Origin of the sequence: Achromobacter veterisilvae (assembly GCF_900496975.1) — a bacterium.
GTDB classification, from domain to species: Bacteria; Pseudomonadota; Gammaproteobacteria; order Burkholderiales; family Burkholderiaceae_B; genus Achromobacter; species Achromobacter veterisilvae.
On sequence record NZ_UFQC01000035.1, the window covers coordinates 1 to 55,766 of the forward strand.

Here is a 55,766-nt window from a genome sequence, read left to right on the forward strand (position 1 = left end):
GGCGCCGTCGCCGGGCCGCGGGTCCTGCGCCGCCCGCCGGGCGCGGGCGCGCCGCCACAGTACGAAGGACTCCAGCCCGATCAGCGCCAGCGTCACCCCGTAGGCGCCCAGCAGGTAGGGACCGTGGCCCTGCATCGAGAACAGCGCATCCCAGCTCATCGCGCCTCCCGCGGGGTTCGCGCGCGCGCGGCGCCCGGCTCGCGCTCGGCGATGATGTCGCGCACCCGCGCCAGCGCCGCCGCCGCGCTGTAGAGCCAGAACGCCGCCACCATCAGCAGCATCGCCGCCACCATGATGTTCGCCATGCTGGGCGCGGCGGTGAGGTTGATGGAGGCGCCCTGGTGCAGGGTGTTCCACCAGCGCACCGAGAAATAGATGATGGGCACGTTGATCACGCCGGCCAGCAGCAGGATGGCGCCGCCGCGGTCGGCCCGCTGCGTATCTTCCGTGGCGGCCTGCAAGGCCATGAAGCCCAGATACAGGAAGAGCAGGATCAGTTCCGAAGTCAGCCGCGCGTCCCAGACCCACCACGCGCCCCAGGTCGGCTTGCCCCACAGCGCGCCGGTCCACAGCGTCAGGAACGTGAACAGCGCGCCGGTGGGCGCCAGCGCCCGCATCATCATGAACGACAGGCGGGTGTGGAAGACCAGCCCCAGCGCGGCATACAGGGCCATGACCAGGTACAGGAACATCGACATCCAGGCCGCCGCCACGTGGATGAAGAGAATGCGGTAGACCTCGCCCTGCTGGCTGTCGGTGGGCGCCACGGCCAGCCCCACGTACAGCCCCGCGCAGGCCAGCAGCGCGGCGGCCAGCGCCAGCCACGGGATCAGCCGGCCGGCCAGGGGGTAGAACAGCGCGGGCGAGGCATAGCGCAGCCAGCCGCCGCCGGCCGCGGAAGCCGCGGGCGCGATGGAGTCCAGGGTGGGGTGCTTGTGCATGGCGTCCTCAGTCCAGCGCCACGCGCAGCGCCGCCGAGGCGCTCCAGGGGCACAGCAGGATGGCCAGGCACAGGCACGCGCCCAGTAGCGACAGTTGCGGCCCGGCGCCCATGCCCGCGTGCGCGGCCGATACCGCGCCCGCGCCGAAGATCAGGACCGGCACGTACAGGGGCAGCACCAGCAGCGGCAGCAGGGCGCCGCCGCGCAGCCCCAGCGTCAGCGCCGCGCCCAGCCCGCCCACCAGCGCCAGCGTGGGGGTGCCCAGCAGCAGCGACAGCGCGAGGATGCCGATGGCTTGCGGCGACAGGCCGAATTGCAGCGCCAGCACCGGGCTGGCCAGGATCAGCGGCAGGCAGCTACTGAACCAGTGCGCCGCCAGCTTGGCGCCCACCAGCAGCGGCAGCGGGTGCGGCGACACCAGCAGTTGCTCCAGCGCGCCGTTGTCGTAGTCCTGCGCGAACGGGCGGTTCAAGGTCAGCAGGACGCCCAGCAGGGCGCAGACCCACAGCACGCCCGGCCCGATCGCGGCGAGCAGCGCCGGGTCGGGCCCGACCGCCAGCGGGAACATCGTGCCCGCCACGACAAAGAACAGGGTGGCGCCCAGCGTGTCCGCCGGCCGTCTCCAGGCCAGCCGGATTTCACGCAACGCCAACTGCGACAGCGTAGCCAGCATCCGCGTAGTCATCCATGTCCAGGGTTTGGGTGTGGGCGGCGGCCGTGCCCGGCACGCGGTGCGACGCCAACACGGCGGCGCCGCCGGCGCCCAGGTGGGCGTCCAGCGCCGCGCGCAGTTGCTCCAGGCTCACGGCGTCCAGCCCGGCGTCGGGCTCGTCCAGCAGCCACAGGGGCTTGCCGCCCAGCACGACCGCCGCGAGCGCCAGCCGCCGGCTCTGTCCCTGGGACAGGCGCAGGGCCGGGACATCGGCGCAGCGGTCCAGGCGCCAGTCGCGCAGCGTTGCCGCGATGCGCGTTTGCGGCTGGGGCGTGCCGGCCACGTGCAGGGCGCAGCGCAGGTTCTCGGCGGCGCTCAGTTCGCCGCACAGGCCGTTGCCGTGCGCCAGGAACGCCATGCGGGCGAAGTATTCCGAGGGGTTGCGGCGTGCGTCCGCGCCGTGCCAGAGCACGCTGCCCGACAGCGGCCGCAGCAGGCCGGCCAGCATGCGCAGCAGGCTGGTCTTGCCGCTGCCGTTGGCGCCGCGCACGTGCAGCAGTTGCCCGGCGTGCAGTTCGAAATCCACCGGCGCCGGCTGGCCGCCGCGGCGGCTGACGAGGCCGCGCGCGGACAGGACGGGCGGCGGCGCGTCAGCGGGACGCATGCGCGGCCTCTTTGCCGGTCCCCGCCGGTTCCGGCGCCAGCGAGGTCTGGCCGGGCGGTATGTTGGGCAGCTTGTGGGCGATGCCCTTGTGGCAGTCGATGCAGGTCTTGCTCTTGTCGGCCAGGTAGGTGGAATGCATGTTCTGCGCGCGCACGCTCTGGCGCGTGAAGTCCATGTAGTCGTAGTTGTGGCAGTTGCGGCATTCCAGCGAATCGTTGGCCTTGAAACGGGCCCATTCGTGCCGGGCCAGTTCCAGGCGCTTGTCCACGAATTTTTCGCGCGTGTCGATGGTGCCGAAGATCTTGCCCCACACTTCCTTGGACGCCTGCATCTTGCGGGCGATCTTGTCGGTCCAGTTGTGCGGCACGTGGCAGTCCGAGCACAGCGCCCGCACGCCCGAGCGGTTGGTGAAGTGGATGGTGCCCTTCAGTTCGGCGTACACGTTGTCGCGCATCTCGTGGCAGCCCGTGCAGAACTTCTCGGTATTGGTGAGCTCCATGGCGGTGTTGAAGGCGCCCCAGAACAGGATGCCGCCGATGAACCCGCCCACCGTCAGGAAGCCCAGGCTGAAGTGCACGCTGGGCCGGCGGATGATGTTCCAGTAGCGCTTGATGAGTTCGACCATGGCTGCCTCCGGTGCCTTACTTCTTGTCGGACGCCGGAGCGGTCAGGCGCTTGAGGATCACGTCGATGTCCTGGTAGGTGTTGGTCACCAGCGGCTTGGCCTCGGCCTGGGGCACGTGGCACTGCACGCAGAAGTAGCGGCGCGGCGATACCTCCGCCAGCACGTTGCTGTCGCGGTCCATGTAGTGGGTCACGCTAAGCGGCGGCGCCTGGGTTTCCTCGGTGTTGACCCGCGCATGACAGGCCAGGCAGCGGTTGAAGTTCTTGTCGATCTGGTAGCCGTCGATCTTGTGCGGGATGGTGGGCGGCTGCATCGAATACGTGCGCATCCGCTTGATGTCCTTGTTTTCGACCGGGCTGATGAGCGGCGGATCGGTCTCCTCGGCCACGGGCGTGGGGCCGCGCATCGGGTCTTCCACTTCCAGCGGCGGCGCCGCCCACGCGGCGGAACCGAGGACGGCACACAAGGCGAAGGTGAGGGCGCGTAGGTTCATGGCTGTCTCCGGTTCGCCTTTCAGACCTTGACGATCTTGACCGCGCACTTCTTGAAGTCGGTCTGGAACGAGATGGGGTCGGTGGCGTCCAGCGTGACCTTGTTGATCAACTGGCCGGCGTCGAACCAGGGCACGAAGACCAGGCCGCGCGGCGGCTTGTCGCGTCCGCGCGTTTCCAGGCGCGTGCGCATCTTGCCGCGCCGCGACACGATTTCGACCTCGACGCCGCGCCGCAGGCCCATTTCCTGCGCGTCGTCCGGATGCATGAAACAGACCGCGTTGGGGAAGGCCTTGTACAGCTCCGGCACGCGCCGCGTCATGGAGCCGGAGTGCCAGTGCTCCAGCACGCGCCCGGTCGACAGCCAGAACGGATATTCCTTGTCCGGCGATTCGGCGGGCGGCTCGTAGGGCAGGGCGTAGATGATGGCGCGGCCGTCCGGGTTGCCGTAGAACTCGAAGCCGGTGCCCGGCTTCACATAGGGGTCGCTGCCCTCGCGGTAGCGCCACAGCGTTTCCTTGCCCTTGACCACCGGCCAGCGCAGGCCGCGGACCTCGTGGTACGTATCGAAGGGCGCCAGGTCGTGGCCGTGGCCGCGGCCGAATTCGGCGTATTCCTCGAACAACCCCTTCTGCGCATAAAAGCCGAAGGCGTCGGATTCCTGGTTGGCGTAGTCCTTGTCGCGCTCGGTGTTCGGATACCGGTTGACCTTGCCGTTGGCGAACAGCACGTCGAACAGCGTCTTGTCGCGATACTCGGGCTTCTTGGCCAGCAGGTCGGCGGGCCAGACTTCCTCGACCTTGAAGCGCTTGGAGAATTCCATCAATTGCCACAGGTCGGAGCGGGCCTGGCCGGGCGCGTCGACCAGTTGGTGCCAGAACTGGGTGCGGCGTTCCGCGTTGCCGTAGGCGCCTTCCTTTTCGACCCACATCGCCGCCGGCAGGATCAGGTCGGCGGAGATGGTCGTGACCGTGGGATAGGCGTCCGACACCACGATGAAGTTCTCGGGGTTGCGGTAGCCGGGCAGGCCTTCGTTCATCAGGTTGGCGGCGGCCTGCATATTGTTGTTGACCATCACCCAGTAGGCGTTGATCTGGCCGTCCTTGAGCATGCGGTTCTGCAGCACGGCGTGCGCGCCCACCTTGCCGGGGATGGTGCCGTCGGGCAACTGCCACAGTTCTTCGGCGTGGGCGCGGTGCTTGGGATTGGTCACCACCAGGTCGGCCGGCAGCCGGTGCGAGAACGTGCCCACTTCGCGGGCGGTGCCACAGGCCGAGGGCTGGCCCGTCAGCGAGAACGGGCTGTTGCCCGGCGTGGAGATCTTGCCCGTCAGCAGGTGGATGTTGTAGACCATGTTGTTGGCCCACACGCCGCGCGTGTGCTGGTTGAAGCCCATGGTCCAGAAGGACGTGACGCGCACCTTCGGATCGGCGTAAAGCTCGGCCAGGTCCTGCAACTGCTTCTTGGGCACGCCGCTCAGTTTGGACGTGTAGTCCAGGTCGTACTTGGAGACGAACTTGGCGAACTCGTCGTAGGTGATGGGACGCGAGCCGCCGGCCTTGTCGGCGTTCTTGGCGGCCTTCTGCAAGGGATGGTCGGGGCGCAGCCCGTAGCCGATGTCCGCGTTGCCTTCGTGGAACACCGTGTGCTTGTCCACGAAGTCGCGGTTCACGCGCTTGGTCTGGATGATGTGGTTGGCGATGTAGTTCAGGATCGCCAGGTCGGTCTGCGGGGTGAAGGTCAGGGTCAGGTCGGCCAGCTCGTACGAGCGGTGCTCGAACGTGGAGAGCACGGCCACCTTGGTCTTGGGCGCGGACAGGCGGCGGTCGGTGACGCGGGTCCAGAGGATGGGGTGCATCTCCGCCATGTTCGAGCCCCACAGCACGAAGGCGTCGGCGTTCTCGATGTCGTCATAACAGCCCATGGGTTCGTCGGCGCCGAAGGTGCGCATGAAGCCCACCGCGGCCGAGGCCATACAGTGCCGCGCGTTCGGGTCCAGGTTGTTGGACCGGAAGCCTGCCTTCATCAGCTTGAGCGCGGCGTAGCCTTCCCAGACCGTCCATTGCCCCGAGCCGAACATGCCCACGGCTTCCGGGCCCTTGTCCTTGAGCACCCGCTTGAACTGCTCGGCCATGACGTCGAAGGCCTGGTCCCAGGACACCGGCGCGAACTCGCCGTCCTTGGCGTACTTGCCGTCCTTCATGCGCAAAAGCGGCTGGGTCAGCCGGTCGTTGCCGTACATGATCTTGGACAGGAAATAGCCCTTGACGCAGTTCAGCCCCTTGTTCACCTCGGCGTTGAAATCGCCGTGCGTGGCCACGACCTGGTTGTCCTTCACCGCGACGTTCACGCCGCAGCCGGTCCCGCAGAACCTACAGGGCGCCTTGGACCACTTCAGCTTGGCGGCCTCGGATTCGGTGACGATGTTCTGCGTGTAGCCGACGATGGGAATGCCGGCCACGGTGGCGGCCGCCGCGGCGGCGGATTGCTTGATGAAGTCTCTACGAGCCATTGCCATCGTCAATCTCCTCGTTCATCGCTTCCAGCGTGTCGGCGTGCTGGTAGACCAGCGCCGAAGCCAGCACGCCATCCAGGCGCTGGATCTCCGAGATCCGGGCCATCATGTCGTCGGTGGAGGGGGCTTCCAGCGTGACCACCAGTTTCCCGGTATCGGAAGCGCCATGGATTTCCGCTCCGGCGATCGCGAGGATCGCCTGGCGGACGTCGGGCAGGCGGCGCGGCGTGGCGTGCACCACCATGCTGGCGATATGCAGCTCTGGCGGCGCCACGGAAGGCGCGGAATGGGGAAGGGCGGACATGGAAGGGGTTCCGTCGCTTCGTATCAGCTACCCGGGGGGCCGGCGAAAAGCTGATAGAACCAGACGATGAAGCCGTAGCCCGCCACGATGATGACCGACAGGACGGGGGCCATGACTGCCGTCAGGAACAGGAAACTCCGAAGTTCCTGCGGCTTGGTGTAGCCATCAGACTCGTTTTGCACACACCACCTCGCTACGACGTTGGGGCATTGCGTTAACGTGCGGATGTCGAAGTTTTTAGCAGATGGGTTTGATCGGCGTCAATGTTGCGGCACGGCGTAAATACGGGATATTTCGCTATATATTCAAGTACATAACGATGCCGGAATGACCGGCGGCCGGACGGAAAATCCGCCGGCCGCCGCAGGGTTTCCGCGGGCGGCGCGCTAGCCGATCGCGCCGTAGATTTGGCGGGCGTCGGCCGCCGTGGCCAGCGGCCGTCCCAAGGCCTGCGCGCCTTGCGCCGCCTGCCGCACCAGCGCCGCATTGCCGGGCGCGAGGCTGCCGTCGCGCAGCTTCAGGTTGTTCTCGAAACCGACGCGCATGTGGCCGCCGAACGCCGCGGCCGTCGCGACGCAGGCGTTTTCCTCGGGGCCGAAGGCGCAGACGGCCCAGGGCAGGGAGTGGTCATACGCGGCCAGGAAGGGCAGCAGGTCGTAGGCCGACGAGGTCTGGCCCGCGCTGTAGCGGCCCAGCACGAACAGCACCGACCACGCGCCGGGCGGCACCAGCCCGCGCTGCCGCAGCGCCTGCCAGCGGCGCACGTCGCCTTCGTCGTACAGGATGATCTGCGTCATGATGCGGCGCTCGGCCAGCCAGGCCAGGAAGGCAGCCAGTTCGGCTTCAGGAATGTCCGGCACGGCGATCTCGCGCAGCCCGATGGAGACGGCCTCGGGCCGCAGCTCGCGCACCAGGGCGATCTGCTCGGCCGCCTGGTAGACGCCGGCGGCCTCGCTGGTCACCTGCACCAGCAATTCATCGCCCACGGCGCCGCGCACGGCGGCCAGCGCGTCGCGGTAGGCCTGCGCGTCCAGCAGGTGGCTGCCGTCGGGCTTGCGCACGTGCATGTGCATCATGGCGGCGCCCGCGTCCAGGCAGGCGCGGGCCTCGCGCGCCAGGGCGGCCGCGGTCAGCGGCACGGCCGGATGGTCGGCGGCCTGTTTATAGGCGCCGTTGGGCGCCACGGTGATGACGACGGGGGAGTCGGCCAGCGCGGCGCGGGCGAGGGGGGCGGTACTCACGGGACTACCTTCGTGGTTGGGGTGGCCCGGCGGGTTCATGGCTGGATCTCCGGCAGTTCCGGCGCGATCAGGTCCAGCCCGGCGCGCAGCAGCCGGTCATAGCGCTCGCGCTCGGCCGCGATGGCCTCGGGCGTCCAGGCGTAGAAGCCTTCGCCGACCTTCATGCCGTGCCGGCCGTCCTGCGCGCGCTCGGTCAGGCAGCGCGCCGGCCGGTCGGAATTGCAGAAGGTGGGGTACATGGTCGCGCCGGCGGCGGCGTGCACGTCGATGCCCGCGTGGTCGCGCTGCATCACGGGGCCGGCCGCCAGGAATCGGAAGCCGAAACCGAAGCGCACGGCCGCGTCCACGTCCTCCGGCGACGCGATGCCGCGGTCGATGAGGTCGAAGGCTTCGCGCGACAGCGCGTGCTGCAATCGGTTGGCGAGAAAGCCGGGCAGGTCCTGGCCCACCTTCACCGGCACGCTGCCGCAGCGCCGCATGAAGGCGATGAGCGTGTCGGCGCAGGCGGAGTCGCTGGCTTCGCCCAGCACCACTTCGACCAGCGGCACCAGGTGCGCCGGCATGAAGAAATGCAGGCCCAGCATGCGGCCGCGCGTGGCCAGGCCCTGGCCGATGGCGCTGATCGGGAAGCTGGAGCTGTTGCTGGCGAGGATGGCGTCCGGCCGGGCGCGCCGTTCCAGGTCCGCGAACAGCGCCTGCTTGATGTCCAGGCGCTCGGGAACGCACTCGATGACCAGGTCCACGCCGGACCAGTCCACCGCGTCCAGGTCCGGCGCCGTGGCCAGCAGGGCCGCGTTGTCCTTGCGGCCGATGGTGTCCAGGTTCCCGGCGACCCGGGCGGGCAGGCCCGCCGCGCGCCCGGCGTCCGGCTCGATCACCGTCGTCCGGCAGGACGCGCGGGTCAAGACCACGGCGACGTCGGCGCCCATCGTGCCGCCGCCCACCACCACCGCGTGCGCCGCGCCCGGATTGGGCAGCGCTTTCGCGTCCGTCTGCATGGTTTGCTCCTTGTCTGAAAACTACGCTGGGGCCGAGTGTAGAGAAGCCGGTTTGATTGATGAATCAGATTTTTTGGATAGAATGATCTTTAAATCAGATCAATGAAAACGGCACGCCCCATGCAGATCAATCTTTCGATGCGCGATATCGACACCACGCTGGTGCTGGGGCGCACGCTGAACTTCCGCCAGGCGGCGGCGCAACTGCACCTGTCGCAATCGGCCCTGTCCACCCAGATACAGCGCATCGAGGACGGCCTGGGCGTGCGCCTCTTCGACCGCACCACGCGCACCGTCCGCCTGACCGCGGCGGGAGAGGTCTTCATGCAGCAGGCCGCGAGCCTGCAGGTGGCGTTCCGCGACGCCGTCGCCGCCGTCAGCGGCATCGTCAACGCGGAACAGGGGCAGGTCTCGGTCGCGGCCTTGCCGTCGGTGGCCGCGCGGCTGCTGCCGCGCGTGCTCATGGCCTATCGCCAGGCCCATCCCCTGGTGGCCCTGAAGGTGCGCGACACCTTGTCGGGGCCGGCCTTCGACCTAGTGCGCGCGGGCGAGGTGGACTTCGCGCTGACGGCCGCCGACCCCCAGCACGCGGACCTGCATTACGTGCCGCTGATGTCCGACAGCTTCCTGCTGCTGATCCCCGAGGCCCATCCCCTGGCCCGCGTCCGCGGGCCGCTGCGCTGGGCGGACACGGCCGACGCCGCGCACGTGTCCATGGTGCAGCCCAGCAGCGTGCGCCAGTACACCGAATGGGCTTTCCTGCAGAACCGCATCCGCTTCTCGCCCGCGTTCGAGGCCGAACACCTGACCACCATCGTCGCCATGGTCGAATGCGGGTTCGGCGTCGCCGCGCTGCCCGAAATCGCCGCCGGCGCCGTGGCGCAGAACGGCATCGTGCAGCGTCCGCTGACCGGTCCGGTGGCCGAACGCTCGATCGGCCTGGTCACCTCGCGCAACCGCAGCCTGTCGCCCGCGGCGGCGGCGCTGGTGCAGGCGCTGAAGGATTACCTGGCGGCGCAGCCCCGCTAGCACCGCGCGCCGGTACACGTTCCAAGGGTTTGTCTGGATGGCGTCTTGCCGCGCCCGCATGTTCTAGTGTGCCCCACAGTGATACAACTGTATTTTTTCTAGGTACATACGAAACATTTGTTTGGTAGTGGACCGTTGCAGGCCGGCACGATGGCGGGCGCCGCGCCAAGCCACCCGACGGCCCTCGGGCCGTCTCCAGACAGTCATTTTGAGCACGACAGGAGAGATTGGTGAAGCCTCTTAGTATTGGCCGTTTAGGCGCATTGGCAATGCTTGCCGGATCGCTGTACGTCACCGCGTCGGTGGCCGAGACAGTGTTGACCGTCGTTCCCCCCGCTCCCCTGCGCGTGCTCGATCCGATCCTCAGCACGGCGCAGATCGTGCGCACGCACGGTTTCATGGTGTTCGACACCTTGCTTGGCATGGACGCCAAGTTTCATCCCCAGCCCCAAATGGCGGACTACACCGTTTCCGACGATCGGATGGTCTATACGCTGAAGCTGCGCGACGGCCTGTCGTGGCACGACGGCACCCCGGTCACCGCCGAGGACTGCGTGGCGTCGCTGAAGCGGTGGGGAGCGAACGACGGCGCCGGCCGGGTGATGATGGAGCACGTCGCCTCGATCGAGGCGACTTCCGCCAGGGAATTGGTCATCACCCTGGCGAAGCCATTCGGGCACGTGCTGGAATTGCTGGCGAAGCCGTCCCCCGTCCCGGCATTCATGATGCCTAAACGCCTGGCGGAAACGCCGGCCGGGCAGCAGATACCCGAAATGATCGGCTCGGGCCCCTTCAAGTTCCTGCCCAAGCAGTTCCGCGCCGGGGACCAGGCCGTCTATGCGAAGAACACCGCTTACGTGCCCCGCGCGGAGCCATCGAGCTGGACGGCCGGCGGCAAGGTGGTGAACGTCGACAAAGTGGTCATGAAGAGCATGCCCGACATGCAGACCACGCTCAACGCCCTGCAGGCCGGGGACGTCGACTTTGTGGAGCAGGTGACCGTCGACCTGCTGCCTCTGCTTGAAGGCAATCCCGACGTAAAGGTCGGCACCCTGGTGACGCTGGGGTCGCAGCTCACGGGACAGTTCAACCATCGCCTGCCCCCGTTCAACAATCCCAAGGTAAGGCGCGCGGCCATCCTGGCGCTCGACCAGAAGCAATTCCTGCAGACCGCCATCGGCGACGCCAACTACTACCAGACATGCCCGTCCGTTTACGGGTGCTCCGTCCCGATGGCTTCCCAGGCCGGGGCCGAGTACCTGGCGGGCACTCCGGAAGAACGGATGGCCAAGGCGAAGGCCGCCTTGAAAGAGTCCGGCTATGACGGCACGCCCGTCATGATCATGCAGCCCAGCGACTTTGCCATCCTGAGCACTCAGGCGATCGTGGCGGCCGAGCGGCTGCGCGAGGCCGGCTTCAAGGTCAATGTGGTCCCGATGGACTGGGGCGCGTTGCAGGCGCGCAAGGACTCCTGGGCGCCCGTGGCGGAGGGCGGCTGGAACATGTTCTTCACGGCGTGGGGCGTCTCCGGCATCTGGAATCCGCTGGTCAATCCGCTGATTGACGGTTCCGGCAAGGACAAAGTCTGGGCGGGCTGGCGCGTCAGTCCGCGCGTGGAGGAACTGCGGGCAAAGTACCTGGTGGCATTGGATCTCGACAGCCAGAAAAAGATCGCCGAGGAAATCCAGCAGATCGCCTGGGATGAAGGGTTCTACTTCAACGGCGGCGAATACCGGTCGGTGAGCGCCTGGCGCAGCAACGTGCAGGGCACCAATGAAGGGCCGTTGAGCCTGTTCTGGAACATCCGCAAGTAATCCCGGCAAGAGGCGCCGCTTGCCGCGGCGCCTCTGCGGATGGGCCGATGGAGTAAATCATGATTTCCTTTTTCCTGCGGCGCGTGCTGGCCTCTGTGCCAGTCATGCTTTTCGTGGCCGTATTCGTCTTCCTGCTGTTGCGCCTGGCCCCCGGGGATCCGGCGCAGATGATTCTGGGCGATCAGGCGACGCCGGATCAGATCGCCGCGATCAGGGAGCATCTCGGATTGAACGAGCCGCTGCCCCGGCAATTCATTCATTGGATTTCCAGCGTCCTGAGCGGCGACTTCGGCACCTCGCTGATCTCGGACCGGCCGGTCATTGAAATGATCGGCCAGCGGCTGGAGCCCACGCTCGCCTTGGCGCTGGTGGCGATCGCACTGACCGTGCTGATTTCCGTTCCCCTGGGCGTGCTGGCCGCATGGCAGCACGGAAAGCTCGTCGACCGGGCGGTGATGGTGTTCTCGGTCGTGTGCTTTTCGGTGCCGATCTTCGTGATCGGCTACATCCTGATCGGCACCTTCGCCGTCCGGATGAACTGGTTTCCCGTGCAGGGCTATCGCCCGATTTCCGCGGGCTTCGGGCAGTTCGCGCACCGTGTCGTCCTTCCCGGGCTGGCGCTGGCGTCGATCTATATCGCGCTGGTGGCCCGCATGACCCGCGCCTCGATGCTCGAAGTCCTGCGCGAGGACTACGTGCGGACCGCGCGCGCAAAGGGCCTGGCCGAATACACGGTTTTGTTCCGGCATGCATTGCGCAACGCGGCCATCCCGATCCTGACCGTGATTGGAACCGGATTCGCCATGATGGTTTCCGGCGTGGTGGTGACCGAGACCGTATTCAATGTTCCTGGACTGGGAAGATTGGTCGTCGACGCCGTGCTGGCCCGCGACTACCCGCTGATCCAGGCGATCATCCTATTAACCGCCGGGACGTATGTCGTCATCAATCTGTTGGTCGACTTGTCTTACGCGATGACCGATCCAAGGATCCGATACCAATGAGCGCGCTTGCAACCATGGCCCCCTCGCGTGGGGGAATCAAACACCGGCTGCTGGAAAATCCGCCCCATTGGACCACGGTGCTGGCGCTGATCGTTCTGGTGCTGGTGGTGATCATGGCGTTTTCCGCGCCCTGGCTGGCGAACTTCGAGCCGACCAAGATCAACCCGGCCCAGCGGCTGAAGCCCGCGTCGGATATCTGGTGGCTGGGCACGGACGCGTTCGGACGGGACCTGTACTCGCGGGTGGTCTACGGCGCCCAGGTGTCGCTGCTCGTGGGCGCGGGCGTCACGATCGGCTCGATCGCCATCGCGCTTCCGCTGGGGCTGCTGGCCGGCTGGTTCCGTTCCGTGGACACGATATTGATGCGGATGATGGACGGCTTGATGGCCATTCCCGGAATCCTGCTGGCGATCGCGGTGGTTGCCTTGATCAAAGGTGGAATCGCGACGGTGATCGTGGCGATCATGCTGCCCGAGATTCCGCAAGTGGTCCGGCTGGTCCGGTCGCGCGTGCTCGCCGCCCGCGCGGAGACCTATGTCGATGCGGCCATTCTGCTCGGGACGCCCAACCTCCGGCTGATACGCCGCCATCTGCTGCCTTCGACCATCGCGCCGTTGGTCGTGCAGGGCACCTACATCTATGCGTCGGCGATCCTGACCGAGGCGGCGCTGTCCTTCCTGGGCGTCGGGATCAGTTCGGAAATTCCCACGTGGGGCAACATCATGGCGGAAGGCCGGGTCTATTTTTCGATGAAGCCCTGGCTGGTCTATTGGCCGGCGGTCGTGCTCTCGCTGTGCATTCTGTCGATCAACCTTCTGGGAGACGCCTTGCGCGACCGCCTGGATCCGAAAATGAAGGGCCGCGCATGATGGCGACGAGCACCGATTCATCCCCCGTCCTGTCCGTGCGCGATCTGCGGGTACAGACCTGCGGCAGGAAGCCCACGGAAATACTCAAGGGTATCTCGTTCGACATCCATCCCGGCGAGACGGTGTGTCTCGTCGGCGAAAGCGGTTCAGGAAAGTCGGTGACTTCGCTCGTCACCATGGACCTGTTGCCCAAGGACGAACTGGAAGTCACGGGCGGAAGCGTATTGCTCAACGGCGAAGACATCATCACCGCCTCGGGCAAGCGCACCCGCGCGCTGCGCGCCTCGACGATGGCGATGATATTCCAGGAGCCCATGACCGCGCTCAACCCGGTCCTGCCGATCGGCCTGCAAATGGACGAGGTGTATTGCGCGCACACCAGGATGCGGCCGGCCGAACGCAAGGCCGCGGCGCTGGCGGCGTTTTCATCCGTCCAGTTGCCGGACCCCGAACGGCTCTATGCAAGCTACCCCCATCAATTGTCCGGGGGCCAGCGCCAGCGAGTCATGATCGCCATGGCCCTGGCGCTGCGGCCCAAGCTCCTGATCGCCGATGAACCGACCACGGCGCTGGACGTCACGACGCAGAAGCAGATTTTGAGCCTGATCCGGAAACTGCAAGCGGAGCAGGGCACCGCCGTGCTCTTCATCACTCACGATATGGGCGTGGTGGTGGACATCGCGGATCGGGTCTGCGTCATGCGCCGCGGAAACCTGGAAGAATCCGGCCCCGTGCAGGACGTGCTGTCCCGGCCGCAGAAGGACTACACGAAAGACCTGCTGCGAGCGGTGCCCTCGCTTGCTCCCAGAGCGGCCCGGCACACCGCGGAAAGCAAGCCGGTGCTTGAAGTCAAGGGGCTGCACAAGCGCTTCGAAATGCGCTCGACCCTGTCGAAGCTGCTGGGCCGGCCAGGGCATGACGTGCATGCCGTGCGCGACGTGAAGTTCGAGCTTTTGCGCGGGCGGACGCTGGGCATCGTGGGGGAAAGCGGTTCGGGAAAATCCACCGTCGCGCGCTGCGTGCTGCGCCTGGAGGATCCTTCCGACGGCCATATCGTGGTCAATGGGCAGGACATCGCGCGCCTGCGCCACAACCGCGAGCTGGCCAAGGCGCGCATGTCGGTGCAAATGGTGTTTCAGGATCCAAACCGTTCGCTCAATCCGCGCTTGCGCATCGTCGAAAGCATGATCGAGGGGCCGCTGAACACCGGCGAAGCCCGGGAAAGCGCCATCGCGCGGGCAGGCGAACTGTTGGAGACGGTCGGACTGCCGCGCAACAGCCTGGATCGCTATCCCCATCAATTCTCGGGCGGCCAGCGGCAGCGTATCGCAATCGCCCGCGCCTTGATGATGAATCCCGACGTGATCGTCGCCGACGAGGCCGTTTCCGCGCTGGACGTCTCCATTCAAGCCCAGGTGCTCGAACTGCTGGCCGACATCCAAAGCCGCAGAAACCTGGCCTTATTGTTCATTACCCACGATCTGAGGGTCGCCGCGCAGATCTGCGACGACATCATGGTCATGCAGCGGGGCCGGGTCGTGGAGCACGGAGCCGCGTCGGAGATTTTTCGGACTCCCCGCGAACAATACACGCGCGATTTGATCAATGCCGCGCCGGGACGCGATTGGGACTTCGCGCACGGCCGGCGCCTCGCGGGAGAATCGATATGATCAGGGCGGCGCTGGTGCAGTTCGAACCTCGGGCGCTGGACCCCGCCGGAAATTTCCGGCGCATGGCGAGCGCGATCGAGGCGGAAGGGAAAGACGCCGATCTGATCGTCTTCCCCGAATTGTCGAACACGGGATACGTCGAGCCGGTCGCGGCGGGGGGCTCCATCGAGGCGAAGGTCCCCGACTTCGGCCTGGCGCTATGGGAAGCGTGCGCCGACCTGCATGGCGAGGAAATACAAGGCCTGTCGGAGCTCGCCGCCAGACACCGCGCCTACCTGGTGCTGGGGCTCGGGCTGCGCGACCCGCAAATGCGGGGCGTGATGCGCAATGCGTCCGTGCTCATCGGGCCGCGGGGCATCGAAGGGGCTTATTTCAAAGTCCATCAATGGCACAACGAAAAACTGTATTTCAAGAAAGGCGATCAGATCGAAACCTGGTCCGGACCCGGATGCCGCCTGGGGATGCAGATCTGCTATGACATCCGCTTTCCGGAGATAACCCGGATCCTGGCGTTGCAGGGCGCCGATGTCGTCACCAACATCTGGGCGTCGTCGGGCGTGGACGGCGCGCCGGTGGCCGACGAGGGATTGTTCATACACCGCGCCTACACCCGGGCCACCGAAAACGGCGTGTTCTTCCTCAGTTGCAATCGCGCGGGAGTGCAGGCGGGGCATCGCTTTTTTGGACGCTCTTGCGCGGTCGCTCCCAATGGGCGGGTCATCGGCGCGCTGGAGCACGACGCGGAAGACGTGCTGCGCGTGGAGATCGACCTGCAAGAGGTGTCGCGGTACCGGGCGTTCACGGGAATATGGACAGACCGGGATCCCGCGCTCTACGCGCGTTATCTCAATGCAGGCCGTTGATCGGCACCAGCCGCCATTTAAGGAATCCAAGGCATGAACACGCATACCGCAGCCCGGCAATACCGCATCGCCATTGCCGGCTTTCTACAAGAATCGGTGACCTTCATCGATGAACTCACCACGCTCGCGCAATGCAAGGCAGTCGAGATCGCCGCACCCGGGCTGGTCGATACCTTGCGCGGCTCCAACACAGGCCTGGGAGGAATCATCGATGTGTGCGAGCGTGAAAACGCTGAAATCGTGCCTTTCTTCTCGGTGAACGGCGGCGCGGCCGGTCCGATAAGCGACGAGGTCTACGATCATTACGTCGACAGGCTGATCGAGGGCCTGGAGCAGGCGGGACGGTTGGACGGCGTGCTGCTGGACCTTCACGGCGCAATGGTCACGCCGACGCGGCTGGACGCGGATCGGGAAACGCTCGAACGCGTCCGCGCGGTCGTCGGGCCCGATGTGCCTGTAATGGTCGCGCTCGATTATCACGCCAATCTGGACGCCGACACGATTGCCCAGGCCTCGGCGGTATTCGGATACCATTTTTCTCCGCACACCGATATGGGGGCGACTGGCAAGCGCGCGGCCGAGTGCCTGTTCCGGACATTGCGCGGCGAGATCGATCCGGTGACGGTTCTGATCAAGCCCGGTGTCATGGTTCCAAGCATCTTCAGCGCCACCGGGCTGGAGCCGCTCAAATCCATCGTGTTGGAGTCGATTCGCCAGGCGGAGAATTCCGACCGCTACCTGGATATCTCGATCTTCGCCGGCTTCTCCTATGCCGACGTACCGAACTGCGGCTTTTCCGTCGTGGTGGTGATCGACCGCGATGAGGCCGGGGCCTTGGCGATCGCGGAGGATTTCTCCGCGCGGATTCTGGAAAGCCGCGAGGCGCTGAGTCACCGCGAATTGATCTATTCCCTCGAGGACGGCATCGGCAAGGCCAGGGAGCTGGTCGCTTCGGGGCATCGCCCGGTCGTGCTGCTGGAACATGCGGATCGGATGCACGACTCCACGTATGTCCTGCGCGCGGTGCTGGACCAGGAATTGCCGAAGGTGGCGGTGCCGTATCTCTGGGATCCGGCCGCCGTAGCCGAAGCCATGAAGGCGGGGGTCGGCGCGGAGGTGACATTGCAGGTGGGCAGCCACAGCAGCGAGCGCGCGGGCGGCCCGGTGACCCTGTCCGGGAAAGTCGTGCAAGCGGGGAGGGTCACGTATCGGGCCACCGGGCCATACTTCACGGGGCGGGTCGTCGAACTGGGAAATACGGTGGTGATCGACACGGGCAAAGCCATGGTGTCCCTCACTTCCCTGCCCAGCACCGCGGTGGATGATGACTGCCTGACGCAGTTTGGCCGGTCCCTGGACGATTTCGACTATGTCGTCCTGCGCTCGAAGACCCATTTCCGCGCCTATTTCGAGCCGGTGTCGGCGGACATCCTCATTGTCGACACCCCGGATTGGGGGCCGGCCGACCTGACGCTGTTGCCCTATCGGCGGGTGCCGCTCGATACAACCTATCCGTTCAACGCGCCGCCCGCGAGCGGTTCGGCGGGCTGACGCCTGGGTGTGCAACAATTTCCTCGCTGTCCAACAATCCTCACGGTGCCACCAGCCAAGCCATGCAGACGACGGAATCCGCCACGCCACCTGAAAGCCTCGACGAACTGCTGACCCATCTGCGAAAGAACTTTTCCAATTACAGTTCGCAGTTTCAGGCCGGCGTTCGCTATCTTCTCGACCATCCGCGCGAGATCCCGCTCTTGTCCATGCGCAAGATCGCGGCCGGGGCCGGGGTCAAGCCCGCCACCCTGGTGCGCCTGGCGCAGTTCCTGGGTTTCGACGGATGGCAGAGCCTGCGCGAACTCTTCGTTGAATCGGTGCGCGGCGGCCCGCAGCCCTACACAAAGCGCGCCAAGGAACTCATACGCGTCAGCGGTTCGCGGAAGATGCTTTCCGAGATGCTTGAAGTGCAGCATCGCAATCTGGACGCGACGGGCGGAAACAACGGGGATTCCATCTCCGTCGCGGTCGATGCGATCAGCTCGGCGGCCAATGTCTACGTCGCGGGCTTCCGGTCGTGCTTTCCCGTCGCCTTCTCGTTCCACTATGTGTATCGCCTGTTCCGTCCATCGGTGCACCTGATCCGGGGGGAGGCCGGCACGCTCGAGATGGACCTGCGCTCGTTGACGAAAAAAGACGCGGTCGTCGTCGTGAGCTTCGCGCCGTACTCGATGGAGATCCTGCGCGTGGCGGATGCCGCCCATGAGGCGGGTTGCCGGGTGGTGGCCCTGACCGACAGCACGGTGGCGCCTATTGCCCTGCGTGCCGATTGCACGCTTCTTTTCCCCGTGGACAGCCCATCGTTCTTTCCTTCCATCACCGCCGCCGTCGCGCTTTCAGAGGCGTTGGTAGAGCAGTTGCTGGCAAAGAAGGGCAAGGGCGCCATCAAGGCCCTTGAGCAGAGTGAAGATCAACTGCACCAGACGGGCGCCTATGTCCCCATGCAACGGCATGGGGGCTCCCAGGCCTGATTCCGGCTAGAACGAGACCATCCTTCTATGGACGTACCGGTGCGCCTGCGCCTGTGCGCACGGGGGCGCTCGGGCCTTTAGGATTCGAATGTTTCTTTCTAAAAAATGATGATTCATTTGTTGCATTGATCGGCAGGGCTGCCTATACTCGGTAGACCTATCTCAGCCATCGTCCCTTGTCGGTCCAGGAGCCCAAGATGTCGCATGTTTTTCATCGCAATCCAAAGATGGACCTGCCCACCGCGGTGGGCGGCCAGGGCATGGAGCTGATAGACAGCAACGGCAAGCGCTATATCGACGCTTCCGGCGGCGCCGCGGTCTCCAGCCTGGGGCACGGGCATCCCCGCGTGATCAAGGCGATCCAGGACCAGGTCGCGCAGCTAGCCTATGCGCACACCTCGTTTTTCACGACACAGGTATCGGAAGACCTGGCGGATCTGCTTGCCGCCGCCGCGCCGGGCGACCTGAATCACGTGTACTTCGTATCCGGCGGCTCCGAGGCGGTCGAGGCCGCGTTGAAGCTGGCGCGGCAGTACTTCGTGGAAATCGGCCAGCCCCAGCGCCGGCACATGATCGCGCGCCGGCAGAGCTACCACGGCAATACGCTGGGAGCGCTGGCCATCGGCGGCAACGCCTGGCGCCGGGAACCTTTTCTGCCATTGCTGGTGCAGGCGCACCATGTGTCGCCGTGTTTTGCGTATCGCGAGCGCCTGGACGGCGAAACGGACAGCGCCTACGCGCAGCGTCTGGCGGATGAACTGGAAGCAAAAATCCTGGAGCTGGGGCCGGACACCGTCGCGGCCTTCGTCGCGGAAACCGTGGTGGGGGCGACGGCCGGCGCCGTGCCGCCGGTGGCGGACTATTTCAAGCGGATCCGGGCCGTTTGCGACAAGTACGGCGTCCTGCTGATCCTGGACGAGGTCATGTCGGGAATGGGCCGCACCGGCTATTTGTTCGCCTGCGAGGAAGACGGCGTGGTGCCCGATCTGGTCACGATCGCCAAGGGCCTGGGCGGAGGCTACCAACCCATCGGCGCGACGCTGTGCACGGACCGCATCTACGACGCGATCGTGGGCGGCAGCGGCTTCTTTCAGCATGGGCATACCTATATCGGCCACGCGACCGCCTGCGCGGCGGCCCTGGCCGTGCAGCAGACCATCGTCGACGATGGCCTGCTGGACAATGTGCGCGCCCGCGGAGAACAACTGCGCGGGGAATTGCGCGCCGCACTGGGCGACCACCCGAACGTTGGCGATATCCGCGGGCGGGGCCTGTTCGTGGGCGTAGAGCTGGTCGCGGACCGCGCCACCAAGGCCACGCTGGATCCTGCCCGCAAAACGCATGCGAAGTTCAAGGCGCGGGCGAAAGACAACGGCCTGTTGCTGTACCCGATGGGCGGAACCGTCGATGGCGTGCGGGGCGACCACGTATTGCTCGCGCCGCCATTCATCGCGAGCCCGGCCGATATCGGCCGTATCGTCGACCGTTTCGCGCAGACCCTGAACGACGTGTTGCCGCGTTAGCCGCTCCGGCATCCGCGGGACAGGCGATAGTGCCTGCCCGGCTCCTCTGCTACGATGATTCCGGCTACCTGGACTCCGGACAGAGGGGTGCGTCGTGACAAGTCGTCGAAAAATCGAAATCTACCGGTACGACCCCGACAAGGACGCCGCGCCGTACATGCAGAAGTTCGAGCTGGATGTCGCTCCCGGCGACAAGATGCTGCTCGATCTGCTGGTGCACCTCAAAAGCGTCGACGACTCGATAGGGTTTCGCCGTTCCTGTCGAGAAGGCGTTTGCGGATCGGACGCGATGAACATCAACGGCAGGAACGGTCTGGCCTGTATCACGAATCTGAATGAGCTTCCCGAACGAATCGTCCTGAGGCCGCTGCCGGGCCTGCCCGTCATTCGCGACCTGATCGTCGATATGTCGGCGTTCTTCATTCAATACCACTCGATCAAGCCTTACCTGATCAACGGCGATCCGCCGCCGGAACGCGAACGCTTGCAGTCGCCCGAGCAGCGCGAAGAACTCGACGGCCTGTACGAGTGCATCCTGTGCGCGTGCTGTTCGACCGCCTGTCCCTCGTTCTGGTGGAATCCCGACAAATACGTAGGCCCGGCGGGCCTGCTGCAGGCCTATCGCTTCCTCGTCGATTCGCGGGATCAGGCCACCTCGGAACGCCTGGACAACCTGGACGATCCGTATCGCCTTTTCCGCTGCCACACCATCATGAATTGCACCGATATCTGCCCCAAAGGGCTGGATCCCTCCGGTGCCATCGGCCACATCCGCGCGATGATGGCGCGGCGGATGATCTAGGCGCCGTCGTCGTCCGCCGCTTCCCGGGGACGCCACGCGCCAGGGGGATGGTGTATCAAGGTCAAGAGCACGACGGCCTGCGCGCGCGCATACAGGCTGTGGGGCTCGTCGCCTTGAAGCATCACCAATTGCCCCTGGGCGAGGGTGCATTGGCGATCGGGGGTTTCGATATCGACCTCCCCGGCGAGGCAATGCAGCGTCAATACGCCCGGGACATGATGCGAGGGCATCCGGTGCCCCGCCGGCAAGACCAGACGGATCAATTGCAGCTCGGTCGTACGCAGCAGGCTGATGCTGACGGCGGGTTCCGGCTCTGAAGACGGCTGCCGATGGAACAGGTCGATGACTTCCAGGGGGTCCGCATGTTTCAGCGCCATAGTCGTCTCCGGTGTCGTGAACGGGAATGAGGCCATTGTACCGAGCCGGACTTCCGCGGGACGCCGCCGCGCGTCCGCGTATTGGTGCGCGCCGCACAACAGAGTGCTTCCGGCGGCGGGCCTACCGCGCATGAGGCCCCAGACCTACGATGCCTTCGTCATCTTCACCCGACGCAAGGAACCTCATGAACGACTCGCACAACCCGGCCCGCCGCAATCTCATTGCCGGCGGCGCCGTCCTCGCGGCCGGCGCTTTCGCCATGCGCGCCGAAGCCGCCCCGCAGCGCAGCCCCCAGCCCAACCGGAGCATTCCCATGACCACCGATACCCTCATCGCCAAGGACGGCACGCAGATCTACTACAAGGACTGGGGCGCAGGCCCGGTCGTCACCTTTTCCCATGGCTGGCCGCTCAACTCGGACGCCTGGGATGGGCAGATGCACTTCCTGGCGCGCAACGGTTTCCGCGTCATCGCGCACGACCGCCGCGGACACGGCCGCTCGGGGCATCCCTCGTCCGGCAATGACATGAACGGCTACGCCGATGACCTGGCGCAACTGATCGAGACGCTCGGCCTGGAGCGCATCTCCATGGTCGGCCACTCCACCGGCGGCGGCGAAGTGGCGCGCTACATCGGCCGCCACGGCACCCGGCGCGTGGCGCGGGCGGTGCTCATCGGCGCGGTGCCGCCGGTGATGCTGAAGTCGGCCGCCAACCCCGAAGGCCTGCCGATCGAAGTCTTCGACGGCATCCGCGCCGGCGTGGCGGGGGACCGCTCGCAGTTCTACAAGGATCTGGCCATTCCCTTCTATGGCGCCAACCGCGCCGGCGCCAAGGTGTCGCAGGGCCTGCTGGACCAGTTCTGGCTGTGGAGCATGCAAAGCGGCCAGAAGAACGCCTACGAATGCATCGAGGCCTTCTCCGAGACCGACTTCACCGAAGACCTGAAGAAAATCGACGTGCCGACCCTGTTCATGCATGGCGAGGACGACCAGATCGTGCCGGTGCACGATTCGGCGAAGAAGGCCGCGCGGCTGGTGAAGAACGCCAGGGAAATCTACTACCCCGGCGCGCCGCACGGCCTCACCGCCACCATGCAGGACCGCGTCAACGCCGACCTGCTCGCCTTCCTCCGCGCCCCGGCCTGACGGGCCGCGCTTTCCACCGCCACACCACGGGCGGCGCGCCGATGCGGGCCGCCCCTTTGGAGATTTCGCCATGCTTTCCGTAGACGACACTCTGCATTCCAACAGCCAGGCTCCCAGGGATCTGGTTCCCTCCCGTTACGCGCTGCGTGTCGGCGAGATAGACGCGCTGGTGGTCAGCGACGGCGTGCTGCCGCTGCCGACCGCGACGATGGCCACCAACGCCGATCCCGCCGACCTGGCGGATTGGCTGAACCACATGTTCATGCCGCCGGACGCGTTCGACTGGCCGCTGAACGTGATGGTGGCCCGCAGCGCGGGCCAGACCGTGCTTATCGACGCGGGGCTGGGCGGGCAGTTCCCGGGCTTCCCGCGCGCCGGGCAGTTCCCGCAGCGGCTGGAGGCCGCCGGCATCGCGCTGGAGTCCGTGACCGATGTGATCATTACCCACATGCACATGGATCACGTGGGCGGGCTGCTGGTCGCCGGAGTGAAGGAGCGCCTGCGTCCGGACGTGCGCATCCACGTGTCCGCCGCCGAAGTCGAGTTCTGGACGTCGCCCGATTTCTCCCACACGGTCATGCCGAAGCCGGTGCCGGACGTGCTCCGGTCCACCGCGACAAGCTTCTACAACGAATACCGCGACCGGCTGCGGATCTTCGAGGACCGGCATGAGGTTGCGCCGGGCGTGGTCGTCCGGATCACCGGCGGCCATACCCCTGGGCACAGTGTGGTCGACCTGGTGTCGGGCGGTGAACGCCTGACCTTTGCCGGCGACGCCATGTTCCCGGTCGGGTTCGACCACCCCGATTGGCACAACGGCTTCGAACATGACCCCGAGGAGTCGGCCCGCGTTCGCATCGGCCTGTTCCGGGAACTGGCGCAGAACCGCGGGCTGCTGGTGGCCGCCCATCTGCCGTTCCCGTCCGTCGGCCGGGTGGCGGTCGACGGCGACGCCTTTCGCTGGGTTCCGGTCATCTGGGATTACTGATCGCTTCATCGAAGGAAACCCATGAAAAAACTCTCGGGAAAGACCGCTGTCATCACCGGCGGAAACAGCGGCATCGGCTTTGCCGCGGCCCGCGCCTTCGTGGCCGAAGGCGCGCGCGTCGCGATCCTCGGGCGGCGGCGGCAGGCCGTCGACGACGCGGTGGCGCAACTCGGAACCGCCGCGTTCGGCGTGGTGGGGGACGTCGCCGAGCTGTCGACGCACGATCGCCTGGTGGCCGAAGTGCGCGAGCGCTTCGGCGCCATCGACATCTACATGGCCAATGCCGGCATGAACAATATCGAGCCCTCGCCGGCGGTGAGCGTGGACAGCTACGACGCCCAGTTCGACACCAACGCGCGCGCCGTGTTCTTCGGTGTCAACAAGGCGCTGCCGCTGATGCGCGACGGGGCCTCCATCATCCTCACCGGCTCCATCGCGAGCGCGAAGGTGCTGGAAAACCACGCGGTCTACGCCGGCTCCAAGGCGGCCATCGGCGCCTTCGCGCGCGCCTGGGCGCTGGAGTTCAAGGCCAGGAAGATCCGCGTCAACGTGCTGAGCCCCGGTCCCACCGACACTCCCATCCTCGAAAAGCTGGGCGTGGCCGAATCGGACCGGCCGGCGTTCGAGCAGGGCATGGCCTCGGCCATTCCCCTCGGACGGCTGGGGCAACCGGACGAACTGGCCCGCGCCGCGCTGTTCCTGGCGTCGGACGACAGCAGTTTCATCACGGGAGTCGACCTGCGCGTCGACGGCGGCATCGCGTTGGCTTGAGGCGGTTCGCCGACGGCGCTGTCGTAGCGCCTGTCGAAATGTGGCTGTAGCTGGCGCGCGGCCGCCTACCACCGGGCCGGCCGCAAGGCGCCCAGCGCCACGAGTCCGGCCGCCGCCAGCAGCCAGCGCCACAACGCGTCGGGCGCGGTCCGCAAGGGAGCGGGGGCGCGCGCCTCCAGGGCGTAACCCTGGACCTGCACGCCAGGAGGCGCCGCGCCGGGCTCTCCCGCGGCGGGCGGGGCCAGCGCGGGCGCGGGCTGCGCCTGCGCCGGCGCCGCGGAACGGCAGCCGGGCAGCGCGCAGTCGGCTCCGTATCGCGCCACGCTTTGCGCCAGCGCCTGTTCCAGTTGCCGCCGATCCGCGGCATCGGCCCGCCACGCGCCCCGGTCGATCGCGGCGACCAGGGTTTCGAGCAAGTGCTGGCGCGCATGCGGATTGTGCCGGTCGAAATAGTCGTCCAGGCCGAGGTCGAACTTGTCGTCGACATAGACGGCCTTGACTTCGGACCAGTCGGCATCGCTCACCAGCCGGGGCGTCGTGACGTCCCACAGGAGCAGGTGCGCGGGCAGGTCGGCCATGTAGCGGGCGCCGTTGTAGCCGCTGTCCTGCATGGCGCGGATCCAGGCCGGGTTGAAGTAGCGCGATTGCAGTTCGCGGCCGAAGGTCCGCGCCAGCGGTTCGAGCCGTTCCGCGCCCGGGCGGCTGTCCTTCAGGTCGGCGACATAGTTGGTCACCTCCCTGCCGGTATGTTCACGCACCGCCATGCCGATGCCGCCGAGGTACGCGGCCGGCATGCTGGTGTCGAGCAGGCCGTAGGTGTTGGAACTGCGGCTGAAGACGGCGGCCTCCACGCCGGACAATTGCGCCACGAAACCCTGCGCATCGGACGCGCCGCTGTCGCCTTCGCTGTAGGCATGGCCCAGGCGGTCGGTATAGAGCCTGGACAAGCGGGCGTCGGTCCAGTCGGCCCCTGCCTGTATCGCGAACTGGGTCGAGGGCGAGTAGGCGCCGGGCGCGGTGGAATAGATGCGGCGATCGGCCCGCGCGCGCGCCTCGGGCGCGGCCACGCCCGCGGCAAGCAATTGTTCCGCGATCGCCAGGCTGTTGGCGCGCACGGCGTTGTCGCGTTCGTCCGCCGCGGACGCCAGCCGGGCGGCCTTCGCCAGCAGCGCGATCTTGTCGCCGAAGTGGTCGCGATAGGTGCCCGAGGTGGTGACCAGCACGTCCACGCGCGGGCGTCCCAGCGCGGCCCGGCTGTCCAGCGCGACGTCGATGACTTCGCCGCGTGGATTCCATACTGGGCGGGCGCCCATCAGGCGCAGGATCTGCGCCTCGACGGCGCCCTGGTTCTGGGCCGATTCGACCGACCAGAGCACGAAGGCCACCTTGCGCGGCATGACGCCATGTTCTTCGCGATACGTGTCGATCAGGGTGTCGGCCATGCGCGATCCGGTCTCCCAGGCTTCGCGCGTGGGGAGGCGCCGCGTGGCGAAGGTGTAGGGATTGCGCCCGGGCGGAAGCGCGTCGGGGTTGCGCACGGCGTCGGCCATGGGGCCGGGTTCGATGTAGCCGCCGTTGAGCGCGTCCAGCAGGGCGTCGATCTCCCGCGGCGCGGCCGCGACGCGCGCGGCGTAGTCCTGGATGCGCGCCGCCATGTCCGCCGGGGCCTGCCGCGCGCCGTCCGCCATCGCCGCGCGCACCGCCTCGATCGACGGCGGTTCCGCCATATCGCCCGCCAGCATGGCGTGCACCATGCGCGCCGACCCGTCGGCGCCGGGAGCCTGGCCCAGCACATGCCCGCCGACCGGCATCGCCGCCGCCGAGACTTCGGCAAGATAGCGGCGCAGGGCGGCGTCCAGCCGCGGCCACGGCGCATGCGCCACGTCCAGGCCCAGCGCGCGCGCATGGCCCGCGGCCAGGCTTCGCACGGCCTGCCTTGCCGTTTCGTCGGACGACTGCGCGGCGGTATCGAGCCGGTCGTGCAGGGTGGCGAGTTCGGGCGGCAGCGGAGAGCGGGCGAGGGCCGGCATGAAGCCGATGGTCACCGCGTTGGCGCGCCGCTTGTTGCCGATGCCGCCGTTGGCCTGCAGGGGCGTGGGCTGTATATGCGGCAGGTCGCCGATCAGGCGGCCGATCCAGTCATCGCGGGACGGCCCCTGTTGCTTGCCGGGCATGAGCGACAACTGGGTGAACAGCGGTACATAGGCGTCGGCATGGCGGTCGCGCGTCATCCACAGATAGAACGCAATGTATTGATGATGCGGCGGCAGCGCATCGGTCGACGCCAATGCGCCGGCGTCCTGCAGGAAGCCCCAGACCGGATGCGGCGCGGCGATGACCTTGCCGAAGCGCAGCATCGGAATCACGATGGAGCGCTGGCCGTCCTCGGCGGTGTGCACCATGATGCGGCCGGGAGGAGGGCCCCAGCGCGCTTCGGTCGCGGCGCGCAAGGCTTGCGGAAGCTGCCGATACCAGGCGAGGTACCGCGCTTCGGGAATCGCCACCGCGTCGCCGGATTTCAGGCGGCGCGCCAGTTCGGCCTGCGCGCGCGCATACTGCGCGTCGGATTCGCCGGCATGGCCGGGGCTGCCCCACAGGCCGGCGCTCACGTTGCTGCCGTCGCGCGCCATGCGCTGAGCCAGCGCGTGCGCGTCCGGCAGGGGAGCGGCGCCGACGTCGTAGCCTTCGTCCCGCAGCCGCCGCAGCAACGCGGCCAGGCTGGCCTGCGCGTCCAGATAGCTGTCCGGATCGCTGCCCACGTCGGCCTGGTCGGCGGCTTCGCTGTGGTAAGAGATCACCAGCCGCTTCTCCGCGTTGGGCAGGCGGCGCAGCCGTGTCCAGGCCAGGGCGCGCGCCACGCGCCACGACACCTGTTCGGCGAGCGGCTCGTGCAGCACCGCGCCGTCTTCGCGCACGCGCCGCGCGCCCACCATCATGGGTTCGACGACGCCGTTCGCTTCGCTGAGTGCCAGTTGTCCGCTGCGATCCGGCGCGAAGCCCCCCGGGTCCGCGCGCCATTCGGCCAGGTCGCGCGTGTAGTCGGTGGTGCAGCCCAGCACGGCCACGCCGAGCGCGCGGGCCTCGTCCACGCCGGCCCGGTGGGCGGTGTAGTCGATCTGGCTCGCGCAAAGCACCAGGGCGTCCACCGCGGGCTTGCCGTCGGCGCCGCGCAGAGGGCGCAGGGAATCATGGCTGTCGCTGCGCCACAGGGGCACCGGCAGGCCGCCCTGGCGTTCGGTCTCGCCGATCAGCGCATCGATCACCGCCGCGTTGTCTCCCAGGACCAGGCTGCGATAGAACACGATGCCGATCCGGGGCCGCGTGCCGGCGTCCGGCAGGCGCTGGCGCGTCCACGCCAGATAGGCATCGACGTCCGGGAAGACTCCGTCATGCGCGGGATGGTAGAAGGCGCGGTCGGGATACTCGATGGGCGGCTCGGCCGGCAGAGGCATGCCGAGGACGCGCGCGGCCAGATAATCCAGCAGGCGCGTGTAGTTTTCGACGGTGCCGTTGCGCCAGTAGGCAAGGGCTTGCGGCACCGCCGAGGCGGCGACGTTGCCGCGCACCCATTCGTCGCCATTGATGACGAGCACGCGGGTCCGCTTTGCCGCCGCGTCGAAGCGGGCCCGGTACTGGGCCAGGCGCGGGCCGATGCCTTCGACCACGACCAGGTCGTAGGCCGACAGGTCCACCGAATCGATCCCGGGCAATTGGCCGCCACCCAGGCCGTAGAGGTCGATCGCGAGAGTGCCGGCGCGCCGCGCCGCGGCGGCGCGCATCAGGGTCGGCTGCTGCGCGAGTTCGATCGAGATCACGGCCACGCGCGGACGCGCGCCGGCGCGCGCCGGAGGGTCATTCGCAGCCTGCGCCCAGCCCGCGAAGGCGAGCGCGAGCAGGGCCGCGCAGGCCGCGGCCAGCCGGGCGAACGCGCGCGCGGCTCGCGGCGGCGCGGCTGCCTGAAGGGCGCGATGCGCGCCGCCGGCTGCGGGAAGTTCAACGGTTCGTGTGCGCATGGACGTTCCTATTTCGCCGCTTCGCCCGGCTCGGGGACATACACCACCTGTCCGTCCGGCAGGCGGTAGGCGGTGCCCAGGCGTTCGCCCTGTCCGGACAACTGGCGATCCGTGACCCGCTCGACCTTGACCTGTTGCTGTGTCTTGCTCACCACTTCAAGTTCGCCGTCGGCGGTCTGGCGCGTCAGCGTCCAGGACGCGTCGGCGCTGAGCAGATCGGTCGAGCCCAGCACCGAGAACAACGCCAGGGCCATGGCCACGATGAAGGCCAGGCTGGCGTCGAACAGATTGGCCACGCCCGCGAGCGGGTCGTCGTGATGGGCGGACTCAAGCCGCGAGCGAGTGAACCTCAAGCGGGATTTCATGCGGGCCGCTCCGTCGGGCTGGCCGCCTGCGCAGCGCGCAGCGCGCGTTCGGCATATAGCCGCAAGGCGTCCAGGTCTTCGCGCTGCCAGCCTTCGCGGACCATCGCGATGACATGCGCCGCGACGCCGATCGCGATGCCGACGATGGTGGCGGAGAATGCCACCACCATGTGTTCGGCCAGCGCCGGCAGATCGCCGCGCGCCAGGCCGTTCAGCGCGGCCGCCATCGGGATCAAGGTGCCCATCAGGCCGAGCGACGGCCCCGCCCGCACCGCGAAGCGCACCGCGTTCAGGCTGCGCAGGCTGGCGTGCTCGGCGCGGGCCAGGACGCGTTCGATAGCCAGGTCCAGGTCGGCGCCGGGCGCGGCGGCGGCCGCGTCGATCTGGGCCGCATGGCGCGCCACCGCCGGCCGCCGGCCGCGCCAGCGGACGGCGGCACTGCGCGCGAACATGCCCAGCGCCACCAGGGTCCAGACCACCAGCGCCACCAGCAGGAGCAGTACGGGCGCGAACAGCAGTTGAGAGACTTGCTCCAGGACGAATTTGGGATTCATGATTAGAGGGCTCGCGTGTAGCGCAGGTAATAGGCACGGCCGGGCATGGTGTAGTCGGCCTTTTCGTAGTAGTCGCGGTCGAAGAGATTCGACACGTCGAACCGCAGGGTGTCCTTGGGCGTGACCTTCCACCGCGCGCTCAGGTCCACGACCGTGAACGGCCTGTTTTCGAACAGGCCGCCGCGGCCATCGGTGAAAATGCTGCGCTGGCTGTTGTCGGTGTCGTAGCGGGTATCGACGTGGCGGGCCGTCAAGGTTCCCGACAGCGTGTTGCCGTCGCTGACGGTGAGTGAGAGATTGCCTTTCCATTTGGCCACGTTGCGGATCGGCACCGCGCCGGTGGCGTCGAAGTCTTCGGCTTGCAGCAGCCGGGTGAAGCTGCCCGAGATGCCGACGCGGCCCGCGGGCAGGCCGAACCAAGAGCCGGCGTCATAGGCCAGCCGCGCCTCGATCCCGCGCATGCGGGAGTTGTCCGCGTTTTCGTAGCTGCTGACGCGCTCGGCGGCGGTGTTGCTCACGATCACGGAGCGGATGCGGTCGCGAATGCGCGAATCGAAGTACGTCAGGTCCGCGTCGAGCCGGCCATCGGCATAGCCGAGGCCGATGTCCCAACTGCGGTTGCGCTCGGGTTCGAGACCAGCGTTGCCCATCGTGACGCGGCGCTGCGCGCCCGCGTATTCGACGTTTTCACCCGCGAGTTCGCTGCCCTGCGGCGGCGCGAACGCCGTGCCGGCCGAGCCGTGCACCCGCCATGAGTCGGTCAGCTTGAAGACCGCGCCGCCGCGCGGGTTGAAGCTGGTGAAGTCCGACGAACCGGGGCTGTAGCTTGTCTTGTAGGGCGTGGCGCGAGTGCTGGAACGGATCCAGTCGTAGCGGCCGCCCAGGGTCAGGATCAGCCTGTCGTCGAGCCAGTTGCTGGCCCATTCCGCGAAGACGCCGTTGCTGTCGCGGCGTTCGTTGGGACTGAACGGCGCCAGGCGCTGGCCTTGGGCGCCATAGGAGAACCGATCGGCCTCGACCCGCTGCCAGTCGGTGCCGTAGGTGAGCGTCATGCTGTCGGCGAAGGCCCACACGTCCTGCACCTGATAGCCCAGATACCGCGACTCGGTGCGGCTGGAACGGTAGCGTTGCGCGGCCGCGGGCACCGTGATGTAGTTGTAGTTCTCGCGCGAGGCGTAGGCCGTCGCCGTGATGAGGTGATCCCGCGGCGCGATGGTGAAGCGCAGGTCGCCGCCGAGCCGGTCGGTTTCGTTGGCGGAGGCATTGGGCGGATCGAAGCTGACCGGGCCCGGCGCGTTGTTGCGCAGGTCGGCCCAGTCGATCGTGGCGTCGACGCGCACCATGTCGGTCAGGTCGCTGCCGATGCGCGCCTTGCCGGAAGTGCGGCGAAAGTCGCTGTTGGGGCGCTTGTCGCCGGCGCCGGTGGTGAAGTCCCCATTCTGATTCACGTAGCCGACGGCCAGATCGAAATCGGTGCGATCGGACAGGGAGCCGCCCAATGCGAAATCGGTCATGCGCGTATCGAACGAACCGTATCCCACGCCGATCGAGCCGCCGATCGGGCCGGTCGACCGGCGCGTGATGATGTTCACCACGCCGCCCATGGCCGAGGCGCCGTACAGCGACGAAGCGGGGCCCTTGAGCACCTCCACGCGCTCGATGCTTTCGGGCGAGAGTGTCGTGAAACTGGTGGATCCCGAAGGCCGGCCGTCGATCAGCACCAGCGTGCGCGGGTTGATCGTGAACTCGAAGTTCGGCCGCATTCCGCGCAGGCCTATGCCCGCCAGCCCATTGGGATACTGGATCACATCGACGCTGGCGTTCTTCTTGAGTTGATCGATGAAGCTGTTGGCGACCGTTGCCTGCAACACATTGCCATCGACGACTTCCATCGACGAGGCCACGTCATCGAGGCGCTGTTCGTTGCGGGTGGCGGTGACCACCACAGGATTCAGCTCCACCACCTGGTCCAGGGCGGCCCCGCCGTCTGGCGCGGCGCCGGGCGAGCGGCCATCCCCGTCGTCGGCGGCCTGCGCGCTGAACGTCAAACACAGCGCGGCGCCCAGCGCCGCGAATCGCCTGCCGTCACGCCCCGACGGCCACACATGCACAGACTTCTTTTTCATCCCGCTGCTCTCTAAGCCCTGCTTAAATTTGGTAATGATATAACATATCAAATCAATACCGAAATTTTTGTGCATGCAGCCGCCGGCCCAGGGTAGGTCCTTTCAACGGCACGTACTATTATTCAAAAGGCAGCTTTGGCGCATCGCTGGAAATGGCGGTTGCGCCTTTCCGGGAGCCGGAGAAATCGCTGAAGTCGCAAGCCCACACGTCCAGGAGGCGTTCATGCAAACAAGTGCCCGCAATCAACTATCCGGCGAAGTGGTCGCCTTTACACGGGGATCGGTCAATGACGAGGTCGTGCTGCGCACGACGGATGGCCTGGATGTCGCGGCAATCATCACGCATGGTAGTTCGCTTTCGCTCGATCTCGCGATCGGCAAGGCCGCCATCGCATTGGTAAAGGCATCATCGGTACTCATCATGGTCGATACCTCCGCCGCGCAGGTGTCCGCCCGCAATTGCGTTGGCGGAGTGGTCAAGGCCATTACGAAGGGCGCCGTCAATAGCGAAGTCATCGTGGAAGCGCCGGGTGGCGCCCAGATCGCGTCGATCATTACCAACAATAGCGTCGAACGCCTCAATTTGAGCGTCGGCAAGCCTGCCACCGCGGTTTTCAAGGCATCGAGCGTCCTCATCGCCGTTGATGCCTGACCCCCGCTGCGCAGCGCCGAAGGCAACGCCCACGCACCGGACGAGGTGGCGGCGGGCGTTGGCCGGCGCGGCGTCAGGACGCGTCAGCGAGCGCGTCCCGCAGCCAATCTACAAAAACCTCCGCCTGGGCATTCATCCGTCGTCCGGCCGCGGGCAGGGCGCGTAAACCTTCGTCGAATTCTACGGATCCGAACGGTGCGACCAGTGTGCCGTCGGCCAGTTCACGCGTGATCAACCGCTTTTCCACCAGGGCGACGCCCAGTCCGGAAAGCGCGGCCTCGATGCAAAGATGGGTGTGCGGGAACTCCAGCACCTCTCCGCGGGCGACGGATTTTCCAGTCTTGATTTCCCACTGATTCCAGGCGCTGGAGGTGTACTCGTGCGCGATCCGTACGCGCTTGCCGGGAGGCAGCTTCGCGCAGGCGGGCACGCAGACCGCGGCAAAGTTCACAGGGGCCAGGGGAATGGCGCGCCGCTGATCGGCATCGGTGTAATGGGACATGTCCCAAGCCACCAGCAAGTCCGCGCCTTCATTGCGCATTTCGCGTGCCGATGTCATGGACAGCCGGATCCGGATGTCGGGGTGCCTGCGATAGAACACCGCCAGTTGCGGCACCAGCCATCGCATTGCGAAGGTCGCGCTGCACGCCACGTGTACGCCGGGTCCCGACGCATGATTCGCGAGACTGCTGTAGGCGCTTTCCAGTTGATCGAACGCGGACCGGGCCGCGGCGTAGAAGTCGGCCGCCGCCGGCGTCATCCGCAGGCCCGTGCCGTCCTTTTCGAAGAGTTCGACGCCCGCGTCGTCCGCCAACAGCCTGAGATGCCGGCTGACCGCGCCGTGGGTGCGTGCCAATTCCTCGGCCGCCCGCGTGACCGAGCCGGTGCGCGCGACCGCTTCGAACGCCCGTAAGGAAGCCAGCGGGGGAAGTTTGCGCATGAATGCCCATCTGTCAGAAAAACTGACGAAGCTACAAAACAAATCGATTTTCGGATGCTAACAGGCTGGATAGCATTCTTCAACGAAATGTGCCGGATCGCGGTCATGGCATAGGGCTAACTACGTTCAATTAACTGACATATTGGAGTCATGCGGCATGCACATTACCAACATCGGCGCGCACGAGGCGCTCGACAGCCGGGGCAATCCCACGCTTGAGGTGGAAGTCGAGTTGTCGGATGGCGCCAGCGGGGTGGCGCTGGTGCCGTCCGGGGCATCGACAGGCAACCGGGAAGCCTGCGAACGGCGCGACGGCAACGCGGAACGCTTTCGAGGGCGCGGCGTCCTGGATGCCGCCCGGAGCGTGAATACGGAACTGCGCGGCTTGCTGCTGGGCACGCGCGCGGATCGGCAGGCGGAACTCGATCAGGCGATGATTTCCCTGGATGGCACGGAGAACAAGCGCCGCATCGGCGCCAATGCGATCCTGGGCGTATCCCTGGCCGCGGCTCGCGCGGCGGCGTCCAGTCTCGGTGTTCCTCTCTGGCGTTACCTGGGCGGCAGCCAGGCTTGCGTCATGCCGGTGCCCATGATCAATGTGCTCAATGGCGGCGCCCACGCGGACAATCCGCTGGACTTCCAGGAGTTCATGATCCTGCCGGTGGGCGCCGCGTCATTCGCGGAAGCCGTTCGTATGGGCGCCGAGGTGTTCCACTCGCTCAAAGAGGTTCTGAAGCGCGCGGGCCATGCCGTCAATGTGGGCGACGAAGGGGGCTTCGCGCCCGACCTGCGCACCGCCGTCGAGGCGCTGGACTTCCTGATGGATTCGATTGAACGGGCAGGGTTCAGGCCGGGCCAGGACATTGCGTTGGGGCTCGATCCGGCCGCCAGCGAATTCCACAGCCCCGCGGGCTACCTTTATGCCGGACAGGACCGCCACTTGAGTTCCGAAGAGCAGGTCGATTATCTGGCGAAACTGGTGCGGGCCTATCCGATCGTGTCGATCGAGGATGGCATGGCAGAAGACGACCCGGCCGGCTGGCAGATGCTGACCGCCAGGCTGGGAGATCGTTGCCAATTGGTCGGCGACGACGTGTTCTGCACCAACCCGGCCCTGTTTCAAAGCGGAGTGGAGCAGGGCATCGGCAACGCCATCCTGGTCAAGATCAACCAGATCGGCACCCTGACCGAAACCCAGGAGGTATTGCGCATAGCCGCCAGGCACGGATATCGCGCCGTCATTTCGCATCGCTCCGGCGAAACGGAAGACACCAGCATCTCGGATCTGGCGGTGGCCGGCAATGGCGGATTCATCAAGACCGGTTCGATGTCGCGCTCGGACCGCACGGCCAAATACAACCGGCTGCTCAGGATCGAGCGCGAGATCGGCGCCGGCGCGATCTACGCGGGTCCGTTATCGTTTCCCCGGGTAATCCGCCCTAATTGAATGTCGGATCGCCCTTGGCGCCTGTGGCCTGGCGCGCGGACGCCGGTTTGGGTAAAGTTATCCGCCGCCGGCGCCGCGGGCTCCTATGGCGCATTTCCGTGTTGTCGTTCCCAAGAATAATCAGAGTCCCACGATGAATAGCACTGAAGCTGCAAAACGCGAGGCAACCGGCGCCGGGTTCTCACTGGCGTCGATGCAATACGCCCGCATCCGCTCCTGGGAAGCCGTGCGTGAAATAGCGGCGGGGATACGCCCGGGGATGACCGAAAACCAGGCCCGCGAGCATGCCGCGGGCGTGTTGGCGCAGGCGGGAATGGACCGAATCTGGCATCCCGTCATCGTCCGCTTCGGCGAAGGCACCCTGAAGACGTTCAAAGAACAGTCGGATCCGGCGCGGGCCCTGGGCGAGAACGACATTTTTTTCATCGACATCGGGCCCGTGTGGCAGGGGCACGAGGGAGACGCGGGCGATACTTTCGTTGTGGGCGACGACCCGGACATGCATGCCTGTGCGGAGGTTGCCCGCCTGCTCTGGGAGGAGGTCAGCCAACACTGGAGGACAAACGGGGTGAGCGGGACCGCGCTGTACGCGTTCGCCGCCGAGCGGGCCGCGTCTTTGGGATGGCGGTTGAACCTCGACATCAAGGGGCACCGTGTCTGCGATTTTCCCCATGCGATCTACAAAGCCGGCAGTCTCGGGGATTTCGCCTCGTGCCCGAATACCGGTCTATGGGTACTGGAAATCCAGATCGCGCATCCTTCGCGCCCTTTCGGCGCATTCTACGAAGACATATTGATCGCCGACGATGCCGGCGTCCGCCCGGAACCGCCTTCTGCGGCGCGCTGACATAGCCGTCGTCATACTTCCGGGCACAGGCTTTCCTGGGCCTTGAGGCAGGTGGCGGACCCGGCGCCGCGTTGACCGCGCCGGTCTCATCGCGCGTCCAGTAGAATCAACGCCCGGCACCACTCCGATAAAGGAGGTTCCATGGCTTCCCTTACGCCGGCCTCTGCCGATACGCCGCCCCGGTCCTGGCTGCGCTGGCTGCCCGGACTGGCGATGTTGCGGTCATATGAAGCCGCCTGGCTGCCGAAGGACCTGGCCGCCGGCCTGGTGCTGACGGCGATGCTGGTGCCGGTCGGCATTGCCTACGCCGAGGCCTCGGGCGTGCCGGGCGTCTACGGCCTTTACGCCACGATCATCCCGATGCTGGCCTATGCGCTGTTCGGCCCGAGCCGGATCATGGTGCTGGGGCCGGACTCCGCGCTGGCGGCGCCGATCCTGGCGGTGGTGCTCGGCGTTTCCGGCGGCGATCCCATGCGAGCGGTGGCCGCGGCCAGCCTGATGGCCATCGTCGCCGGGCTGTTCTGCATCGTGCTGGGCCTGCTGCGGCTGGGGTTCGTCACCGAGCTGCTGTCCAAGCCGATCCGCTACGGCTACATGAACGGCATCGCTCTGACGGTGCTGGTGAGCCAGTTGCCGAAGCTATTCGCTGTTCCCATCGACGATGCCGGCCCGCTGCGCGAACTGTGGCAACTGGGGCTGGCGGTGTCGGGCGGGAAGACCAACTGGCACAGTTTCGCGGTGGGGGCGGCGACCCTGGCGGCGATCCTGCTGCTCAAGCGCTTCGAACGCGTGCCGGGCATTCTGATCGCGGTCATCCTGGCCACGCTGGCGGTCAGTGTGTTCCGGCTGGACGCCGTCGGTGTGAGCGTGCTGGGCGAGATTCCCCAGGGGCTGCCGAAGTTCGCGTTGCCGTGGCTCAGCAACGCCGACCTGGTCAAGATCGCGCTGGGCGGCTGCGCCGTGGCGATGATCGCGTTCGCGGATACCAGCGTGCTGTCGCGCACCTACGCCGCGCGCACGCATACGCGGGTGGATCCCAATCAGGAAATGGTGGGCCTGGGCGTCGCGAACCTGGCCGCCGGTTTCTTCCAGGGGTTCCCGATCAGCGGCAGCGCGTCGCGCACGCCGGTGGCCGAGGCGGCGGGCTCGCGCACGCAGCTCACCGGCGTCGTGGGCGCGGTCGCCGTGGCCGCCTTGCTGCTGGCGGCGCCGAGCCTGCTGCGCTATCTGCCGAACAGCGCGCTGGCCGCCGTGGTGATCGCGGCCGCCATCGGCCTGTTCGAATTCAAGGACCTGCGGCGCATCTACCGCATCCAGCAATGGGAATTCTGGCTGTCGATGCTGTGCTTCGCGGGCGTGGCCGTGTTCGGCGCGATTCCCGGCATCTGCCTGGCCGTGGTCATCGCCGTCATCGAATTCCTGTGGGACGGCTGGCGGCCGCATTTCGCGGTGCTCGGCCGCGTGCCGAACCTGCGCGGCTACCACGACCTGAAGCGCTACCCGCACGCGGCGCTGATCGACGGCCTGGTCCTGTTCCGCTGGGACGCCCCGCTGTTCTTCGCCAACGCCGAATTGTTCCAGCAGCGGCTGATGGAAGCCGTGCGGGCCTCGCCCACGCCGGTGCGGCGCGTGGTGGTGGCGGCCGAGCCCGTCACCAGCGTGGACGTCACGTCGGCCGATATGCTGCGCGAACTGAGCCGCAACCTGGCCGAGGAGGGGGCCGCGCTGCATTTCGCCGAGATGAAGGACCCGGTCCGGGACAAGCTCAAGCGCTTCGAGCTGACCGAGATATTCAGAGACGACCGCTTCCATCCCACGGTGGGCAGCGCGGTGGAAGACTATCTGGAGAGCGCGGGGATAGGCTCGCGCGAAGGCTAGGGCGGCGGTCCTCAGTCCGCCGCCGCGATCGCGGCGGCGATTTCGGCGGCCGCGGCCCGCATGGGTTCGCGGAATCCGGCCAGTTCGTCGAAGGCCACGCGCGCGCTGGGCACGGAAATCCCCAGGCCGGCGATGAGCTTGCCCTGCGCATCCCGGATGGGCACGGCGCAGCCGACCACGCCGGCCATTACCTCTTCATTGCTTGCCGCCCATTGATCCTTGCGCACCTTGCGCACCACGCTGCGCAGGGTCTCCGCGGAAACGATGGTGTTGGGCGCGAGCGGTTCGAGCGTGGCGTGGCCGAGCCACCATTCGAATTGTTCCTCGGGCATTTCGGACAGGAACAGCTTGCCTATTGACGTGCAGTACAGCGGCGAACGGTGTCCGTGGTCGAAGTACAGGCCCTGCGACCGCGTGGCGGTCGCCGAATCCACATAGAACACTTCGTCGTCCACCCGGCGGCCGAGCTGGCAATGCTCGCCGATGCGGTTGGACAGCGCGACCAGGATCTGGTGGCTCTGGTCGCCGCGCATGGCGGCCGAGACCGCGGCCATGCCCAGGTCGACCAGGGCGGCGCCGACCGCGAGCTTCTTGCTGCCCAGCACGCGCTTGAGCAAGCGCCTTTCTTCCAGTTGCGCGACGAGCCGGTGCACGGTGGGCACCGGCAGGCCGCAGGCGGCGGCCACATCGGTCATGGTGAGGGCGCGGTCCGCATGCGCCACTACGTCGAGCACGTGCAGCAACCGGTCTAGGGGTTGATCCCTAGGGACAGCCTGTGAGTCGCTGATCATAATGAATCCAATTAGTGAAAGAAAAACTTCCAATATTCGGAAGTTTATCACAGGGCAGATTTTCTTTCCAAGTGAGATCGGAACCCACCATGTCCAGTTCCCCCGAAACCGTACCCAGCGCCGAACCGGCCGCGGCACTCTCTCGCAAGGGGCCGCTTGCGGGCCTGCGCGTCATCGATGCGGGCAATATGATCGCCGGGCCGTTGGCGGCCACCCAGATGGCCGATTTCGGCGCCGACGTCATCAAGCTGGAATTGCCGGGCTCCGGCGATTCGATGCGCCACTGGACCCCGATGAAGGAGGGGCTGTCGCTGTGGTGGAAGGTGATCGCTCGCAATAAGCGGCTGATCACCCTGACCTTGTCCAATCCGCGCGGCCAGGAGCTGTTCCGGGAACTCATCCGCGAAGCCGACGTGCTGATCGAGAACTACCGTCCCGGCACGTTCGAGCGCTGGGGCCTGGGATACGACGAACTGGCGCGTATCAATCCGCGCCTGGTCATGGTGCGCGTCTCGGGGTTCGGCCAGACCGGCCCCTACGCCAGGCGCGGCGGCTACGGCACGATCGCGGAAGCATTTTCGGGCATCCCGTCGTTCACCGGCGCGCCGGACCGGCCGCCCACGCTGCCGGGGTTTCCCATGGCCGATTCGGTGGCCTCCACCTTCGCGGCGATGGCGGCGATGTTCGCCGTCTACAACCGCGATCACGGCAACGGGCAGGGCCAGGAGATCGACGTCAGCCTCTATGAGCCTTTGTTCCGGCTGGTCGAATCCCAGGTGATCGGCTTCGACCAGTTGGGCATCGTCAAGCAGCGGCTGGGCAATCGGCTGGCGGAGGATTCGCCGCGCAATACCTATCAGACGCTGGACGGGCGCTGGGTGGGTATTTCGGCCAGTTCGCAGCGCACGTTCGAACGCCTGGCCCAGGCGCTGGGCATGCCGGAACTCATTACCGATCCGCGCTTCGTCGACAACGCCTCGCGCTGCGAACACGACACGGCGCTGGACGAGATCATCGCCGGCTGGTTCCGCGAGCGCGACTGCGCGGCTGTCATGGCGCTGTTCGAAGAGGCCGAGGTGGTCGCCGGGCCGGTGCTGGACATCAGCGACATCGTCCGCGACCCGCACTACCAGGCCCGCGAGAACATCGTGTCGGTGCCCGACGACGATTTCGGGCAGGTGCGCATGCAGGGGGTGGTGCCGCGTTTCCTGGACACCCCGGGAGAGGTGCGCCACGCCGGTCGCGCCCTGGGCGCCGACAACCGCGAAATCTACCAGGGCCTGCTGGGCGTATCGCCGCAGGAATTCGACGCGCTGACCGCGCAGGGAGTGATCTGATGGCCGGGATGTTCGAAGGGGTGCGGATCGTGGGCGCGGGGCAGGCGCCCTACGCCAAGCGTTCGGAACGCGGCGTGCAGCGCCTGATGTACGAGGCGGGCGCGGCGGCGCTGGCCGACGCCGGGCTGCCGTGGAGCGCCGTGGACGGGCTGGCCGTCACCTGCTTCCTGCTGCCGCCCGACAATGCGCCGACGGTGGCCGAGCACTTTGGCATCGAGGCGCGCTTCCTGTTCCAGGGCCTGTATGGCGGCGCCTCGGGCATCATCGGCATGGCCCACGCGGCGCGCGCCATCCGCGACGGCGCCTGCGACGTGGCGCTGGTGCTTGCCGCGGACGCGTTCGACGTCGCCGCCCACAACGAAACCCTGGATCGTTTCAACGGCTCCATCAAGGAATACATGTCGCCGCAGGGGTTCGGCGGGGCCAACGGCATGTTCGCGCTGCATACCCGTCTGTATATGGAGCGGCATGGCGCGACGCCCGAGGATTTCGGCCGCTTCTGCGTGGCCTTGCGGGAGAACGCCCTGCGCAATCCCAACGCGCTGTTCAAGACCCCGCTCACGCTGGACGATTACCTGAACGCCAAGCCGATCGCGGATCCTCTGCGCCTGTACGACTGCGTCATGCCCTGCGTGGGCGGAGACGCCATCGTGCTGGCGTCGGAGCGGGTGGCCGCCGGGCTCAAGGGGCCGTCGCTGCGCATCCTGGCGGCGGAAGAAATCCACAACTACCCGGCCAACGATCCCTATGCCGTCCCGGGCGGCTGGTCGGGCCTGTCGAGCCGCCTCTACCAGCGTGCCGGCGTCGAACCTGCGCAGATGCAGTTCGCCCAACTGTACGACGATTACCCGGTCATGGCCTTCGTGCAGATGGAAGGGCTGGGGCTGTGCGAGCCCGGCCGCGCCCACGAGTACGTCCGCAACAACGACCTGAGCTGGCGCGGCGCGCTACCCGTCAACACCGGCGGCGGCCAGTTGTCGGCCGGCCAGGCCGGCGCCAGCGGCGGGATGATCGGCGTCTACGAGGCCGCGGCCCAGTTGCTGGGCCGCGCGCCGGGCCGGCAACTGGACTGCCGGCTGGGCCTGGTGTCCGGCTACGGCATGGTGGCCTACGGCCGCGGCCTGTGTTCCAGCGCCGCCATTCTCGAACGCGTCCACTGAGGAGTCGACATGCTCAAGCCCCAACCGCGGATCAATGCCTTGAACCAGCCCTTCTGGCAGGGCTGCAACGAGGACCGGCTGATGATCCAGTACTGCGGCGCCTGCCGGCGGCACGTGTTCTATCCCCGCGTATGTTGCCCGTTCTGCCGCGAGGACGGCCTGCAATGGGTGTCGGCCAGCGGGCGCGGAAAAGTGATTTCGCACACCACGGTGCGCCGTACCCACCATGACGGCTTCAATGCGGAGGCGCCGTATGTATTCGCCGCCATCGAACTGGAAGAGGGGCCCTGCCTCTACGGCCAGTTGCCCGGCGCGCCGCTCGAAGGCGCGTCCCTGATCGGCCAGGCGGTGCTGGCCACCTTCGTCGAGCACGGTCCGGGCCAGAAGATCGCGGCCTTCCGCCTGGCTTGAGGCGCAATCCTTTCTGGTAGACCTGCCATGTCCGATTTCCATGCTTGCGCCGCGGTGCGCGAGGATTTTCCCGCCAGTTCCCGGATGTTGTACCTGGATACCGCCCACCAGTCGCCGCTGGCCGGCAGCGTGCGCCAGGCGCTGGAGGCCTTCTATCAAGAGGCCAGCGCCTGCGGCGGCCCCAAGCCGGTCTGGCTCGAGCGGGTGGAGCAGGTGCGCGCCCGCGTCGCCGCCTTCCTCGGCGCGCAGGCGGGAGAGCTTGCATTCACCAAGAACACCTCGGAAGGCTTGAACATCGCGGCCAACGCCATCGATTTCAAGCCGGGCGACAACGTGCTGCTGATCGAGGGCGATCATCCCAACAACGCTTATGCCTGGCTGAACCTGAAACGGCGCGGGGTGGAAGTGCGCTTCGTCAAACTGGACCGGGGAGTGGCCGACGCCGCCTTGTTCGCGCCGCGCGTGGACGCGCGCACCCGGGCCATCTCGCTGTCTCACGTCACCTTCCATGCCGGCCATCGCCATGACGTGGCCGACGTCGGGCGGCTGTGCCGCGAGCGCGGGATCTACCTGGTGGTGGATGCGATGCAGTCGGTCGGCGTGCTGCCGGTCGATGTCAAGGCTATGGGCGTGTCCATGCTGGCCGCCGGCTGCCACAAGGGGCTGCTGGTGCCGCAGGGGCTGGGCCTGCTGTACGTGGACGCGGCGCTGACCGAACTGCGGCCGGTCTATCTGGCCACGGCCGGGCTGGCGCGCCCGCCGGCCGATCTCATCGCCGATCCCGACGACCTGGCCTTGCGCGAGGATGCCGGCCGCTTCGAGATCGGCAACTACAACCTGGCGGACATCCACGCGCTGGATGCCGCGCTGGATCTCATCGCCGGCGTGGGCATCGCCAACATCGAGCGCCACGTGCTGGCGCTGGGCGACCGCCTGATCGAACGCATGGACGCGCTGGGCGTGGGCCTGGCGGGCCCGCGCGAACGCGCTCGCCGCGCGCACATCTACGTGCTGGATCTGCCCGCCGAACGATGGGCGGGCTACCTGGCGCAGCAGGGCGTGCGCGTTTCGCCGGAACGCGACGGGGTGCGCGTGTCGTTCGGCGTATTCAATACCCCGGACGACGTCGATCGCGTCGCCGGGATCATCGCCGCCGGCTTGCAGGCGCCGGCGTCGGCTTGAGTAGAAGTGCCGCCTGCCATGCTAATCGCCCGGTCCCGAGGCCTGGCTTTACACAAGGGGTATGACATGAAAAACAGCACGTTCTCCCGCTACGCCACCGCCTGCGCGCTGGCGCTGGGCCTGTCGTCCGCCTGGGCCCAGGATCCGGGACCCACCCTGCAGAAGATCAAGGAGACCGGATCGGTGACGCTGGGCTACCGCGAATCCTCGGTGCCGTTTTCCTTCCTGGACGGCCAGCAGAAGCCGGTGGGCTTCTCGCTGGACCTGTGCGCGGCCATCGTCGACCGCATCAAGCAGCAGTTGGGCCTGTCCAGCCTGGCGGTCAAGCAGGTGGCGGTGAATTCCTCCAACCGCATCCCGCTGGTGGTCAACGGCACCGTGGACATCGAATGCGGCGGCACGGCCAACAATCTGGCGCGGCAGAAGCAGGTGTCCTTCTCGGTGGCCACGTTCGCCAGCCAGCCGCGCTGGCTGGTGCGCGCCGATTCCGGCCTGAAGCAGCCGGCCGATCTCAAGGGCAAGACGGTGGTGGTGACGCAGGGCTCGAACGCCGTGGGCTTCGTGCGCGCCGCCAACGACAAGGAGAAGCTGGGCATGAACGTGATCCAGGCCAAGGACCACGGCGAATCCATGCTGACCCTGAGCAACGGGCGCGCCGTCGCCTTCCTGGAGGACGACATCCTGCTGGCCGGCGAGCGCGCCAATTCGCGCGATCCGGCGGCCTTCGTTTTCCTGGAGGGCGGCTACGATCCGGGCTACTACGGCCTGATGTTCAAGAAAGACGACGCGCCCTTCAAGGCCCTGGTGGACGGCGTGCTGACCGGGATGATGAAGGACGGCTCGTTCGAGCAGGCCTACCGCAAGTGGTTCGAATCGCCCATTCCGCCGCGCAACGTCAACCTGAGTTTCCCGGTTCCGGAGCGGCTGCGGGAACGCATCGCCTCGCCCAGCGACAAGGTCGATTTCTGAAGACGGCGGGGCGGCCATGTTCAGCGTGCTATTCGAGGAAGTGCCGGAAGGCGGCGAGCGTTATCTGGATTGGCTGATGACCGGACTGGGCTGGACGCTGTTCCTGGCCCTGGCGGGATGGGCGGTCGCCTTCGCGCTGGGCCTGGCCGTGGGTTGCGCGCGCACCGCGCGCAGGCCGCTGGTCGCCGCGCTGGCGCGGATCTACGTGGAGGTGTTCCGCAACATTCCGGTGATCGTGCAGATGTTCGTCTGGTACTTCGTCGTGCCGGAGCTGCTGCCGCGCGCCTGGGGCGACGCGGTCAAGGCCGTCCCACCGCCTTGGGGCAGCGTCATCCCCGCGCTGCTGGGGCTGGCGCTGTACACGGCGGCGCGCGTGGCCGAGCAGGTCAAGGCCGGGATCGAAGCGCTGCCGCCGGGCCAGCGCCAGGCCGCCGAGGCGCTGGGCATGCGCAGCTTGCAGGTCTACCGCCTGGTGCTGTTGCCGCAGGCGCTGCGCATCATCATTCCCACCCTGACCAGCGAGGTCATGGGCATTTTCAAGAACAGTTCGGTGGCGCTGACCATCGGCGTGCTGGAGCTGACGGCCCAGGCGCGCCAGATCAATGAGTTCACGTTCCAGACGTTTCAGGCCTTCGGCGCGGCGACGCTGCTGTACCTGCTGCTGGCCTGCCTGGTGTACGTCTGCATGCGCCTGATCGAAGGCCGCCTGCGCATTCCGGGCCAGCAGGCGGATGCCGCGCCCAACCGTCCGGCGCGCGGCCGCATGCGCTGGCGCAAATCGTTCAAGGAGGTGTGACGGCCATGAACAGCTTCGACTTCGGCGCCATCGAGCGGGCCGCGCCCTATCTGCTGGAGGGGCTGGGCTTTTCGCTGCAGTTGACCGTCAGCAGTTTCGTCGGCGGGCTGGTGCTGGGCGTGGCGCTGGCGCTGGCGCGCCACCTGCGCGTGCCGGTGCTGGCGCCGCTGGCCACCGCCTACATCACCCTGATGCGCGCCATCCCGCTCATCATGGTGCTGTTCTGGTTTTTCTTCCTGGTGCCCATGCTGCTCATGTGGGCCACCGGCGCGGCGCGGCCGGTGCCGGTGGGGCCGGTGTACACCGCCTTCATCACGTTCGCGATGTTCGAGGCGGCCTATTACGCCGAGATCATCCGGGCAGGCCTCAATGCCGTGCCCAAAGGGCAGTACGAGGCCTGCCGGGCGTTGTCCATGTCCACGGCCAAGACCTACTGGCTGGTCATCCTGCCGCAGGTGCTGCGTTCGGTCAGCCCCATCCTGCTGACCCAGACCATCATCCTGTTCCAGGATACCTCCCTGGTCTACGTGCTCTCGATCACCGACATGCTGGGCGCGGCGTCGAAAATCGCGCAGCGCGACGCCAGCCTGGTGGAGATGTACCTGACCATCGCGGCGACCTACCTGTTGATTTGCGTCGTGGCCTCGCAGGCCGTCGCCTATCTCCGCAAACGCAATACCCCGGCCGCGCATGCCTGAGCGCCCCGGCCCCACCTGGAGAACGATCATGAGCCCGATCACCGCCACGCCCGCCGTCCAGTTGCGCCGGCTGAACAAGCACTACGGCGAGTTCCACGTCCTGAAGGACATCGACCTGGAGGTGGCCCAGGGCGAGCGCGTCATCGTCTGCGGACCTTCCGGGTCGGGCAAATCCACCATGATCCGCTGTGTCAACGGGCTGGAAAGCTATACCGATGGCGAGGTGCTGGTGCTGGGCCACGCCCTGGCCCACGAGGGCGCGGCGCTGTCGCGCGCCCGCCAGGAGGTGGGCATGGTGTTCCAGAGCTTCAACCTGTTTCCCCACCTGACGGTATTGGAGAACTGCATGCTGGCGCCGGTGCATTGCCAAGGGGTGTCGCGGGCCGAAGCACGCGAGCGCGCCTCGCACTACCTGGACCGGGTGCGCATCGCCAACCAGGCGGGCAAGTATCCCGGCCAGTTGTCCGGCGGGCAGCAGCAGCGCGTGGCGATCGCGCGAGCGCTGTGCATGCGGCCTAAAGTCATGCTGTTCGACGAGCCGACCTCCGCCCTGGACCCCGAGATGGTCAAGGAAGTGCTGGATACCATGCTGGCGCTGGCGGCCGATGGCATGACCATGATCTGCGTCACCCATGAAATGGGCTTTGCGCGGCAGGTTGCCGACCGGGTGGTCTTCATGGATGAAGGACTGGTGGTCGAGCAGGGCTGCCCCAGGCAGCTCTTCGACGCCCCGGTCCATGAGCGCACGCGGCGCTTCCTGGAGCAGGTGCTGCATTGATCGGCCCGGAAGGGGGCTGCCGGCCGCCGCGTCCGGGTGAAATGCGGAGGCCGCCGTGCTAGATTCAGATACCTCTTCCATGGCGCAGCCATCATGCCGCGACACACCGAACCCGCGATCGTCCCGGCGCGCACCGCGCTGCTGGTGATGCACTACCAGACGGACATCATGGCGCTGTTCCCCGCGGTGGCGCCGACCCTGCTGGCCAATGCCCGCGAGCTTTGCGATGCCGCGCGGCGCGCGGGCGTCGCGATCTATTTCGCGCGGATCGGGTTCAGCGCGGGCTATCCGGAGGTCAGTCCGCTGAACAAGAACGGGCAGGGGATCAAGAGGCTGGGCCTGTTCCTGGATGACGAGATTTCTCCGGAGCTGGGCCGGCGGGCCGGCGAGCCGCTCATCCTGGCGCACCGGGCCAGCGTGTTCTTCGGCACCGATCTGGAACTGCGGCTGTCGGCGGCGGGGGTGGATACGCTGCTGATGGCGGGCATCGCGTCCACGGGCGTGATGCTGTCGTCGGTCGCCTATGCGAGCGACGCGGATTTCCGGCTGTACACCGTCAAGGATTGCTGCTTCGATCCGGACCCGGTCGTGCACGAACACCTGTTCGCGACGGCGTTCGAGTCCCGCACGACGGTGCTGTCCCTGGCCGAGGCCTTGTCCCTGCTGGCGTAGCGGCGGCGCCCTCAGGCCGTGGCGCGGACCTGTTCGGACGCCAGGTAGGCGTCCCGCGAGGGCACGAGGTGGTTGCGGCAGACCGCCATCAGCGCGCCGCGGTCGCCGTCGCGCAGGGCGTGGATCAGGGCCCAGTGCTCTTGCCGGGCCCGTTCGCGGTAGGCGGCGGACGTCAGCGAACCGAAGCGGATGGGGTGGGTGCGGCGGGCGTATTCCTCGATGGCCTGGCCCAGCACCGCGTTGTCCAGCAGGCTGAAGAATTCATGATGGAAGCGCTGGTTGCTGCGGAATACGCGGCGGGTGTCGCCGTCGGCGACGGCCGCGTCGTGTTCGCGCTGCACGGCCACCAGCGCCGCCAGCCGCGCTTGCGGCACGGGCAGGGGAATCAGGCTGGCGGCGTGCACTTCCAGCACTTCGCGCAGGGCGTACAGCTCCATGACTTCGCGCGCCGAAAAGGCGCGCACGACGGCGCCCACGTTGCGCTTTTTCTCGACCACGCCCAGCAGTTCCAGGCCGGTCAGGACCTGCCGCACGGCGTGGCGCTTCATGGAAAAGCGCGCCATCAGGTCGTCTTCGGTCAACCGTTCGCGCGGGTGCAGCCGGCCGAAGACGATGTCTTCCTCCAGGGCCGCCACGGCGGCTTGCACGGCGTCGGGGGACTGCGCCTGCAGGGCGTCGGGCGTGATGGCGTTCATGGAGCGATGGCCTATTTCTTCGGAACGGTGTCGTGCGTGACGCCGGCGCGCAGGAAGTCGAAGTCGACGCCCTGGTCGGCCTGGGTCACCGTCTGCAGGAACAGCTTGCGGTAGCCGCGTTCGGCGGTGGGACGGCTGATGGGCAGGGCCGCGGCGCGGCGCGCCAGTTCGGCGTCGTCCACCAGCAGCGAGATTTCGCGGCCGGCCACCGACAGGCGGATGCGGTCGCCGTTCTGCACGTAGGCCAGGGGCCCGCCGATGGCGGCTTCGGGCGTGACGTGCAGCACGATGGTGCCGGCGGCGGTGCCGCTCATGCGGCCGTCGGAGATGCGCACCATGTCCTTCACGCCGGCGCGCGCCAGCTTCTTGGGGATGGGCATGTAGCCGGCTTCGGGCATGCCGGGCGCGCCGGTCGGGCCGATGCGCTTGAGCACCAGGATGTCGTCGGCGGCCACGTCCAGCGCGTCGTCGTCGATGCGCCGCGCCATGTCCTCGGCGTCTTCGAACACCACGGCGCGGCCCTCGTGCTCCATCAGCTTGGGGTTGGCGGCCGATTGCTTGATGATGGCGCCGCCGGGCGCCAGGTTGCCGCGCAGCACGGCCAGGCCGCCCACCGGGTAGATGGGCGAAGCCGCCGTGCGGATGACGTCCTGCGGGAAGGCGGGAGGCGCGTCGTCGAGTTCTTCGCCCAGGGTGCGCCCGGACACGGTCAGCGCGTCCAGGTGCAGGTAGGGGCGCAGTTCGCGCAGCAGCGCCGGCATGCCTCCGGCGTGGTGGAAGTCTTCCATGTAGTGCTGGCCCGAGGGCTTCAGGTCCACCAGCACGGGGGTCTCGCGGCTGATGCGGTCCAGGCCGGCCAGGTCGATGTCGATGCCCAGGCGGCCGGCGATGGCCGTCAGGTGCACGATGCCGTTGGTGGACCCGCCGATGGCCAGCAGCACGCGCAGGGCGTTTTCGATGGACTTGCCGGTCAGGATGCGGTCCGGGGTCAGCCGCGACGCGGCCATGGCCACGGCCGTGGCGCCGGTCTTTTCCGCGACGCGCACGCGGTCGGCGGTGACGGCCGGGGCCGAGGCGCCGCCCGCCACCATCATGCCCAGGGCTTCCGTGATGCAGGCCATGGTGCTGGCGGTGCCCATCACGGAACAGGTGCCGACGCTGGCCACCAATTGGTTGTTGACGTCCGCGATCTCTTCGGCGTCGATTTCATCGGCGCGGTAGCGGCCCCAGTAGCGGCGGCAGTCGGTGCACGCGCCCACGCGTTCGCCGCGGTGCGAGCCGGTGAGCATGGATCCCGTGACCAACTGGATGGCGGGCACGCCGGCGGACGCCGCGCCCATCAACTGGGCGGGCACGGTCTTGTCGCAGCCGCCGATCAGCACGACGGCGTCCATGGGCTGCGCGCGGATCATTTCCTCGGTGTCCATGGACATGAGGTTGCGCAGGTACATGCTGGTGGGCTGCGAGAAGCTCTCGTGCACCGAAATGGTGGGGAAGTCCATCGGCAGGCCGCCGGCCAGCATCACGCCGCGCTTGACCGCTTCGATCAGTTGGGGGGCGTTGCCGTGACAGGGGTTGTAGCTGCTGCCGGTGTTGACGATGCCGATGATGGGGCGGGACAGGGCGTCGTCGGTGTAGCCCGCGCCCTTGATGAATGCCTTGCGCAGGAAGAGCGAAAAGCCGGTGTCGCCGTAGTTGGTGAGCCCGCGGGCAACGCCGCGCGCGGCCGCGCCCGCGCTGTCGAAAGGCCCGGGGGCCGGCTTGCCGTGCTTGGTCTCGTCCGTCATTTTTGCTCTCGATAATATTATTGATAATCCAATGGCGGCATCATATCCACCCTTTGAAAGCGCCGGCAAGCGCTTTGTTCCAGCAATTTTATTGATCTATTTTTAAGATCAGTCGATAGAAAAATTCTGATTCTTCAATCAAGTTGCTGACCCTACACTGGCGCCGTTGACGAGCCGGGCGTCCCGTTCATTCCTATACCCATCCCGGCAGGAGACCTACATGTCAGACCTGCGTCTGCGGCCCCGCCGCGCCATGCTGTTTTCCCTGTTGGCGCTGTGCGCCGGCGTTTCCGCTCCGGCCCTGGCCGCCGATGCCTATCCCGACAAGCCCATCCGCCTGATCGTCCCGTACCCGCCTGGCGGCGCGACCGACGTGATCGGCCGCGTGCTGGCGCAGGAACTGACGGGCGCGCTGGGGCAGTCCGTGGTCGTGGAGAACCGCGCGGGCGCCGCCGGCAACATCGGCGCCGATCAGGTCGCGAAGGCGCCGGCCGACGGCTACACGCTGCTGATGGGCGCGCTGACCAGCCATTCGATCAATGCCGCGCTGTACCGAGGCCGCGTCACCTATGACGTGGAGAAGAGCTTCGCGCCGGTGTCCATCGTGGGCACGGTGCCGCTGGTGTTCGTGGTGAACCCGTCGGTGCAGGCGAACACGCTGGCCGAGTTCATCGCGCTGGCGAAGTCCAAGCCGGGCTTCATCACCATGGCGTCGGCCGGCAACGGCTCGCCGCAGCACCTGGCCGGCGAAATGTTCAAGCGCACCGCGGGCGTGGACGTGCTGCACGTGCCGTACAAGGGCAGCGGCCCGGCCATGACCGACCTGATGGGCGGCCAGGTGCTCAGCATGATCGAAACCGTGCCGGCGGCCCAGGCCAACATCAAGGCGGGCAAGCTGCGCGCGCTGGCGGTGACCTCGCCGCAGCGCGTGGAAGCGCTGCCGGACGTTCCCACCGCGGCCGAGGCCGGGCTGAAGGACTTCGAAGTGAGCTCGATGTTCGGCATCGTGGCGCCGGCCAACACGCCGGCTCCGGTGGTCGACCGCCTGAACGGCGAACTGAAGAAAATCCTGGCCAAGCCGGACGTCAAGGCGTCGTTGCTGAACCAGGGCGCGATCGCCACCTGGACCACGCCGGCCGACGCCGGAGCCCGCGTGTCGGCCGAGCTGGCCCGCTGGACCAAGGTGATCGACGAGGCCGGCGTCAAGGGCGACTGATCGTCCGCTTGCGCCAAGGTTGCGCCGTTGCGTCACTCGCCGGAAGTTCCTCCAGGAATTTCCGGCGATGTTGTTGCGGCCGGCCGCAGGGCATGCGCAACAAGGCTTGCGCGCGAGCGCGGGCGGACGCGTCATCGGCCGCGCCGCCGCGGCGCACGCATGCAATATTCCGCAATAAACCCCGAGCGGTCCGATACGGGGAGGTTGACCCCGAATTGACTAGGCCGTAATGTGCTTTGCGGGCCATCCTAGGACGGCAGGGGGATTCCACAATGACAGAGAACCAGGACGAAAGATCGATCCTGTATGCGCATTTCGGTACGCATAGCCCGTATTGGCGCCTGGCGGCTGACAGCGACGCGTTCGAGCTCGCAGCGGTCAAGGGCGCCGCGAACATCGCCATGGCGCTGCGGCCGGAACAGGCCGCGACGATACGCGGGTTGACCGGCATCACCTCCAGCGTGCGCATCGACATCGCGCTGTACGGCGACCTGCTCCGGCTCCACTTGGTGGGCCGCAAGATCAATCCCAACGAATGGGCCGGCACCGCGTCCGCGCATTCCGATACCGAGTCCGTCGCCAAGGACCTGGTCGAGGGCCTGTCCTTCGCCGAAACCGTGGTGTCCGAGGCCAATTCGGTCATCGTCATCGTCGACCAGAACGGCCGCGTGCAGCGCTTCAACAAGCTCAGCGAGGAATACACCGGCAAGCGCGAACAGGACATCGTCGGGCGCAGCGTCTTCGACATGTTCATGACGCGCGAAGAGGCCATCGCCTCGCGCCGCAATATCGCCGAGTTCTATAAGCGCGGCCAGTCCTACGAAGCCGAGCGGGTCATCAATACGGTCAAGGGCCCCCGGCTGTTCCTGTTCCGCAACAAGTTCGTCACCAGCGGCAGCGGCGAAAAGCGCGTCTACCTGATCTGCTCGGGCACCGACATCACGGAAGAGCGCCAGGCGCAGGAGCGCCTGCGGGTGCTGGCCAATACCGACATGCTGACCGACCTGCCCAACCGCCATGCCATCACGGCGCGGCTGAAAGAGGCGCTGGCGGCGGGCCGGGAAGGGCGGGGCGGCGTGCTGTTCCTGGACCTGGACAACTTCAAGCGCATCAACGACCACTACGGCCACGGCTTCGGCGACCACCTGCTCAAGGCGGTGGCGGTGGCCATCTCCGCCTGCCTGTCCGAGGGCCAGACGCTGGCGCGGCTGGGCGGCGACGAGTTCATCGTCCTGCAGGAAGCGGCCCAGCCCTGGGAACTCGAAGCCACCGCCCAGCGCATCATCGAGCGCCTGCGCGAACCTTTCCGCCAGGGGTTGATCGAGGTCTACACCAGTTGCTCCATCGGCATCGCGATGTACCCCGACCACGGCGCCGACCTGGACAGCGTGGTGCGCAGCGCCGACATCGCCATGTACGTGGCCAAGGAAGCGGGGCGCCACACTTATCGCGTGTTCCAGCCCGAAATGGACCGGCGCAACGCGGACTACGTCTGGCTGGATACCAATCTGCGCAAGGCCCTGAGCGAAGGCCACCTGATGCTGTACTACCAGCCCAAGCTGGCGGGGCGCACCGGCGAGGTCGACGGCGTGGAAGCCCTGGTGCGCTGGCGCTCGCCCGAGCGCGGCATGGTCGGCCCGGGCGCCTTCATCCCCTATGCCGAGGAATCCGGCCTGATCTCGCCGCTGGGCGTATGGGTCATGCGCGAAGCCGCCCGGCAGGCGGCCGCCTGGAAGCGCGACGGCCTGAATATCCGAATCGCCATTAACATGTCGGCCCGGCAGTTGAACGACAAGGGCGTGGTCAGCGATTTCATGCGCGCGATCGGCGACACCGGCCTGGATCCCTGCCTGCTGGACATCGAACTCACCGAAAGCTGCCTGATCGAAGACGAAGGCGCGGCCATCGAACTGATCAAGCAGTTCCGCCAACTGGGCGCGCGCGTCCACCTGGACGACTTCGGCACCGGCTATTCCTCGCTGTCGCAACTGGCCCGCATTCCGCTGGACGCGATCAAGCTGGACGCCAGTTTCGTGCGCGGCGTGAACGAGAACCCGGTGTCGCAGGCGCTGGCGCGCGCCATCGTCGCCGTGGCGCGCACGCTGGAACTGAAGGTGATCGCCGAGGGCGTGGAAACGACGGAAGAGGCGGTGTTCGTGGATACGCTGGGCGTGGACGCCAAACAAGGCTATCTCTATGCCAAGCCCATGCCGGCGCCGGAGTTCACCGCCTGGCTGACCCAGCGCCGCCGGCTGCATCTGATCGCCTGACGCAGCCGGCACCGCGCCGGCGTCAGTGCATGGTGGCTTCCATCGCGGCGTCGGCGGTGACGGCGCTGCGCCGGTTCTGCGCGATCACCAGGCGCTCCATGTAGGCCCGGTCCTTCGGATCGATCGAGAACGCGGCGTCGACCCAATCCTCGGTAATGTCCATCAGCTCGGAACGCGGCAGGCTCAGCACGCGCTGGCGCGTGCGCAGCATGGCGCGCATGCCGTTGAGCTTGGGCCGCATGACGTCGATGAACGTGCGCGTGGCCTTGTAGGCGTCGCCCGGCTCGAACAGCACGTCCACCAGGCCCCTGGCGTGGAACCATTCGGCGGTGTGGGATTCGCCCGTGCCGATCAGTTCTTCCGCGAGCTTCATGCCCGAGCGCCGGGCCACCAGCGAATAGCCGCCCATGCCCGGGAACAGGTTGAACGCCATTTCCGGGAAGCCCATGCGGGCATTGTTCTGGGCCAGCACGAAATGGTGGGCCAGCGCGGCCTCGAAGCCGCCGCCCAGCGCCGTGCCTTCGATCATTGCCAGCGAGATCGCGCCGGTGTCGAAGCCGCGCGTGGCCGCGTGCACGCAATCCACGCAAGCCCGGGCATAGGCCCGCAAGGCCTCGCGCTTGCCGGTGCGGATGGCTTCGGCGAAGAAGTTGAGGTCGCCGCCGACGTTGTAGATCTGCGGAACCAGCGAACCCGTGACCCAGAAGTCGATGGGCAGGCCGGAATCCTTGGCGGCCCGCGCCAGGGTCATGATTTCGTCGATCAATTCATGGTTAAAGCATGGGCGCGGCTGCGCCCGGAGCATCATCCACATGACTCGACGTCCCTCCTCGTAAAACGCGGAGATCTGTTTCAGATTGCCTGCTGCGGTGAAGGGGTGGCAGTCCGGATGAATGAGTTGATTCATTTGCTTTCGTCCAATCGATCAAGGTGAGTCGGAGTACTGCGGAGTCAGCCTAATACAGACCTTCCGGCTTCCGTCTCATGCAAACCTCATGCGACTGGCCAGACTTGTCCGTAAGTCAAAGGTCCGAGTGATCGTTGGAAAAAAGCGCGGCGCGCCATGGCCCGCTCAGCCCATCAGGCGAGGCGGGCATGGGTAGAACGGATGAGGACGCACGCAAATCCGCGGCTGTCCGGGCGGCGCGCCGCAAGTCCGCCGCGGCGGGCGGGCTCATGCGTAGGGAGGAGGAAGACGGCGCGTTCAGGCAAGGCCGCCGTTGGCGCGCAGGACCTGGCCGTTGACCCAGCCGGCGTCGGGGCCCGCCAGGAACGACACCACGCCCGAGATGTCGTCGGGCTGGCCCAGGCGTTCCAGGGGCGGCATCTTGGCGTAGTGCTCGATCAGTTCCGGGCTCTTGCCTTTCATGAACAGTTCGGTGGCGACCGGGCCCGGGGCCACCGCGTTGACGGTGATGCGGCGCCCGCGCAGTTCCTTGGCGAACACCTGGGTGAGGCTTTCCACCGCCGCCTTGCTGGCGATGTAGACGGCGTAGCCCGGCAGGTTGAGCGCGACGGTGGTGCTGGACACGTTGACGATGGCGCCGCCGTCGGCCAGGCGGGCGGCCGCCTCGCGCAGCGTGTTGAAGGTGCCGCGCGTGTTGATGGCGAAGGTGCGCTCGAACAGGTCGTCGCTGGTCTCGGCCAGCGGCTTGATCTCCAGGATGCCGGCGCTGTTGACCAGCACGTCGACGCGGCCCAGTTCCGCTTCCACCTGGCCGAACATGGCGCGCACGTCGTCGGCGGCGGACACGTCGGCGCGCACCGCCACGGCGCGGCCGCCCGCCAGCCGGATTTCCTCGGCCAGCGCGTCGGCTTGCGCGGCGCTGGAGGCGTAGTTGATGCCGACGGCGAAACCGTCGCGGGCCAGCCGGCGCGCGATGGCGGCGCCGATGCCGCGCGACCCGCCGGTGACCAGGGCGATGCGTTGCGGGGTTTGGACGTTCATGAAGTCTCTCCTGTGGTTGGGGGGATGAGTCGAATCATGGACTATTTCAGGCGGAAGATAATTACTCTATATTCGCTAACATAATTTCATTTGCATTAATAATGGACGGGGCGCGATGGATCGTTTCCAGGAAATGCGGGTGTTCGTGCGCATCGCCGAGCGGCGCAGCTTTTCCAAGGCCGCCGAGGACCTGCGGATACCGCGTCCCACGGTCACCAATCTGATCAAGCGGATGGAGACCCGCCTGGGCGCCCGGCTGCTGGAGCGCACCACGCGGCAGGTGCGGCTGACGCACGACGGAGAGGCCCACTACCGGCGCTGCGTGCGCCTGCTGGCGGACCTGGAAGAGGCCGACGGCGCGTTCCTGGACACCGCGCCCAAGGGGCTGCTGCGCGTCAACGCGCAAGGCACGCTGGCCAGGTTCTTCGTCATGCCGGGGCTGCCCGGCTTCCTGGAACGCTATCCCGACATCGTGCTGCACCTGGGCGAAGACGACCGCCTGGTCGACCTGGTGCGCGAAGGCGTGGATTGCGTGTTGCGCACCGGCTCGCTGCAGGACTCGTCGCTGGCCGGGCGGCAGATCGCCCTGATGCCGCAGGTGACCGTGGCCAGCCCGGCCTATCTGGCGCGCTACGGCGAGCCAACGCGCCTGGAAGACCTGGAGGGGCACCGCGCCGTGGACTACCTGTCCAGCGCCACGGGGCGCAGCCTGCCGCTGGATTTCACGGTGGACGGGCGCAACGTGCAAGTCCGGCCCCGGGCCGTGGTCAGCGTGACCGGGGCCGAGCTTTATACCGGCGCGGCGCTGGCGGGCCTGGGGCTGGTCCAGGTGCCGCGCTACCGCATCGAGCGCGAACTGGCGGCCGGCGAACTCAAGGTCGTGCTGCCCGCCGCGCCGCCCGCGCCCATGCCGGTGTCGGTGCTGTACCCGCAGAACCGCCAGGTGTCCGCGCGGGTGCGGGTCTTTACGCAGTGGCTGGCGGAGATCATTGCCCCCGCCTTCGGTCAGACGATGCCGGTCAGGTAGTACACGGCGATCGCCAGGAAGACCGACAAGGTCGATATCACGGTGATGGCGAAGATATCGCCGTAGGACTGGCGGTGCGTCAGGCCGGTCACCGCCAGCAGGGTGATGACCGCGCCGTTGTGGGGCAGCGTGTCCATGCCGCCGCTGGCCATGGCGGCGATCCGGTGCAGCACCTCCATGGGGATGCCCGCCGCGTTGGCGCTGTCGATGAAGGTCTGCGCCATGGCGGCCAGCGCGATGCTCATGCCGCCCGAGGCCGAGCCCGTGATGCCGGCCAGCGAGGTCACGGCCACGGCTTCGCCCACCAGCGGGTCGGGAATGGCCTTGAGCGCGTCGGCCACCAGCAGGAAGCCGGGCAGCGCGGCGATGACGCCGCCGAAGCCATACTCGGCCGCGGTGTTCATGGAGGCCAGCAGCGCGCCCGATACCGCGCTTTTGCTGCCCTCGGCGAAGTGCGCCTTGATGGCCCGGAACGAGAACAGCAGGATGGTGACGATGCCGGCGATCAGCGCGCCCATGACGGCCCACAGCGCCACCTGGTCCTCGGCGTTGACGGGCATGGGCTGGGGCAGCCCGGGCAGCGCCACTTCGGAGCCGGCCGGGTACCAGCCCGGGATCCAGCGCGTCAGCAGGTAATTGGCCACCCCCACCACGACCAGCGGCAGCAGCGCGACCAGCGGGTGGTGGTCGCGTTCGCCGGGCGGCGTGGCGGGTTCGTTGCGCAGGTCCGTGCCATAGGTTTCCCCGGCCGCCGCCGCGCGCTTGCGCCGCCACTCCAGGTAGGCGATGCCGGCCGTCAGCGTGAAGGCCGCGCCGATCAGGCCCAGCCAGGGCGCGGCCCAGGTGGTGGTTTCGAAGAACGTGGTGGGGATGATGTTCTGGATCTGCGGCGTGCCGGGCAGGGCGGTCATGGTGAAGGTGAACGCGCCCAGCGCAATCGCGCCGGGCATCAGCCGCTTCGGAATGCCGCCCTGGCGGAACATCTCGGCGGCGAACGGATAGACCGCGAACACCACCACGAAGAGCGACACGCCGCCGTAGGTCAGCACCGCGCAGACCAGCACGATGGCCAGGATGGCGCGTTCGGCGCCGATCAGGCGCAGCACCGCCTGCACGATGGCGCGCGAGAAGCCCGACAGCTCGATGAGCTTGCCGAACACCGCGCCCAGCAGGAAGACGGGGAAATAGAGCTTGGCGAAGCCCGCCATGCGCTCCATGAAGATGCCCGAGAACACCGGCGCCAGCGCCGAAGGGTCGGTCAGCAGCACCGCGCCCATGGCCGCGATGGGCGCGCACAGGATCACGCTGTAGCCTCGATACGCCGCCAGCATCAGAAACGCCAGCGCCGCCACCACGATGAACAATCCGGTCATTCGGTGCTCCAGGAATGAAG

Annotated in this window: 52 protein-coding genes; 29 read left to right on the plus strand and 23 right to left on the minus strand. The window is 67.1% G+C overall.

Annotated features, from left to right (window positions below; all coding sequences use genetic code 11):
• The 11 genes from ccmD to AVE30378_RS25070 all read right to left on the minus strand — a co-directional run.
• A partial coding sequence (ccmD, locus tag AVE30378_RS25020) for a heme exporter protein CcmD (protein WP_129244679.1) occupies window positions 1-159 on the minus strand: 159 nt, incomplete at its 3' end.
• Window positions 156-941: a heme ABC transporter permease CcmC gene (gene ccmC / locus AVE30378_RS25025; RefSeq protein ID WP_129244681.1), complete on the minus strand. Its 786-nt coding sequence runs from the start codon at window positions 939-941 to the stop codon at window positions 156-158. The genes ccmC and ccmD, both read right to left, overlap by 4 nt.
• Window positions 942-948: 7 nt before the next feature.
• Complete coding sequence (gene ccmB, locus AVE30378_RS25030) at window positions 949-1,614, minus strand: heme exporter protein CcmB (RefSeq protein ID WP_129244683.1); 666 nt, start codon at window positions 1,612-1,614, stop codon at window positions 949-951.
• The gene (gene ccmA / locus AVE30378_RS25035; protein ID WP_129244685.1) at window positions 1,580-2,257 is read right to left on the minus strand and encodes a heme ABC exporter ATP-binding protein CcmA; all 678 of its coding nucleotides are present in this window, start codon (window positions 2,255-2,257) and stop codon (window positions 1,580-1,582) included. The genes ccmB and ccmA overlap by 35 nt, the downstream gene beginning before the upstream one ends.
• Window positions 2,244-2,882 carry a cytochrome c3 family protein gene (locus AVE30378_RS25040; protein ID WP_129244687.1) on the minus strand — a complete coding sequence of 213 codons (639 nt, stop codon included), beginning with the start codon at window positions 2,880-2,882 and terminating at the stop codon, window positions 2,244-2,246. Before AVE30378_RS25040 ends, ccmA begins: the two co-directional genes overlap by 14 nt.
• 16 nt (window positions 2,883-2,898) lie before the next feature.
• Entirely contained in the window at window positions 2,899-3,375 is a 477-nt protein-coding gene (locus tag AVE30378_RS25045) for a nitrate reductase cytochrome c-type subunit (protein WP_129244689.1), read from the minus strand.
• Between the two features lie 20 nt (window positions 3,376-3,395).
• The gene (gene napA, locus AVE30378_RS25050) at window positions 3,396-5,891 is read right to left on the minus strand and encodes a periplasmic nitrate reductase subunit alpha (RefSeq protein ID WP_129244691.1); all 2,496 of its coding nucleotides are present in this window, start codon (window positions 5,889-5,891) and stop codon (window positions 3,396-3,398) included.
• Window positions 5,875-6,192 carry a chaperone NapD gene (locus AVE30378_RS25055; RefSeq protein ID WP_129244693.1) on the minus strand — a complete coding sequence of 106 codons (318 nt, stop codon included), beginning with the start codon at window positions 6,190-6,192 and terminating at the stop codon, window positions 5,875-5,877. Before AVE30378_RS25055 ends, napA begins: the two co-directional genes overlap by 17 nt.
• A 23-nt stretch (window positions 6,193-6,215) precedes the next feature.
• Window positions 6,216-6,374: a periplasmic nitrate reductase, NapE protein gene (gene napE / locus AVE30378_RS25060; protein WP_129244695.1), complete on the minus strand. Its 159-nt coding sequence runs from the start codon at window positions 6,372-6,374 to the stop codon at window positions 6,216-6,218.
• Between the two features lie 204 nt (window positions 6,375-6,578).
• Complete coding sequence (locus AVE30378_RS25065; RefSeq protein ID WP_244235141.1) at window positions 6,579-7,433, minus strand: beta-keto acid cleavage family enzyme; 855 nt, start codon at window positions 7,431-7,433, stop codon at window positions 6,579-6,581.
• Window positions 7,434-7,468: 35 nt separating this feature from the next.
• Window positions 7,469-8,431 (minus strand): 3-hydroxyacyl-CoA dehydrogenase family protein, encoded by a 963-nt coding sequence (locus AVE30378_RS25070; RefSeq protein ID WP_129244699.1) that lies wholly within the window; start codon window positions 8,429-8,431, stop codon window positions 7,469-7,471.
• Window positions 8,432-8,551: 120 nt separating this feature from the next.
• On the opposite strand from AVE30378_RS25070, the gene AVE30378_RS25075 reads away from it, so the two are divergent.
• From AVE30378_RS25075 to AVE30378_RS25120, 10 genes are all read left to right on the plus strand, one after another.
• Window positions 8,552-9,460 carry a LysR family transcriptional regulator gene (locus AVE30378_RS25075; RefSeq protein WP_129244701.1) on the plus strand — a complete coding sequence of 303 codons (909 nt, stop codon included), beginning with the start codon at window positions 8,552-8,554 and terminating at the stop codon, window positions 9,458-9,460.
• Window positions 9,461-9,729: 269 nt separating this feature from the next.
• Window positions 9,730-11,274: an ABC transporter substrate-binding protein gene (locus AVE30378_RS25080; RefSeq protein ID WP_129244703.1), complete on the plus strand. Its 1,545-nt coding sequence runs from the start codon at window positions 9,730-9,732 to the stop codon at window positions 11,272-11,274.
• A gap of 59 nt (window positions 11,275-11,333) precedes the next feature.
• Window positions 11,334-12,278 (plus strand): ABC transporter permease, encoded by a 945-nt coding sequence (locus tag AVE30378_RS25085; protein ID WP_129244705.1) that lies wholly within the window; start codon window positions 11,334-11,336, stop codon window positions 12,276-12,278.
• Entirely contained in the window at window positions 12,275-13,147 is an 873-nt protein-coding gene (locus AVE30378_RS25090; RefSeq protein WP_129244707.1) for an ABC transporter permease, read from the plus strand. The genes AVE30378_RS25085 and AVE30378_RS25090 overlap by 4 nt, the downstream gene beginning before the upstream one ends.
• A complete protein-coding gene (locus tag AVE30378_RS25095; protein ID WP_425265793.1) occupies window positions 13,147-14,817 on the plus strand; it encodes a dipeptide ABC transporter ATP-binding protein in 1,671 nt (556 codons plus the stop codon). The genes AVE30378_RS25090 and AVE30378_RS25095 overlap by 1 nt, the downstream gene beginning before the upstream one ends.
• The gene (locus AVE30378_RS25100) at window positions 14,814-15,680 is read left to right on the plus strand and encodes a carbon-nitrogen hydrolase family protein (RefSeq protein WP_129244711.1); all 867 of its coding nucleotides are present in this window, start codon (window positions 14,814-14,816) and stop codon (window positions 15,678-15,680) included. The genes AVE30378_RS25095 and AVE30378_RS25100 overlap by 4 nt, the downstream gene beginning before the upstream one ends.
• A gap of 33 nt (window positions 15,681-15,713) precedes the next feature.
• Window positions 15,714-17,231: a M81 family metallopeptidase gene (locus tag AVE30378_RS25105; RefSeq protein WP_129244713.1), complete on the plus strand. Its 1,518-nt coding sequence runs from the start codon at window positions 15,714-15,716 to the stop codon at window positions 17,229-17,231.
• Window positions 17,232-17,293: 62 nt separating this feature from the next.
• A complete protein-coding gene (locus AVE30378_RS25110; protein ID WP_129244715.1) occupies window positions 17,294-18,205 on the plus strand; it encodes a MurR/RpiR family transcriptional regulator in 912 nt (303 codons plus the stop codon).
• A gap of 197 nt (window positions 18,206-18,402) precedes the next feature.
• Window positions 18,403-19,728 (plus strand): aspartate aminotransferase family protein, encoded by a 1,326-nt coding sequence (locus tag AVE30378_RS25115; protein WP_129244717.1) that lies wholly within the window; start codon window positions 18,403-18,405, stop codon window positions 19,726-19,728.
• A 94-nt stretch (window positions 19,729-19,822) separates the two neighbouring features.
• Entirely contained in the window at window positions 19,823-20,530 is a 708-nt protein-coding gene (locus AVE30378_RS25120; RefSeq protein ID WP_129244719.1) for a succinate dehydrogenase iron-sulfur subunit, read from the plus strand.
• Here the strand turns inward: AVE30378_RS25120 and AVE30378_RS25125 are convergent.
• The gene (locus AVE30378_RS25125) at window positions 20,527-20,907 is read right to left on the minus strand and encodes a cupin domain-containing protein (RefSeq protein WP_129244721.1); all 381 of its coding nucleotides are present in this window, start codon (window positions 20,905-20,907) and stop codon (window positions 20,527-20,529) included. The genes AVE30378_RS25120 and AVE30378_RS25125 overlap by 4 nt on opposite strands.
• Window positions 20,908-21,092: 185 nt before the next feature.
• Between AVE30378_RS25125 and AVE30378_RS25130 the strand changes: the two genes are divergently transcribed.
• The 3 genes from AVE30378_RS25130 (at window position 21,093) to AVE30378_RS25140 (ending at window position 23,814) form a co-directional block, all read left to right on the plus strand.
• Window positions 21,093-22,055, plus strand: a complete 963-nt coding sequence (locus AVE30378_RS25130) for an alpha/beta fold hydrolase (protein WP_129244723.1) — start codon at window positions 21,093-21,095, stop codon at window positions 22,053-22,055.
• A 70-nt stretch (window positions 22,056-22,125) separates the two neighbouring features.
• On the plus strand, window positions 22,126-23,043 hold the full coding sequence (locus AVE30378_RS25135; RefSeq protein WP_129244725.1) for an MBL fold metallo-hydrolase: 918 nt from the start codon (window positions 22,126-22,128) through the stop codon (window positions 23,041-23,043).
• A 21-nt stretch (window positions 23,044-23,064) separates the two neighbouring features.
• Window positions 23,065-23,814: an SDR family NAD(P)-dependent oxidoreductase gene (locus AVE30378_RS25140; RefSeq protein WP_129244727.1), complete on the plus strand. Its 750-nt coding sequence runs from the start codon at window positions 23,065-23,067 to the stop codon at window positions 23,812-23,814.
• Between the two features lie 65 nt (window positions 23,815-23,879).
• On the opposite strand, the gene AVE30378_RS25145 is transcribed toward AVE30378_RS25140, so the two are convergent.
• From AVE30378_RS25145 to AVE30378_RS25160, 4 genes are read right to left on the minus strand one after another with little or no spacing between them, the layout of a single operon-like run.
• Window positions 23,880-27,827 (minus strand): cobaltochelatase subunit CobN, encoded by a 3,948-nt coding sequence (locus tag AVE30378_RS25145; protein ID WP_129244729.1) that lies wholly within the window; start codon window positions 27,825-27,827, stop codon window positions 23,880-23,882.
• Window positions 27,828-27,835: 8 nt separating this feature from the next.
• Window positions 27,836-28,192, minus strand: coding sequence for a DUF2149 domain-containing protein (locus tag AVE30378_RS25150; RefSeq protein WP_129244731.1), 357 nt, complete (start codon window positions 28,190-28,192; stop codon window positions 27,836-27,838).
• Complete coding sequence (locus AVE30378_RS25155; RefSeq protein ID WP_129244733.1) at window positions 28,189-28,746, minus strand: MotA/TolQ/ExbB proton channel family protein; 558 nt, start codon at window positions 28,744-28,746, stop codon at window positions 28,189-28,191. The genes AVE30378_RS25150 and AVE30378_RS25155 overlap by 4 nt, the downstream gene beginning before the upstream one ends.
• A 2-nt stretch (window positions 28,747-28,748) precedes the next feature.
• The gene (locus AVE30378_RS25160; RefSeq protein WP_129244735.1) at window positions 28,749-30,872 is read right to left on the minus strand and encodes a TonB-dependent receptor; all 2,124 of its coding nucleotides are present in this window, start codon (window positions 30,870-30,872) and stop codon (window positions 28,749-28,751) included.
• A 223-nt stretch (window positions 30,873-31,095) separates the two neighbouring features.
• Here AVE30378_RS25160 and AVE30378_RS25165 point away from each other — a divergent pair, with 223 nt between their 5' ends.
• Window positions 31,096-31,524, plus strand: a complete 429-nt coding sequence (locus AVE30378_RS25165; protein WP_129244737.1) for a TOBE domain-containing protein — start codon at window positions 31,096-31,098, stop codon at window positions 31,522-31,524.
• A 73-nt stretch (window positions 31,525-31,597) separates the two neighbouring features.
• Here the strand turns inward: AVE30378_RS25165 and AVE30378_RS25170 are convergent, their stop codons facing one another.
• Window positions 31,598-32,464, minus strand: coding sequence for a LysR substrate-binding domain-containing protein (locus AVE30378_RS25170; RefSeq protein WP_129244739.1), 867 nt, complete (start codon window positions 32,462-32,464; stop codon window positions 31,598-31,600).
• 157 nt (window positions 32,465-32,621) lie between these two features.
• Between AVE30378_RS25170 and eno the strand changes: the two genes are divergently transcribed.
• The 3 genes from eno (at window position 32,622) to AVE30378_RS25185 (ending at window position 36,636) form a co-directional block, all read left to right on the plus strand.
• Entirely contained in the window at window positions 32,622-33,911 is a 1,290-nt protein-coding gene (gene eno / locus AVE30378_RS25175) for a phosphopyruvate hydratase (RefSeq protein ID WP_129244741.1), read from the plus strand.
• A 133-nt stretch (window positions 33,912-34,044) separates the two neighbouring features.
• A complete protein-coding gene (locus AVE30378_RS25180; RefSeq protein ID WP_129244743.1) occupies window positions 34,045-34,758 on the plus strand; it encodes a M24 family metallopeptidase in 714 nt (237 codons plus the stop codon).
• Between the two features lie 141 nt (window positions 34,759-34,899).
• Window positions 34,900-36,636 carry a SulP family inorganic anion transporter gene (locus AVE30378_RS25185; RefSeq protein WP_129244745.1) on the plus strand — a complete coding sequence of 579 codons (1,737 nt, stop codon included), beginning with the start codon at window positions 34,900-34,902 and terminating at the stop codon, window positions 36,634-36,636.
• Window positions 36,637-36,647: 11 nt separating this feature from the next.
• On the opposite strand, the gene AVE30378_RS25190 is transcribed toward AVE30378_RS25185, so the two are convergent.
• The gene (locus AVE30378_RS25190) at window positions 36,648-37,427 is read right to left on the minus strand and encodes an IclR family transcriptional regulator (RefSeq protein WP_129244747.1); all 780 of its coding nucleotides are present in this window, start codon (window positions 37,425-37,427) and stop codon (window positions 36,648-36,650) included.
• 89 nt (window positions 37,428-37,516) lie between these two features.
• On the opposite strand from AVE30378_RS25190, the gene AVE30378_RS25195 reads away from it, so the two are divergent.
• From AVE30378_RS25195 to AVE30378_RS25235, 9 genes are all read left to right on the plus strand, one after another.
• Window positions 37,517-38,764 carry a CaiB/BaiF CoA transferase family protein gene (locus AVE30378_RS25195; RefSeq protein ID WP_129244749.1) on the plus strand — a complete coding sequence of 416 codons (1,248 nt, stop codon included), beginning with the start codon at window positions 37,517-37,519 and terminating at the stop codon, window positions 38,762-38,764.
• Entirely contained in the window at window positions 38,764-39,924 is a 1,161-nt protein-coding gene (locus AVE30378_RS25200) for a thiolase family protein (protein ID WP_129244751.1), read from the plus strand. The genes AVE30378_RS25195 and AVE30378_RS25200 overlap by 1 nt, the downstream gene beginning before the upstream one ends.
• A gap of 9 nt (window positions 39,925-39,933) precedes the next feature.
• Window positions 39,934-40,335 (plus strand): Zn-ribbon domain-containing OB-fold protein, encoded by a 402-nt coding sequence (locus AVE30378_RS25205; RefSeq protein WP_129244753.1) that lies wholly within the window; start codon window positions 39,934-39,936, stop codon window positions 40,333-40,335.
• Window positions 40,336-40,362: 27 nt separating this feature from the next.
• Window positions 40,363-41,517, plus strand: a complete 1,155-nt coding sequence (locus AVE30378_RS25210) for an aminotransferase class V-fold PLP-dependent enzyme (protein ID WP_129244755.1) — start codon at window positions 40,363-40,365, stop codon at window positions 41,515-41,517.
• Window positions 41,518-41,583: 66 nt separating this feature from the next.
• A complete protein-coding gene (locus tag AVE30378_RS25215; protein ID WP_129244757.1) occupies window positions 41,584-42,486 on the plus strand; it encodes a transporter substrate-binding domain-containing protein in 903 nt (300 codons plus the stop codon).
• Between the two features lie 16 nt (window positions 42,487-42,502).
• Window positions 42,503-43,282 carry an amino acid ABC transporter permease gene (locus tag AVE30378_RS25220; protein ID WP_129244759.1) on the plus strand — a complete coding sequence of 260 codons (780 nt, stop codon included), beginning with the start codon at window positions 42,503-42,505 and terminating at the stop codon, window positions 43,280-43,282.
• Between the two features lie 5 nt (window positions 43,283-43,287).
• Window positions 43,288-43,980: an amino acid ABC transporter permease gene (locus tag AVE30378_RS25225; RefSeq protein WP_129244761.1), complete on the plus strand. Its 693-nt coding sequence runs from the start codon at window positions 43,288-43,290 to the stop codon at window positions 43,978-43,980.
• A gap of 28 nt (window positions 43,981-44,008) precedes the next feature.
• A complete protein-coding gene (locus AVE30378_RS25230) occupies window positions 44,009-44,758 on the plus strand; it encodes an amino acid ABC transporter ATP-binding protein (protein ID WP_208742436.1) in 750 nt (249 codons plus the stop codon).
• Window positions 44,759-44,851: 93 nt separating this feature from the next.
• Window positions 44,852-45,430: a cysteine hydrolase family protein gene (locus tag AVE30378_RS25235; protein WP_129244765.1), complete on the plus strand. Its 579-nt coding sequence runs from the start codon at window positions 44,852-44,854 to the stop codon at window positions 45,428-45,430.
• 11 nt (window positions 45,431-45,441) lie between these two features.
• Here AVE30378_RS25235 and AVE30378_RS25240 read toward each other — a convergent pair whose 3' ends face one another.
• Window positions 45,442-46,125 (minus strand): GntR family transcriptional regulator, encoded by a 684-nt coding sequence (locus tag AVE30378_RS25240; RefSeq protein WP_129244767.1) that lies wholly within the window; start codon window positions 46,123-46,125, stop codon window positions 45,442-45,444.
• Window positions 46,126-46,136: 11 nt separating this feature from the next.
• On the minus strand, window positions 46,137-47,912 hold the full coding sequence (locus tag AVE30378_RS25245; protein ID WP_129244769.1) for an IlvD/Edd family dehydratase: 1,776 nt from the start codon (window positions 47,910-47,912) through the stop codon (window positions 46,137-46,139).
• 220 nt (window positions 47,913-48,132) lie between these two features.
• On the opposite strand from AVE30378_RS25245, the gene AVE30378_RS25250 reads away from it, so the two are divergent.
• Both AVE30378_RS25250 and pdeR read left to right on the plus strand, forming a co-directional pair.
• Window positions 48,133-49,128 (plus strand): Bug family tripartite tricarboxylate transporter substrate binding protein, encoded by a 996-nt coding sequence (locus AVE30378_RS25250; protein ID WP_129244770.1) that lies wholly within the window; start codon window positions 48,133-48,135, stop codon window positions 49,126-49,128.
• 272 nt (window positions 49,129-49,400) lie between these two features.
• Window positions 49,401-51,398: a cyclic di-GMP phosphodiesterase gene (gene pdeR, locus AVE30378_RS25255; RefSeq protein ID WP_129244771.1), complete on the plus strand. Its 1,998-nt coding sequence runs from the start codon at window positions 49,401-49,403 to the stop codon at window positions 51,396-51,398.
• A gap of 22 nt (window positions 51,399-51,420) precedes the next feature.
• Here the strand turns inward: pdeR and AVE30378_RS25260 are convergent, their stop codons facing one another.
• Both AVE30378_RS25260 and AVE30378_RS25265 read right to left on the minus strand, forming a co-directional pair.
• Complete coding sequence (locus AVE30378_RS25260) at window positions 51,421-52,305, minus strand: crotonase/enoyl-CoA hydratase family protein (protein ID WP_129244773.1); 885 nt, start codon at window positions 52,303-52,305, stop codon at window positions 51,421-51,423.
• 297 nt (window positions 52,306-52,602) lie between these two features.
• Window positions 52,603-53,346: an SDR family oxidoreductase gene (locus AVE30378_RS25265; RefSeq protein WP_129244775.1), complete on the minus strand. Its 744-nt coding sequence runs from the start codon at window positions 53,344-53,346 to the stop codon at window positions 52,603-52,605.
• 115 nt (window positions 53,347-53,461) lie between these two features.
• On the opposite strand from AVE30378_RS25265, the gene AVE30378_RS25270 reads away from it, so the two are divergent.
• Window positions 53,462-54,373 (plus strand): LysR family transcriptional regulator, encoded by a 912-nt coding sequence (locus AVE30378_RS25270; protein WP_129244777.1) that lies wholly within the window; start codon window positions 53,462-53,464, stop codon window positions 54,371-54,373.
• On the opposite strand, the gene AVE30378_RS25275 is transcribed toward AVE30378_RS25270, so the two are convergent.
• Window positions 54,352-55,746 (minus strand): GntP family permease, encoded by a 1,395-nt coding sequence (locus AVE30378_RS25275; protein ID WP_129244779.1) that lies wholly within the window; start codon window positions 55,744-55,746, stop codon window positions 54,352-54,354. The genes AVE30378_RS25270 and AVE30378_RS25275 overlap by 22 nt on opposite strands.
• Window positions 55,747-55,766: the final 20 nt, after the last annotated feature.

What these genes read in the sequence shown, in the direction of transcription:
- AVE30378_RS25270 (WP_129244777.1), top strand. Translation starts at nt 53,462, where the DNA reads ATGGATCGTTTCCAGGAAATGCGGGTGTTCGTGCGCATCGCCGAGCGG.
- AVE30378_RS25260 (WP_129244773.1), bottom strand. Translation starts at nt 52,305, where the DNA reads ATGAATCAACTCATTCATCCGGACTGCCACCCCTTCACCGCAGCAGGC.
- ccmA (WP_129244685.1), bottom strand. Translation starts at nt 2,257, where the DNA reads ATGCGTCCCGCTGACGCGCCGCCGCCCGTCCTGTCCGCGCGCGGCCTC.
- eno (WP_129244741.1), top strand. Translation starts at nt 32,622, where the DNA reads ATGCACATTACCAACATCGGCGCGCACGAGGCGCTCGACAGCCGGGGC.
- AVE30378_RS25230 (WP_208742436.1), top strand. Translation starts at nt 44,009, where the DNA reads ATGAGCCCGATCACCGCCACGCCCGCCGTCCAGTTGCGCCGGCTGAAC.
- AVE30378_RS25165 (WP_129244737.1), top strand. Translation starts at nt 31,096, where the DNA reads ATGCAAACAAGTGCCCGCAATCAACTATCCGGCGAAGTGGTCGCCTTT.
- AVE30378_RS25180 (WP_129244743.1), top strand. Translation starts at nt 34,045, where the DNA reads ATGAATAGCACTGAAGCTGCAAAACGCGAGGCAACCGGCGCCGGGTTC.
- AVE30378_RS25095 (WP_425265793.1), top strand. Translation starts at nt 13,147, where the DNA reads ATGGCGACGAGCACCGATTCATCCCCCGTCCTGTCCGTGCGCGATCTG.
- AVE30378_RS25215 (WP_129244757.1), top strand. Translation starts at nt 41,584, where the DNA reads ATGAAAAACAGCACGTTCTCCCGCTACGCCACCGCCTGCGCGCTGGCG.
- AVE30378_RS25200 (WP_129244751.1), top strand. Translation starts at nt 38,764, where the DNA reads ATGGCCGGGATGTTCGAAGGGGTGCGGATCGTGGGCGCGGGGCAGGCG.
- AVE30378_RS25275 (WP_129244779.1), bottom strand. Translation starts at nt 55,746, where the DNA reads ATGACCGGATTGTTCATCGTGGTGGCGGCGCTGGCGTTTCTGATGCTG.
- AVE30378_RS25185 (WP_129244745.1), top strand. Translation starts at nt 34,900, where the DNA reads ATGGCTTCCCTTACGCCGGCCTCTGCCGATACGCCGCCCCGGTCCTGG.
- AVE30378_RS25140 (WP_129244727.1), top strand. Translation starts at nt 23,065, where the DNA reads ATGAAAAAACTCTCGGGAAAGACCGCTGTCATCACCGGCGGAAACAGC.
- AVE30378_RS25170 (WP_129244739.1), bottom strand. Translation starts at nt 32,464, where the DNA reads ATGCGCAAACTTCCCCCGCTGGCTTCCTTACGGGCGTTCGAAGCGGTC.
- AVE30378_RS25100 (WP_129244711.1), top strand. Translation starts at nt 14,814, where the DNA reads ATGATCAGGGCGGCGCTGGTGCAGTTCGAACCTCGGGCGCTGGACCCC.
- AVE30378_RS25205 (WP_129244753.1), top strand. Translation starts at nt 39,934, where the DNA reads ATGCTCAAGCCCCAACCGCGGATCAATGCCTTGAACCAGCCCTTCTGG.
- AVE30378_RS25105 (WP_129244713.1), top strand. Translation starts at nt 15,714, where the DNA reads ATGAACACGCATACCGCAGCCCGGCAATACCGCATCGCCATTGCCGGC.
- AVE30378_RS25250 (WP_129244770.1), top strand. Translation starts at nt 48,133, where the DNA reads ATGTCAGACCTGCGTCTGCGGCCCCGCCGCGCCATGCTGTTTTCCCTG.
- AVE30378_RS25195 (WP_129244749.1), top strand. Translation starts at nt 37,517, where the DNA reads ATGTCCAGTTCCCCCGAAACCGTACCCAGCGCCGAACCGGCCGCGGCA.
- AVE30378_RS25085 (WP_129244705.1), top strand. Translation starts at nt 11,334, where the DNA reads ATGATTTCCTTTTTCCTGCGGCGCGTGCTGGCCTCTGTGCCAGTCATG.
- AVE30378_RS25055 (WP_129244693.1), bottom strand. Translation starts at nt 6,192, where the DNA reads ATGTCCGCCCTTCCCCATTCCGCGCCTTCCGTGGCGCCGCCAGAGCTG.
- AVE30378_RS25040 (WP_129244687.1), bottom strand. Translation starts at nt 2,882, where the DNA reads ATGGTCGAACTCATCAAGCGCTACTGGAACATCATCCGCCGGCCCAGC.
- AVE30378_RS25070 (WP_129244699.1), bottom strand. Translation starts at nt 8,431, where the DNA reads ATGCAGACGGACGCGAAAGCGCTGCCCAATCCGGGCGCGGCGCACGCG.
- AVE30378_RS25190 (WP_129244747.1), bottom strand. Translation starts at nt 37,427, where the DNA reads ATGATCAGCGACTCACAGGCTGTCCCTAGGGATCAACCCCTAGACCGG.
- pdeR (WP_129244771.1), top strand. Translation starts at nt 49,401, where the DNA reads ATGACAGAGAACCAGGACGAAAGATCGATCCTGTATGCGCATTTCGGT.
- AVE30378_RS25155 (WP_129244733.1), bottom strand. Translation starts at nt 28,746, where the DNA reads ATGAATCCCAAATTCGTCCTGGAGCAAGTCTCTCAACTGCTGTTCGCG.
- AVE30378_RS25080 (WP_129244703.1), top strand. Translation starts at nt 9,730, where the DNA reads ATGCTTGCCGGATCGCTGTACGTCACCGCGTCGGTGGCCGAGACAGTG.
- AVE30378_RS25110 (WP_129244715.1), top strand. Translation starts at nt 17,294, where the DNA reads ATGCAGACGACGGAATCCGCCACGCCACCTGAAAGCCTCGACGAACTG.
- AVE30378_RS25075 (WP_129244701.1), top strand. Translation starts at nt 8,552, where the DNA reads ATGCAGATCAATCTTTCGATGCGCGATATCGACACCACGCTGGTGCTG.
- AVE30378_RS25125 (WP_129244721.1), bottom strand. Translation starts at nt 20,907, where the DNA reads ATGGCGCTGAAACATGCGGACCCCCTGGAAGTCATCGACCTGTTCCAT.
- AVE30378_RS25115 (WP_129244717.1), top strand. Translation starts at nt 18,403, where the DNA reads ATGTCGCATGTTTTTCATCGCAATCCAAAGATGGACCTGCCCACCGCG.
- AVE30378_RS25090 (WP_129244707.1), top strand. Translation starts at nt 12,275, where the DNA reads ATGAGCGCGCTTGCAACCATGGCCCCCTCGCGTGGGGGAATCAAACAC.
- AVE30378_RS25135 (WP_129244725.1), top strand. Translation starts at nt 22,126, where the DNA reads ATGCTTTCCGTAGACGACACTCTGCATTCCAACAGCCAGGCTCCCAGG.
- AVE30378_RS25160 (WP_129244735.1), bottom strand. Translation starts at nt 30,872, where the DNA reads ATGAAAAAGAAGTCTGTGCATGTGTGGCCGTCGGGGCGTGACGGCAGG.
- AVE30378_RS25265 (WP_129244775.1), bottom strand. Translation starts at nt 53,346, where the DNA reads ATGAACGTCCAAACCCCGCAACGCATCGCCCTGGTCACCGGCGGGTCG.
- AVE30378_RS25245 (WP_129244769.1), bottom strand. Translation starts at nt 47,912, where the DNA reads ATGACGGACGAGACCAAGCACGGCAAGCCGGCCCCCGGGCCTTTCGAC.
- AVE30378_RS25130 (WP_129244723.1), top strand. Translation starts at nt 21,093, where the DNA reads ATGAACGACTCGCACAACCCGGCCCGCCGCAATCTCATTGCCGGCGGC.
- napA (WP_129244691.1), bottom strand. Translation starts at nt 5,891, where the DNA reads ATGGCAATGGCTCGTAGAGACTTCATCAAGCAATCCGCCGCCGCGGCG.
- AVE30378_RS25220 (WP_129244759.1), top strand. Translation starts at nt 42,503, where the DNA reads ATGTTCAGCGTGCTATTCGAGGAAGTGCCGGAAGGCGGCGAGCGTTAT.
- AVE30378_RS25235 (WP_129244765.1), top strand. Translation starts at nt 44,852, where the DNA reads ATGCCGCGACACACCGAACCCGCGATCGTCCCGGCGCGCACCGCGCTG.
- AVE30378_RS25045 (WP_129244689.1), bottom strand. Translation starts at nt 3,375, where the DNA reads ATGAACCTACGCGCCCTCACCTTCGCCTTGTGTGCCGTCCTCGGTTCC.
- ccmC (WP_129244681.1), bottom strand. Translation starts at nt 941, where the DNA reads ATGCACAAGCACCCCACCCTGGACTCCATCGCGCCCGCGGCTTCCGCG.
- AVE30378_RS25145 (WP_129244729.1), bottom strand. Translation starts at nt 27,827, where the DNA reads ATGCGCACACGAACCGTTGAACTTCCCGCAGCCGGCGGCGCGCATCGC.
- AVE30378_RS25225 (WP_129244761.1), top strand. Translation starts at nt 43,288, where the DNA reads ATGAACAGCTTCGACTTCGGCGCCATCGAGCGGGCCGCGCCCTATCTG.
- AVE30378_RS25150 (WP_129244731.1), bottom strand. Translation starts at nt 28,192, where the DNA reads ATGAAATCCCGCTTGAGGTTCACTCGCTCGCGGCTTGAGTCCGCCCAT.
- AVE30378_RS25210 (WP_129244755.1), top strand. Translation starts at nt 40,363, where the DNA reads ATGTCCGATTTCCATGCTTGCGCCGCGGTGCGCGAGGATTTTCCCGCC.
- ccmB (WP_129244683.1), bottom strand. Translation starts at nt 1,614, where the DNA reads ATGCTGGCTACGCTGTCGCAGTTGGCGTTGCGTGAAATCCGGCTGGCC.
- AVE30378_RS25240 (WP_129244767.1), bottom strand. Translation starts at nt 46,125, where the DNA reads ATGAACGCCATCACGCCCGACGCCCTGCAGGCGCAGTCCCCCGACGCC.